The organism is Acinetobacter sp. ANC 4178, assembly GCF_004331175.1.
Lineage (GTDB): Bacteria > Pseudomonadota > Gammaproteobacteria > Pseudomonadales > Moraxellaceae > Acinetobacter.
Genome location: NZ_SJOD01000004.1, coordinates 288,357 through 345,643, shown reverse-complemented (window position 1 = coordinate 345,643; position 57,287 = coordinate 288,357). Strand labels below are relative to the sequence as shown.

The window sequence follows — 57,287 nt, the reverse complement described above, 5'->3', positions numbered from 1 at the left end:
GGCGTGTAAAAAATTCAGTGCACGTTGGGTGGCATTACCTGTTTCACCTTCGGCGGAACAATTTTCTCGTATTTTCTTCTTTTTAGCGCAACAGATTTTGGCATCAACCGAAACACAAAATGGTGAAGGTGATGTAGAAGTCTATTCTGTCATTGTGCATGAAACTGATACAGGATATGCGCAAAGCTTTTTAGAAGATATTGATAATAAACAGATGGGAATATTGTCCTTGGATGAAATAGTGTTTTCTGAGCAAGTGCAATCAGAATGGACTGACCCATTCATGTATGAAAAGCTGAAACAAGGCTTTAAATTCCAAAATCCGAGCGTGGATTTACAAGTAAAAATTTAATTTACAAATTAAGAAAGAATTCAAAGGGATTAGGAAATAAGCATGTCTTATACCGATCAACAACTACACAAGTTGGATAAAGTTCAGCTTGAGACCAGTTGGAAATATGGACTCAGTGATTTCTTACTCAGCCCACAAATGGATGAGTTAAGAGATTTTTTGGTGTCAGAAAAGCAAGCGCAGAAAGAAATCTATCCACCGAGCAGTTTGATTTTTAATGCGTTTAATACGACACCTTTAGCGCAAGTTAAGGTGGTGATTTTAGGGCAAGATCCCTATCATGGACCAAATCAGGCACATGGCTTAAGTTTTTCTGTGCAAAGAGGTGTTGCATTACCTCCATCCTTACGTAATATTTTTCATGAGTTACATGCGGATGTAGGTGTGGAAATTCCTCGTCATGGTGATTTAACCCATTGGGCGGAACAAGGCGTGCTTTTGCTGAACAGTGTGCTTACAGTTGAGGCGGGTCAACCGACTTCACATCAAAAGCGTGGTTGGGAAAATTTTACTGATCATGTGATAGATGTGTTAAATGAACAACGTGAACACATCGTATTTATTCTGTGGGGCGCTTATGCTCAACGGAAAGGACAAAGAATTGATCCTAATAAGCACCTTATTTTAAAGGCGGCGCATCCATCTCCGTTGGCTGCAAATCGTGGTGGTTTTTTTGGATGTAAAGTTTTTTCAAAAACAAATAATTATCTCAAACATAATGGCATTGAGCCTATAAATTGGCAGCTGGACGCATGACACATTCTCCCATATTAAAAAATTATCATCCTGATATTCTTGTACAAGAAGCAGTTAATGGATGGCGTATTGTACGTTTAAATCGTCCAAAGTCTTTACATGCACTAGATGAGTCTATTGTCTCGGCGTTGTTGGAAGTATTTCAAGACTTCCATCATGATGATCGAGTCAAGGCAATTTGGCTGGATTCAACCACACCAAAAGCTTTTTGTGCGGGTGGTGATGTGCGTAAATTACGTCAACTGGTCATCAATTCAGAAGTTGATACTGCAAACAAATTCTTTGAACAAGAATATGCACTTGATCTCCTTTTGCATAACTATGCAAAGCCAGTATTGGTGTGGGGTGAGGGCTATGTCATGGGTGGTGGTTTAGGTCTATTTATGGCGGCACCTTTCCGTATGGTGACACCATATTCACGTTTAGCGATGCCTGAAATTAATATTGGTTTATATCCTGATGTGGGTGCAACACGTTTCTTGGCAGATCGTGGCGCGATTGGGTTGTTTACTGGTTTGACTGGTTCTATTATGACGGCCGCAGGTGCTTATAGTATTGGTTGGGCGACGCATATTTGTGATGCACACCGTGATAAAGTGCTAGATAAGCTTATCAATATTGATTGGGGGCACTACCCAGCGGGAGACTTCCGCGCAATTGATGATACTTTAAATAGTTTACATCGACCTGTAGGGCCGGGTCCGTTACAAAACTCTTTGGATGTGATTCAAAGTGTTTGTCGCGGTGTGAATTTTGAACATGATTATGAATCAATCATTGGTTTACGTGATGCACGTAGTGATTGGTTGCGTCAAGCCAGTGAAAATTTACAAAAAGGTTCGCCTGCAACTGCTGCACTCACTTGGTTGTTATGGCAATGGGGTAAGCAGATTCACTCTTGGAATGAAGTATTTGAATTGGAAACACAAATTTCTGATTGGAAAATTCGTCATGCTGACTTTGTGGAAGGTGTTCGCGCACGCTTAGTGGACAAGGATTTGGCACCAGAATGGACTAAAGGAACAGATTTGTCTCTAAAGGGTATCTTATCTGCAAATCCACCTGTTACTTCCATTGAAAGCTGGAATCAATTGCTGAAACAATATGGTGTGATTGCCTAATTGAATGACTGAGTTCGAACTTTATTCCGATGAATATTGGATGCAGCTTGCTTACGAGCAGGCTGCTATAGCTGCATCACAACAAGAAATTCCTGTGGGTGCTGTTTTGGTGAGTCAGAATCAAATTCTTGGAGTGGGTCATAATGCGCCTATTTCTCAGATCGACCCAACAGCACATGCAGAAGTTCAGGCCATCCGACAAGCCTGCCTTAATCTGCAAAATTATCGTTTGCCTTCAGATGCAGTTTTATATGTGACTTTAGAGCCTTGTACGATGTGCGTTGGGGCTTTAATTCATTCACGCATTGCTAAAGTCGTGTTTGCTGCAACTGAACCTAAAGCTGGTTCTCTAGTAAGTGCACGTAAGCTATTGGAAACAGGCTATTATAATCACCAGTTTGAAGTGGTTTCTGGATGTTTGCAGGAACAATGTTCTCAACAGTTAAGTGATTTCTTTAAAATGCGTCGTCAGCAGAAGAGAGAGCAAAAAAGACAAGAAAAACTTCAGGGTTCAGATTTAATTGATTAAATTCATGTAGAATTTAATGACAATAAAAATTGTCAAAATGGATATATGTATGAATTCAATTCAAGTAAAGAAGAAATTTGAAGCACCAATTGAACAAGTTTTTGATTTATTAGCAAAACATGCAACGTATAATGTCGCTTTTGCACCGATTCAAGTCGAGCGAATAATCGATTCAAATGATCCACAAAGACCTGATGGTTTAGGTTCAGTGCGTCGAATGGGAATTGGTCCTGTAAAGCCTTTGCGCGAAAAAATCACTTTAATGCAAGAAAATCAGCGTATTGAATATAAAATTATTCAGAATCCACTCATTAAACACCATCTCGGCATTATTGAATTTGAAGCCTTAACGCCAGATTCAACATTGGTAACGTATACGATTGAATTACAAGCACGCGTTCCCTTTGTCAGTAAATTAATCCTTGCACAGCTTAATTCTGCGATTAAACTAGGTTTTTCAAAACTCGCGAAATCTGTGTAAGGCATAACGGAAAAGCAATGACAGTTAAAATTATTACGATTGATGGACCTAGCGGTTCGGGTAAAGGTACTCTTGCTGCTAAATTAGCTGCACATTATCAATTTCATTTATTGGATTCTGGCGCTTTATATCGGCTGCTCGGACTGTCATTACATAAGCAGAACCTATTGGAAGAAATTGATTCTCAAATTGACCGTTGTGCTGAAATTGCAACAAATTTAGACATACAATTTGTAACAACCCCAAATGAAACACAGATATTGCTAGATGGCGAAGATGTTACTCAAACCATTCGTACTGAACGTGTAGGTGAGTTTGCCTCAAAAGTCGCGACAATTCCTGCGCTTAGAACAGCATTATTTGAGCGTCAGCGTGCCTTCGCACAAGCGCCAGGCTTGGTTGCAGATGGTCGTGATATGGCAACTTCAATTTTTCCAGAAGCGCTAGCGAAGATTTATTTGACCGCTTCAGCACAATCCAGAGCCGAGCGTCGGGTAAAACAGTTGCAGGGCATGGGGCTGGATGTTAAAATAAACGATATTTTAGCTAATATTGAAGCTCGCGACAAACGAGATATGGAGCGCGAAGTCGCTCCACTCCGACCCGCAGTAGATGCTTTGATTATTGATAGTTCTGAGTTAAACATTAATGAAGTGTTTAACCTGATGACTCAATATATCGACAAGCAGTTAGCCAAGTAAAGAAATTTTTAGCGAAAGCATAGCTTGATCAGTTTATAACGGACTATGTAGACGCATAACTAAAACGGCCTTGTCTGATCCAAGACCGCATACTTTATCGGGTATATCATGACCGAATCTTTTGCAGCCCTCTTTGAAGAAAGCGAATTAAACCTCAACGTTGAAAAGGGTGCTGTCATCCAAGGCGTTGTAGTAAGCATCGACTCTGACTGGGTAACAGTTGACACTGGCCTTAAATCTGAAGGCGTAGTTGACCGTGCTGAATTCTTAAACGAACAACGTGAACTTGAAGTTCAAGTTGGCGATACAGTTGATGTTGTTGTTGAAGCTCTTGACAACGGTATGGGCCAAACTGTTTTATCACGTGAAAAAGCGAAACGTGCTGAAACTTGGACTAAACTTGAAAAAATCTTTGAAGATGGCGAAATCGTTACTGGTGTTATCTCTGGTAAAGTTAAAGGCGGTTTCACTGTTGACATCGGTCCAGTTCGTGCATTCTTACCAGGTTCTTTGGTAGATACTCGTCCTATCCGTGACACGACTCACCTTGAAGGTAAAGAGTTAGAATTCAAAGTAATCAAACTTGATGCGAAACGTAACAACGTTGTTGTATCTCGTCGTGCTGTTATGGAAGCTGAATCTTCAGCTGACCGTGAAGCTCTTCTTGCTCAGCTTGAAGAAGGTCAAACAGTTACAGGTACTATTAAGAACCTTACTGATTACGGCGCGTTCGTTGACCTTGGCGGTATCGATGGTCTTCTTCACATCACTGACATGGCTTGGAAACGTATCAAGCACCCATCAGAAGTTGTTGAAGTTGGTCAAGAAGTTACTGTTAAAGTACTTAAATTTGACAAAGAGCGTAACCGCGTATCTTTAGGCCTTAAGCAATTAGGCGAAGATCCATGGTTAGCGATCATGAGCCGTTACCCTAAAGGTTCAATCGTTAAAGCTCGCGTAACTAACTTAACTGATTACGGTTGCTTTGCAGAAATCGCTGAAGGCGTTGAAGGCTTAGTACACGTTTCAGAAATGGACCACACAAACAAAAACATCCACCCATCTAAAGTTGTTCAGATTGGTGACGAAGTTGATGTTATGGTTCTTGAAGTTGATGAAGAGCGTCGTCGTATTTCTCTTGGTATCAAACAAACTCGTGCTAATCCATGGGAAGAGTTTGCTAAGAACCATGACAAAGGCGAAAAAGTTTCTGGTACGATCAAATCTATCACTGACTTTGGTATCTTCATTGGTTTACCAGGTGGTATCGACGGTCTAGTTCACTTGTCTGATATTTCTTGGAACGAACAAGGTGAAGAAGCGATTCGTCGTTACAAGAAAGGTGACACTGTTGAAGCGGTTATCTTGTCTGTAGACGCTGAAGGCAACCGTATCAGCCTTGGCATCAAGCAAATGAACAGCGATCCATTTAATGATTTCTTAGCTGCTAACGAACGCGGTGCTTTGGTTAAAGGTACTGTAACTGCAGTTGACGCTAAAGGCGCTACTGTTAAGTTAGCTGACGAAGTAGAAGCTCAATTAAAAGCTTCTGAAATCAACCGTGATCGCGTTGAAGATGCAACTAAATTCTTGGAAGTTGGTCAAGAAGTAGAAGCGAAAATCATCAACGTTGATCGTAAATCTCGCTCTATCAACTTGTCTATCAAAGCGAAAGACGAAGCTGAAGAGAAAGAAGCGGTTGCTAACTTGAAGACTGCATCTGCATCTCAAGAAAATGGTCCTAAGACTATTGGTGACTTGATCAAAGCTCAAATGAACCACTAAGTAGGTCGTATAAATTGTATTGTTAATGTAATTTAACTAATACTTTTTACACAAATACTGTAAACGGTAGCGTAGTATTTAATTATTGCGCTACCGTTTTGTATTTAAACAGGTTATTATCAGTTTAGGTACAAAGTAGCTTGATAATTAAAGAGGTCGCCGATGACTACTGAAGCACTTAATAAGTCTGACTTAATTGAGCGTATTTCTCTAAAAAACCCGCACTTAGCGGAGCCTTTAGTGGAAGAGGCTGTTAAGATCATGATTGATCAAATGATTGCATCACTTTCGTCTGATAGTCGTATTGAAATTCGCGGGTTTGGTAGCTTTGCCTTACATCATCGTGAACCACGCATTGGTCGCAATCCGAAGACAGGAAGATCTGTTGAAGTGGCAGCCAAAGCAGTTCCACATTTCAAACCTGGTAAAGCATTACGTGACGCGGTGAATGAAGCTATAGATTAATAATAAGTGGGGTGTATATGCGTTATGTATTGGTCGCCATCTTAATCATTTTATTTGGTTATTCATTGGCTTTGGTTTTACAAAATGGTACTGAAGTCACTGTCGATTTGTTATTTACACAAGTCCCAGCTATGCGCTTAGGTCTGGTTTTATTACTGACTTTAGCCTTGGGTGTGGTGGTCGGATTATTACTTGGTGTGCAAGTATTCCGTGTGTTCCAGACAAGTTGGGAGATTAAGCGATTACGTAAAGATATTGATCACCTTCGAAAAGAACAAATTCAAGCTGCGCAATTAGCAGCTGCTGAGGCGGCTGCAAACACAAGGCATGAAAAAACTGTATTTGATGTAACAAACGATAATAAAAGCCCATTATAATGGGCTTTCTTTTTGTCTAATCAAAGGTAAATTCTCTTGAGTATCATTGTTGCACTAGATGCTAAAAGCCAAATTGATGCATTGCACATTGCAGAGCAGTTAGATCCTGCATTATGCCGAGTAAAAGTTGGTAAAGAGTTATTTACTCATGAAGGTCCATCGGTGGTTAAAGCCTTACACACAGAAGGTTTTGAAGTTTTCTTGGATTTGAAGTTTCATGATATCCCTAATACCACAGCACAAGCTGTATGTGCAGCAGCAGATTTGGGTGTGTGGATGGTGAATGTACATGCATCAGGTGGTCGTAAGATGATGGAAACCTGTGTAGAGCGTTTAAAAGCTGGAAATTATGAAACTCAGTTAATTGCTGTGACGGTTCTAACTTCTATGGGTCGTGAAGACTTGCGTGATATCGGTTTGGATATTGAGCCATTTGAACAAGTTAAGCGTTTGGCGCACTTAACCCAAGAATCAGGTTTGGATGGTGTGGTGTGTTCAGCGCAAGAGGCGAAAATGTTGCGTGAGTTGTTGGGTCAAGATTTTGCTTTGGTAACGCCGGGTATTCGTCCTGAAGGTGCTAATGCGGATGACCAAAAGCGAATTGTGACGCCAAAACAAGCGATGCTAGATGGTTCTACGCATTTGGTGATTGGTCGTCCAATTACGAAATCTGAGAATCCACGTCAAACGTTAAAAGATATTTTGGCAACACTTTAATCTTGCGAATAATCGATAAAAGCCTTTCGAAAGAAAGGCTTTTTTGTATGAATACACCATTAAAAAGGTGAATAGATGGTAAATAAAAAAATGTTAGAGTTTGATGAGATTGGTGAAGCGGAGAATGTTGCCACGTTACAGAACACGTTAGAAGAAGCGAAGTTGCTTGAAGAAAAGAAAGAAGACTCTTCTACTGATTGGTCATCTGGAATTGATTTGGTAGATATCGGATCTGCCATTATTGAAGCTGTGGGTGATATTATTGGTAATATTGATATAGATCTGTAGGGTATCTGGTTCGATTTTATTAACTCCCTTGGTGTTAACTCTTAAATTAATACCAAGGGATGTCTTATTGTTAAAGTGCTGCGAGTAAGCTAACAGCAATAGGGGCAAGTATAGAGAGAATAAAACCACTGACCATAGCGTGAGGAATAAAGTCATTGCCACAAGCTTGTTTGACCATTGGAAGGGAGACATCCATTGCAGTAGCTGCTGCCGAAGCAATCGCTGAGCGTGGATAACGCCAACCAATACAATACATCAGAATGATTGCAAAGATCTCACGAAATAAATCATTAATCAGCGCGATACTGCCTAGGGCTGGATTTTTAAGTTCGGTGACGACAATTCCGCTCATAGAGTAGAAACCATAACCTTGAGACAGCATAATCAGGTCTTTCAATTGAAGTTGATCTAGGAAAGTACTACACAGCAAAGCCCCAATAATTGAACCAATAATACAGCCTATAGGCACTAAAAGAATTTTAAAATTTAACCAAGAGCGATCTAAAGGGCTGAATGCGAGATCGAGTCCAATCAAGAACATGAAAACCAATAATAGATACCATGTGTTGACTTGTATTGAAATTCCCACATTTTCCAGTAATTTTGCTAATAGAAATCCTGTGGCTAAAGCTAAACAGGCATAGGAAATACTGATGAAAGATTTGAACAGTAGGGCAAGTGAAATTTTGCCTGAAACGGGTTGTATGCCAATAACTTTATAGAGTGCAAAGCAGCATAAAAATGACCCCATCGTTGTAAAAAAAGCCAATGCGGTTGCACTGGTTAAGATTTGAGAAGAGCCATGAATATTTTCAAGGGCATGGGTAAATTCCATGCTAATCCCGATTAAGAGCAAATAAGAAAAATACGGTAAAACCTTAAAACAAAGTTGAATGAAACTGCTTGGAATTTTTTTTGCAAAGAAATATCCAGCGGCTAAACAGACAAGAAGCTGAGATATGAGTATAAAGGCTTGCATAGGTAAAGTAATAATTTGGTGTTGTGCCATCATAGCCTAAGTATGCAAATGTTGCAGTGACTCATACGAAGCTTAATCACGTTTTTTAAGGTTTGATATGGATGTCATAAAGTGGTGCATCTTGATATACGATTGTAGTTTGATAGATTCGGCAATTTTCAAATACAATGAATTGAGTTAAAAAAGGGTTCTTATCTTTATTGACACAAATATGAAAAGATCGATTCTCAGTCTCATGTATTTAATACAAGCGATGCGTAAAGCTGGGATTGATATTGATCAGCAATTAAAAAGTATTGGTTTAAGTGCGGATGCATTGGACCCAACTGCCATTATTCAACCGAGTTTGGAACGAGATGTTTTAATGGTCTTGGGGGAGCATATTTCTTCTGAGCAGGGTTTAAATATTGGGCAGCATTATGCATTGGCTGGATATGGTCCTTTATTAATGTTATTGGTGACCAGTGATAATATTAGAGTCGCACTTGAAAAGGTCATTGCATATCAGCCTTTAACGCATCTTACAGCTAAACTAAGTTTAAAATTCCAAAATCATCAGGTGGCCTTGTGTTATGAAGCCAATGATTTAACAGATGAATTAAATATGTTGCGTGCACAATCTGAGTTGGCAGGTACATACAAATTTATTCAAGAGTTGTATAAGAAGATGGGGTTAAGTGTGCCTCAGCTTAAAGTGGAGCTACCCTTTGATTTGCCTGAAAATGCCGACATTTTGGCAATGTATCAGGCTTATTATGGATTGGACATTACATTTTCAAAGCCTTATGCCGCTTTTTGGTTTGATGAAGCCGTCTTAGATATTAAGATTCCTTCAGCGGATCAAATGACTTTCCGTATTTATGATTATAAATGTCAGGCTGAAATGAAACGTTTGTCTCAGCAATCGGAAGTTCCAGCCTTGGTAGAGCGTGTACAGGATTATTTGGATTTACAGCAAGGTGTGATTCCGACTATGGCGAAAACAGCACAAGCATTACACATTCCTGAGCGTACTTTAAGACACCAATTGCAGCAGTTAAATAGCAGTTATAAACAAATTAGAGAGCAATTAATTAAGGAAAAAGCCCTACGATTAATTGAATATCAGGAGTACACCATTGAAATGATTGCTGAATTATTGGGTTATTCTGAGCCTGCTGCTTTTAACCATGCATTTAAACGATGGTTTGGACGTAGCCCAAGGCAATATTCCAAGTAGTGTTTGTACTCATGCCAAAGTTTTATTTATTGTTCTCTAATTTTCGTTATACTTTCGTCAGACCAAAATAGTAATCAAGATATGTCGGATTTAAATCTTCACAGTACCGCCTTTGCTCCCTTATCACCAGCTGAACGTTATGCACAAGCCTTGGCTTCGGGGCAATTTATGCCTGATGAAGCTCAAGCACAAGCTGTGCACGAGTTAGATCGTGTCTGGCAAGAGCTGATTCAGCGCTATAAGGCATCAAAGAAGGCATTTCGTCGCTTCCGTCGCCAGACTTCTCCGCAAGGTGTTTATATGTGGGGTGGAGTCGGTCGTGGTAAAACATGGTTGATGGATCAGTTTTATGAGTCGATTCCATTTCGTCGTAAAACACGTATGCATTTTCACCATTTTATGCAACACGTGCATCGTGAGCTGAATAAATTGTCTGGTCAGCGTAATCCTTTAGATGCAGTTGCAGATCAAATTTATAAAGATGCAGTGATTATCTGTTTTGATGAATTCTTCGTGACCAATGTCACGGATGCAATGATTCTGAGTGAGTTATTCCAGAAATTATTCAACCGCGGGATTACTCTGATCGCAACATCAAATATTGCGCCAGACGGTCTTTATAAAAATGGTATTCATCGTGACCGCTTTATTCCAACCATTGAAATGGTGAAGAAAAATTGTGTCATCTTAAATGTAGATGCAGGTGTGGACTATCGTTTGCGCGTATTAAAACAAGCGCAATTGTTTAAACACCCATTAACGCATGATCATAAAGTATGGATTGCTCAGCGCTTTACGGCCTTGACCCAAACTCAGCATCAGTCGCAAGAACCGATTGTGATTAATAATCGTCTGGTAGAAACTATTGGACATACCGAAGATGTATTGTGGTGTGAGTTTTCTGAACTGTGCCTAAAACCACGTAGTCCAGCCGATTTTATTGAAATAGCGAATATATATAACACTGTACTGGTGAGTAATGTTCCGCATTTAACCGATTACTTGTCGGAAGGGACGCGCCGATTCATTTATTTGGTTGATGAGTTTTATGACCGCGGAGTCAAATTATTGCTGACCTCGGAAGATACGATCATTGATATTTATCAAGGTGACAAATTAGCTTTTGAAATTGAACGGACAAGGTCCCGCTTGCTGGAGATGCAATCGGATGATTATTTGCACTCAGAACACCGTTTAATCGAGAAATCTGACCAAGATTTTAACGAATAAACAAAAAAACGCCATGAATTGGCGTTTTTTTATGGGCAAAAGTATTGTATGTTGAATCGACATTTTTTCTTGTATAGGGAAATGTGAATACCTAAAAACAAGTAAAAATTCAAGAAATGGGGCAGGTTTAAAGTAACGCTGAACTTAAGTCTAATTTCGACATTTCAAAAACTTAATACACTGTAAAAAGAGTATTCATGAACGTGATAATACAAACTAAATAGAATTTTATTTGACAATGTCAAGAATTATTGCAAAGAAAATGCTTACTATTTAGGAATGTGATATTCGTATTCAGAAAAGTATAAATAGGTATACTGGAATCTCTTGTTATAAAAAGTAGCAATATCAGGAAAGACAATGACTGTACGTATTCAAAAGGGTAAGTTAGCGATTGCTAAAGAACTTTACGATTTCATCGAGAATGAAGCTTTACCAGGTTCTGGTTTGGACAGTGAAACATACTGGAAAAACTTTGAGCAAGTCGTTGTCGATCTTAGCCCAAAAAATAAAGCGCTTTTAGCAAAGCGTGAAGATCTTCAGGCTAAAATTGATGAATGGCACCGCAACAACACATTTGAATTAGAAGCTTACAAAGCTTTCCTTAAAGAAATTGGCTACTTGGTACCCGAAGTAGAAGATTTCCAGATCAGCACAGAAAATGTTGATGAAGAAATTGCATTATTGGCAGGTCCACAATTGGTTGTGCCAGTACGTAATGCACGTTATTGCTTAAATGCGGCAAACGCTCGTTGGGGTTCTTTATACGATGCACTTTATGGCTTCGATGTAATCTCTGAAGAAGGTGGTGCAGAAAAAGGTAAAGGCTATAACCCTGTACGTGGTGACAAAGTTATTGCATTTGCTAAAAATTTCTTAAATGAAACTTTCCCATTAGCGCAAGGTTCACATGCAGACGCTACACGTTATGCAGTGGAAAATAATAAACTTGTTGTGACTTTAAAAGATGGCTCTACAACTGGTTTAGCACATGAAGCACAATTTGTTGGCTTCAATGGTGAAGAAGCGAACCCTTCAGAGGTTGTTCTACTCAATAATGGTTTACATGTCATTATTGAAGTTGATGCAACAAGCCCAGTAGGTAAAACAGATGCAGCTGGCGTAAAAGATTTAGTTCTTGAAGCAGCAATTACAACGATTCAGGATTTAGAGGATTCTGTTGCAGCTGTTGATGCTGAAGAAAAAGTAGAAGGCTACCGTAACTGGTTGGGCCTCATGAAAGGTGATTTGCAAGAATCGATTGAGAAAAATGGCAAGACGGTTACTCGTACATTAAATAAAGACCGCACCATTAAAAACTTGATTGGCGGTACGACAACTTTGCATGGCCGTTCGTTAATGCTTCTTCGTAACGTGGGTCATTTAATGACGAACCCTGCCATTTTAGTGGAAGGCGAAGAAATTTTTGAAGGCATTATGGATGCCTTAGTAACACCATTACTTAGTGTTGCTGATATTCGTGGTCAAAATGAGAACAAAAACTCTCGTAAAGGCTCAATGTATATCGTTAAGCCAAAAATGCATGGTCCAGAAGAAGTTGCATTTGCAGTTGAATTGTTTGAACGTGCGGAACAAGCGCTTGGTCTACCTGCGAAGTCTGTAAAAATTGGTATTATGGATGAAGAGCGTCGCACATCTGTTAACTTGAAAAACTGTATTGAGGCTGCTAAAGATCGTACGATCTTTATTAACACTGGTTTTATGGATCGTACAGGTGATGAAATCCATACTTCTATGGAAGCAGCACCAGTTGTTCGTAAAGAAGCAGTTAAAACACAAAAATGGATTGCAGCTTACGAAAATCGTAACGTGGCAATTGGTTTAGAGTGTGGCTTACAAGGTAAAGCGCAAATTGGTAAAGGTATGTGGCCTAAACCAGACAGCATGAAAGATATGTTGGCAACTAAAGCTGCTCATCCAAATGCAGGTGCATCATGTGCTTGGGTACCATCTCCAACAGGTGCGGCACTCCATGCAATGCATTACCATCAAGTGAATGTAAAATCACGTCAAGATCAATTGAAAGCAGAACAAATGCTTTCTCTAGATGACTTGTTAACGCCTCCGTTTGCTCCAGAGACTAACTGGTCGGCAGAGGAAATTAACAATGAACTTGAAAATAACTGTCAAGGTATCTTGGGTTATGTAGTGCGTTGGGTCGACTTGGGTGTAGGTTGCTCTAAAGTTCCAGATATCAACAACGTTGGTTTGATGGAAGACCGTGCAACATTGCGTATTTCTTCACAACACGTTGCAAACTGGTTACGTCACGGTATCGTTACACGTGAGCAAGTTGAAGAAGTGTTGAAGCGCATGGCTAAAATTGTAGACGGTCAAAATGCTGAAGATCCATTGTATACACCAATGGCTACTGATTTTGATAACAATATTGCTTTCCAAGCCGCATCTGATTTGATCTTTAAAGGTGGTGTTCAGCCTTCAGGTTACACTGAGCCATTGTTACATGCTGCACGTTTGAAACTTAAAGGTTATACAGGTGACTAATTTCGATTAGTTGTGTGAATTTGACAAAGACCTTTCAATTTTGAAAGGTCTTTGTTTTTAGGAATCTATAAAATGCAAAAACAAAAAGAATATGGTTTGGTCACAGGGACATTGATACATATAGATCAAGATTGAGTACCGATTGAACAGCCTGAAATGAACGATTTGATATATTTGACATTGATGTACTTATAAATTGGTTGATTTAGTCTAGGTCATGAGAGCGATCTTAATATATCAAGATGATGAGAATTATTTAGCAAGGGTAATTGGGCATTGGTGTATTGGCAGAAAAGCTAATGAAATGGCATGAAAGCGTACAGTGAGATGATGGGAAGCTTCACCCCTTAGGGTAATGAAGCTTATTGTGATTATGTTTATAATATTGAAGTTGCAGATTCCAATACTTATTTTGTGGTTGAAATGAGAGTTCTGCTTCATTGCTACATGAAAGACAACATCTATCGGATTCAATAAATGTGTGCCAATTTTAAACCTCTAACCTTGTCGCAATTACAGCAATTAGGTTTGCCACAAATTCCATTTGAGTATCTGGAAGAGGTTTACCCTAGTTATAAAACGCCGTTATTGTTTAAATCTGAATATGGGTTGGAATGGCGAGAAGTATTATTTGGTTTAGTGCCGAAATGGGCTGAGGATGTCAGTGCCTCTAAACGGGCTTATAATGCTAGGCATGAAACAATTTTTGAAAAGCCAAGCTTTCAAGATGCGGCTTATAAATGTAAGTTTGGTGTAATTCCAGTCACTGAGTTTTATGAAAGTAAATATATTGAAAATAAACCACAAAGATGGGGTGTGAGGCGTAAAGATGGCAAAGCCTTTTTTATTGCTGCAATTTATGAAATTTGCAAAATTAATAATGAAATTACTCGTTCCGCAGCAATGCTGACGATGGACGCAATAGACCATCCGATGATGAAAGAGTTTCATGAACCTGGTGATGTAAAACGATCAGTTGTCATTATTCCGCATGAGCATCTTGATCATTGGCTAAGCATAAAACAGCCACATCAAATGACTCAATTTATGCAGGGATTTCCAGTCGAAGAGTTTGAGTGTTCACATGTGCCTAAAGCAAAAATAGATAAGCCAACACCTCAGCTGAATATGTTTGATCTTTTCTAAATAAAAAAGGGTTTCTATTTAGAAACCCTTTTTTATATTTTATAAAATTAACGATTAAGATTGTTAAAAATATGCTTCAGGCTATCCATCATTTTATCAATCTGTAAAGGGGTTAAGCCTTCAAAGGATTGTTCAAGTACAGCGCTGGTCAAATCATTGATTTTATGTGTCATTTCATTGCCTTTTTCAGTGAGAATGACGCGTGTTATACGTGCATCATCTTCACATGAATAGGTGTTAACCAAGCCTTCATCCTTTAGGCGATAGACAATCTTTGTTGTTGTAGACATTTTGGAGACGACCATATCGGAAAGATCGGATACGCTAGCATTTGGCTTAGATTTTAAAGCCAATAAAATACGACGACGAGAATTATCTAAGCCATACTTTTTTAAGACTTGATCGACTTTTTGGACATGTTGTGAATAAACCTGAGTGATCCAAAAAAAAGGGAAGTTCTCTAGGCTGAAGTCATCTGTGGTAGGTAAAAACTTCGCATACTTTTTAGTCATATGTGATTCCAGATATTTATTTTTATATTGCTTAATTTTATGTGAAATATGACACATTAGGCAATATAATTGTGAGTAAATTTTCAAAATACAGTTGTGTATCTGAAGTGACTTGATGGCGAGTTTATACCCGAGGGAGTTTAAAAGATTGCTCTAGATCTTCATGAGCATGGTTCTGATGCAAATTAGGGATGCACAATAAGGGTAGATAAAAGGTCAATCCTGTTCCTTCTGTCATAGCAACCAATCCTATAAATAAATCTGGTTTGGATAAGCAATTCATTTACCGTACATATTGAGTAATAAATAAACTGATATTCCATATAAGTTTTTCATTCTAGTATAAAAAAAAATTTTGAAAACTGGCTTTGTTTACAAAACATTTCTGTCATTTAAAACATTAATCTAAAAAAAAGATATATTTAAATGATAAATAATCAGTTAAAACAATAATTTAATCAAACATCAACCCTTGAAAAGTTGTGTTAAATTATTCGTGACTATTCAGTTTTCTTTTTTTGTTACAATCAATTCGGTCAATGTATTTGAATTGTATCTATCGATATTATTTTAATCTTTCTTGAAAATCAAATCTAATAAGTTGATTTTGTAAAAAAATTAAAAAAAGTAATTACAATGCAAAAAGAGTGTGCATAATAAAACCATCTATTGTTGAAAAGAGGTTTTACATGGATCCGTCGCCGTGCAGGTCTAACTTATTTAAATTTTGCCTTGAGTTAATCGAGGTGCACCAATAATGGAATTCTTATTAGATCCTGGAATTTGGGTTGGCTTACTTACCCTAATTGTCTTAGAAATTGTTTTAGGTATTGATAACCTCGTCTTTATTGCCATTTTGGCAGATAAACTTCCACCAGAGCAGCGTGATAAAGCGCGTGTTATTGGTCTTTCTCTCGCATTGATTATGCGTTTGGGGTTGTTATCCGTTATCTCTTGGTTGGTTACTTTAACCAAACCACTCATTCAAATTGCTGATTTATCTTTCTCAGGGCGTGATTTAATCTTGCTCTTTGGTGGTCTATTCTTGGTCTATAAAGCGGTGACCGAGTTACACGAAAAAATGGAAGGTAAACCTGAAATTCGATCAACATCGTCAGTTGTATATGCAGGTTTCTGGGCAGTTGTTGCTCAAATTATTGTACTTGATGCGGTCTTTTCTTTAGATTCCGTCATTACTGCCATTGGTATGGTAGATAATATTTACGTGATGATGGCAGCGGTAACTATTGCAGTGATTGTGATGTTATTTGCATCTAAGCCACTCACTAACTTTGTAAATCGTCATCCTACAGTTGTTATTCTGTGTTTAAGTTTCCTACTGTTAATTGGTATTAGCTTAATTGCAGAAGGTTTCGGTTTCCATATTCCAAAAGGTTATATTTATTCTGGTATTGGCGTGGCAATCTTGATTGAAGCCTTTAATCAATATTCCAAGCGAAATGTGGCGAAACATGAATCTAAGATTCCATTACGTCATCGTACCGCAGATTCCATCTTAAAGTTAATGGGTGGAAAAGTTGAACCCTCTCATATGGATGCCGAGCAAATTGAAGCTCAGGAAGCCTTTGCTGCTGAAGAGCGCTATATGATTGGTGGAGTATTAACTCTGGCAGAACGTTCAGTTGCTTCAATTATGACACCTCGTAATCAGATTTCATGGATTGATTTAAATGATACTCCTGAAAAAATTCGAGAGCAGGTGCTAGCAGTACCGCATAGTTTATTCCCAGTCTGCCGCGGCAGTTTGGATAAAGTTATTAGTGTGGTGCGTGCGAAAGAATTGCTAGATGTATTGGATGATGGTGAAGACGCATTAAAGTCACTCATTAAACGCCAACGTCCAATTTTTATCTTTGAGAAGATGAAAGTCATTGATGCCATTAATACTTTAAGAACTTCAAAAGGCTCCTTGGTTTTGGTCACGGATGAGTTTGCTAATGTAAAAGGCTTAATTTCTCCGCTAGATGTTTTTGAGGCTATTGCGGGTGAATTCCCAGATGCTGATGAGCAATTAGATTTGGTCAAAATTAATGATGAAACATGGAAGGCTTCTGGCATGCTGGATTTGTACCAGCTTGAGCTTGAACTCGGTGTTTTTGATTTGGTGGAAGATGATGCGGGTTACATGAGTGTGGCTGGCTTGATTCTGGATAAGACGCAAGGTGAAGTTCAAGTTGGCACGCAGCTCGATTATCAGGGTGTGCATTTTGAAGTTACAGAATTAGATGAGAATCGAATAAAATTTGTCACGATCATGTATCGTCACTAATTCATGTAATGCTGAAAATGCCCGAATAATCGGGCATTTTTTATGGAATAAAAAGCCATCAAGCAGGATTGGAGATAAAAGCAGCTTGATGGGAAAAACTAAATATAAAGTTGTTGTTCAATTAAATCCCAAATATTACGATGTGATTTACGGAACATTTGCATATGACCAATGCTTTTGTGTTGAAACTGTTTTGGCTTAAGTTTAATCATATTTGTTTCAGCATTCGGATAAAGATTGAGAAGGGCTTGAACATTCGCCTGAGTTGCAATTTCATCGTCTGATGCCCAAATTGCCGTAATTGGGCAGGTAATTTTGCTGTGATAATCAGCGAGCTGTTGTTTCTTGACAGCATGCATCACATAGCCTTGTGTCCCACAAAATTCAGCCCATTGTTTTGCAACATTTTTGGGTAGGTTTTCACCCATTCCAATCATTTTGGTGGCGCCAAAGCCTTTGAGTTTGCTCGAAATTGGGAAAACTACATGAAACATAATTGGGGCAAGGAATTTGGTTTTACCTTTTAAGCCGCGAACATGGCCTGTTGATCCAGCAACAGCAATGATTTTGGCAACTTTGTCATAATTAGGTGAAATTCCAAGCAGTTGCCCACCTGCGCTATGACCAAGGAGAATAATTTTTTCGGCTTGCGTTTGTTCTAACAGACAATCAATTGCGGCTGTAATATCTAATTGTCCCCAATCGACAATATCTGCTTCAGATTGGTGCAATGGGCCATGTAGTGAAGCGCCAATTCCTCTAAAGTCAAAACACATGACCGTATGTCCGAGACTGTTGAGCCATTCTGCATAGGAATGATAAAACTCTTTTACAATTCCAGTTGCAGGGCAAATCAAAATAGGGAGGGGTTTGTCGGAATTTATTTGATTTTGATAGAGTTTGGCACTTAATTTATAGCCATCAGCACATTGTATCTGGAGGGATTGAGGTTGAGTGTTCATAAGCGTTATGTATTTGCTGTTTTAGATTACTTTACCTAAGTTCTAAAAAGAAACTTATTAAAAGTATGACTTAGAAGTCAGAAATCTCATATTTAAGAAGTATAAGGGGTGGTAGTGTTCGATCATTTTTCAATTGCAATGAAATTGGCAATTCTTTTTAGTGGTGTGTATTTATGGTTGGGTATGTTAACTGGGGTTTGGAAATACTGGCAGATTAGACATTCGACTCAAGCAAGAGCACATTATTATGTGGATATCGCGCATAGAAGTAGTTTGTTATATGCATCTGCAACTTTGATTTTGGCTGTGCTTGCTGAATTTTCAATTTGGTCTGAAACGTGGAATCTGATTTTTGTAATGATCAATTTGGTTTTCTTTAGTGCATCAATATTGAGTTATGCGTTGCATGGTTATTTAAAAGACACAACCAATCAATTTCGAGTCCCTCATCAATTGGGTAATAAGGTTCTACCGCGGGCGATGATGACGATAGCGATGGTTTTACTCGTGGTGGGGGAGCTGTTTGCGACGGGAATGTTGGTGCTAGGAGCTGGGCTTAATTTATTTTAATTATTTACATATTTTTTTAAAGATGGATGAATAATCATCCATCTGTTCAATCGAAATTCTTAGATTTTTTCTGGGCACGGACTTTTTGATCAATTACTGCCCAACTGTAAAAGGCGGCAGAAACAAAAAGAGCGTAAGCAAAATATTCAGCCTTCAGGTGCCCTTGTATGAGTCCGTGAAAAAGCAAAGTCAGCATAAGTGCCACAGTTGTACTTAAGTACGTGACCATATTCTTGTTTGCTTTTAGAGCGTTAATGAAGACTTGCTTGTTGAAATGTAATGATAACATCTCCATCCCTCCTATGAATTTGACCTAAACCTAAGTGTTTTGGTCGGATTGGTTACTAATGTTGTACTGCGAATTAATCGGTATTTCAATAGCTAATACCGTTATTTTTTCATTAAATTTTACTAACATTGGAATTTGTATGGTGGATTGTTTACTTTATGAATAGTTCATATTTTATTAGGTAATAATTTTATGTACATATTGTTTTAATCAAATATGTCATCAATATGATATTCATAACCCTAACACTTAGCCTATTTCTATATTTGAAAAAGCTTAATAGTGCTTAAGTCGTATAAAGCAAAAATTAGACCAAAAAAGTTGAATTTGGCAAAAGAGATTAACTCGAAGGGATATTTAGACATGCAGGGCATGGTATTGCATGACTGCGAAAAGTAAACAATAAAAGTTGATTTGGGTAAAACCGACATTTATTGGTCACATCTAAAATCGAATTTGGGTAAAATTGGATTTTAATTACAAATTGAAAGCTTATTTTCTAAATTTGTCGCAGATGAGTGCAATAACCAGAACCAGCAAAGATGGGATTAACCATGCAAGATTTTGTTCATTCAATGGTAGATGTTGAACAAATTCTGGTAAAAAAGAATTGAGTTCTGCTGCTTTTAAACCTTCTAAAATTCCAAAGATAAAAGCAACTGCTGTCACTGGTGCAATCACTGCAGGAGGATTTTTGCAGAATTTCGCGAAGAAACTGAGCATGATCACTACAATTGCAGGCGGATAAATCGCACATAGCACAGGGACGGATACCGCAATGAGTTTGGTTAAACCTAAGTTAGAGATCAGTAGTGAAAAACCCACTAAAACAAATACAAAAATCTTATAAGGAATTTGAGTCAGTTCTGAGAAGTATTCAGCACATGCACAGGTCAGGCCAATTGCAGTAACCATACATGCAAGGAAAATCATGCCCGTAAGGAAGATCGAGCCTAAATCACCAAAAGCATGTTGTACATAAGCATGCAAAATAACAGCACCATTTGCTGCATTTGGTGCAACTTCATGACTTCCAAGTCCGAGTTTAAACAAACTGAGATAAACCAGCGTTAAACCAACACCTGAAATAAGACCAGCAATCACTGCGTATTTTGTAACTAACTTTTTGTCAGTCACACCGCGTGAGTGAATGGCATGAATAATCACGATACCAAATACCAGAGCGCCAAGCGTATCCATGGTGAGATAGCCATTGACAAAACCTTCAGACACAGGGCTGCTTGCATAATTATTAATTGCAGGAGGGATGTAACCCGCAGGGATTAAGAATGCTGCAATACCGAGTACGGCTAAAGAAACAATTTTGATTGGTGCTAGGAAGTGTCCAACAGTATCCAATAACTTGTTTGGATAAAGTGAAACTAGGGTTACTATTGCAAAATAGATAATGCTGTAAATCAGCAAGCTATTTGGCGAAGTACCAAAATATGAAGAAAATCCAATTTCATAAGAAACAGTTGCTGTACGTGGTGTAGCGAAGAGTGGACCTACAGCCAAATAACAGACAATTGTTAAGATTAAACTGGCAACTTTACCCAGTGGAGAGCTGAGTAGTTGAATTGAACCTTCTACGCGTGAAAGTGCAATGATGGTAATTACAGGTAAACCCACTGCGGTGACCAGAAAGCCAGCAGCAGCTAGCCAAACATGTTCACCCGCTTGTTGGGCAACAATAGGAGGAAAGATAATATTGCCTGCCCCAATGAACAGAGCAAAGGTCATAAAACCCAAGGCAATAATATCTCTAGTACGAAGATTCGTCATTTCAAGAGATGCATTGACTAAAAACAGGCGATTCTAGTAGAAAAATAAGGACTTGGGAAAATTTTTTATATGTAATATGAATTTTTTTTATACAATTTTTCATTTAATTTAGCAAATGGTTGAATTATATGGCTGAAAATTGATAAAAAATTACTAAAGAGTATGTTTAGAAATTTATAAAAATAAATTGGGCAGATGAATTGGTTCGCGCAATTTATTGCACTCAGTTTAGGGTGTTTGCATACATCATGCTTACGAAGTCATCCCAGACAACATTTTCAAATGAAAAGGATTATAATGCCTGCATTATTTAAGAGGGTGAGAATATGCTGGCTTCTTCAGTCGTGATTAAAACTGAGCAAGATATTGAAAATCTGCGTGTGTCAGGGCGATTGGCTGCACAGGTTTTGGCAATGATTGGCGAGCATGTTCAGCCTGGAGTCAGTACTGAATATCTGGATGATATTTGTCATGATTATATTGTAAATACCTTAAATGTAATTCCTGCAAATATTGGTTATTACGGTTATACAAAAACTACATGTATTTCCCCCAATGAGGTTGTTTGTCATGGTATTCCTTCGGCTACCCGTATTTTACAAGATGGGGATATTATCAACATCGACGTTGCAATTATTAAAGATGGTTACTTTGGTGACACCAGTCGTATGTATTATGTGGGTAGTATTAAGCCTGAAGCGAAGAAACTGGTCGATACCACTTATGAGGCGATGCTAGCGGGGATTCAAGCGGTTAAACCTGATGCAACATTAGGGGATATTGGTTTTGCAATTCAGACGGTTGCGCAGCGTGAAGGGTTTAGTATTGTTAAAGAGTATTGTGGTCATGGTATAGGGAAGGTCTATCATGAGCAGCCTAGCGTTCTGCATTATGGTAAACCTGGTTTGGGTTTAAAGTTGAAAAAAGGGATGGTGTTTACCATTGAGCCAATGGTGAATATGGGGCGCAGCAGTGTAAAAGAGCTTGAAGATGGTTGGACGGTAGTGACCACGGACAAGTCGTTGTCTGCCCAATGGGAGCATATGGTTGCAGTCACAGAGACTGGATTTGAGTTATTGACGCCTTGGCCAGAAGGGACGGGCGATTATCCAGAAATTAAGTGACAACTAAATTAAGGTGAGTTTAGACTTAAGTCTAAATTTTTTATTTATTCATCGATATTAATAGTTAATTTCGATTTTTATTCTGGCTGAACTAAAGTTTTTCTTGATTGTGTGATTTTTAAGTGCTCAAATTAATCGTTTTTTTATATTTGATTGAATTGTGATCGGTATATAAAATGCACTCCAAGATTCTCGCTGTAGTTTCTTATTTTCAAGCTTATCCTTCGCGGATAAGCTTTTTTTTGCCTTTACTTATGCTTTTGCGTTAAATGTTCAACTAAGTAATCAATAAAAACGCGTACAGCTGGAAGTTGTCCTCTGCGAGATGGATAGACTGCATGAAATATACCATGAGGTGCTTTCCATTCAGGTAAAACACGGACAAGCTCTCCAGTTTTAATGAAATCGAGAGCAATCGAATCTGGTAGTAAGGCGATGCCGCAGTTTTGTCGGGCCAGTTGTGCCAACATCATTAAGTCTGAACCCATAACAATGGGATTCACCTTGATTTTCTTTTGATGGTTCTGGCTATCATGTACAATAATTTGCTGATCAAGATGCTCATCGACCATACTCAGTATATGGTGATGTGCTAAATCTTCAGGTTGTTTAAGTTCACCAAATTCATTTAGATAAGCTTGACTGGCAAACAGATGCTGTTCAATTAATTCAAATTTTCTCAAGATAAGGCTAGGATCATCGTCAAGATTTGATCGTACGCGAAGCGCTATATCTATACCTTCATTAATGACATCCACCCGACGATTACTCACCAGAAGTTGTACTTTAATTTCTGGGTATTTTTTCAGAAAGTTAGGCAGAATTTTGGTCATTTCATTTTGAGCAATCGAGACAGGAAGACTGACTTTAATCACACCGCGTGGTTCTACGCTTAAATGATCGACTAAATCGTGAGCTGCTTGTGCGGCGTTCATCATGACTTGAGCATGTCGATAGACATTCATGCCAATTTCCGTCACAGCAAAATGACGTGAGCTGCGCTGAATAAGACGTACGCCAAGACGTTCTTCTAAATTATAAACGCGACGACTGAGTTTTGATTTTGGAATGTCTGTAGCGCGTTCTGCTGCACTAAAGCCGCCATGTTCAACCACCAATGCAAAGCAATAAAAATCGTCGAGGTCGGATAACATTTATAATTCCATTTATGCAACAATTTATAAAATTTAGAGTTAATGTTGCATATTGTCAATTTTAAATCATATGTCTTTCATGTAATTTTGCTGTTGAATCTATTAGACTGCAATGAAGTGATTGCAGTTGAAAAAAGATGTACCAACAAATTATTGAAATAGATGCAGCAGAAAGTAATATCTGTTGTCCAATTTGCCAGCAGGCTGTTGTAGATTGGGCGCAAGAGCAATATATCCAACCATGCGAACATACTCTATTTATTGCAATGGATTTGGGCTTTGAGTTTGTCTCAGATCGTTTTGAGGAAAAAATGCCTCGTTCGGTGGATGAAATTCATGATGATGAAGCTGCGAATGTATATGAAGAAATCCAGAAAGTTGATTTTGAGCAGACCATTTTGGTGCGTTCAAAATTGGGTGTAGAAAATATGTATCGTTATACTGGCTTTGCAGCGTAGTGATACAATAAAAACAGCTCCATTAAGGAGCTGTTTTTTTAGGCATTAACCTTCAATTTCTTCTTCAATATCATCATCTGCTGTATCCATGCCAAGCTCTTTTAGTTTGCGTGTCAGCGTATTTCGCCCCCAACCTAAAAGTTCAGCAGCATGGCGTTTGCGACCACGTGTCTGTTGTAGTGCAGCATTAATGAGTGTGCGTTCAAACATCGGCGTCGCAATATCCAGAATCTTCATTTCACCATTTTTAAGCTTTTGAATCGCCCATTGACCCAGTAACTCATCCCAATGATGTAGTGAAATACGATCAAAATGAGAGGTCGTAGACTGTTCTGATGCTTTCTCAATTGGAATTTGCTTAAGTTCAGATGGGAGATCTTCTGGATAAACTTCACGGCCAGTAATCATGACAGTGAGCCAGCGGCAAGTATTTTCTAATTGACGCACATTCCCTGGCCAAGGAAGTTGCTGCATATATTCTTGCGTTTCAATGCGTAGAATTTTTGGACTGACCCCAAGTTCCTTGCCTGCGCGTGCAAGGAAGTGCTGCGCCAGCATTGGAATATCTTCACTACGATGTGCAAGTTTTGGAATATGAATGCGGATCACGTTAAGACGGTGATATAAGTCTTCACGGAAACGTCCTTCATTGACTAATTTTTCGAGGTCTTGGTGTGTTGCTGCCACAATACGGACATCGACTTTAACCGGAATGTGACCACCGACGCGATAGAACTCGCCATCTGCCAAAACGCGTAATAGACGAGTTTGGGTTTCGAAAGGCATGTCACCAATTTCATCGAGGAATAACGTGCCGCCATTGGCTTGTTCAAAACGACCTTGACGTTGCGTGTTGGCGCCAGTAAATGCACCTTTCTCATGACCGAATAGTTCAGTTTCGATTAAGTCTTTTGGAATTGCTGCCATATTTAAAGCAATAAATGGCTTGCTACTACGAGGTGAGTGACGATGTAGTGCATGGGCAACTAATTCTTTACCTGTACCAGACTCACCATTAATTAACACGGTAATGTGGGATTGTGATAAACGACCAATGGCACGGAAGACTTCCTGCATGGCAGGAGATTCGCCAATAATTTCTGTAGATTGAATGGGTAAAGCTGTTTTTGCAGATTCTTGTTGTTGTAGTTTGGTGATGTGCAAGATTGCACGATTGACTAATGCTAATGCTTCATCAATATCAAATGGTTTGGGTAAATATTCAAAAGCACCCGTTTGATAACTAGACACGGCTGATTCAAGATCAGAGTGCGCTGTCATAATGATGACAGGGAGGTCAGGGTAATTGCTTTTAACCTTGGCTAAAAAGGTCAGACCATCAATTCCGGGCATGCGAATGTCTGTAAGAATGACATCAGGCGCATCCGTTGCCAGTTGGTCTAAAGCAGATTGTGCTTCTTCAAAGCTAGTAACATCAAAACCTTCTTCTTTGAATGTTTTTTCTAGCACCCATCGCATGGCGCGATCATCATCAATTACCCATATTTTATTTCGCGACATGGTTAGACTCCCAAGGTAAATATAAGCTAAATACTGTTTTTCCGGGAACAGATTGGCATTCAATCATTCCGTTGTGTTGGTGCATTATGTTTTGTGCAATACTCAGACCGAGCCCAGTGCCTTTAGCACGGCCAGTCACAAGTGGGTAGAACACGGATTCCAGAATTTCTTCTGGAACACCCGGCCCGTTATCTTCAATATCAACACGAACCGCAGAGCGATTCAGTACACCATTAATGGTGACAAGACGTTGAATTCGAGTTCTTAAAACCAGTTCTGGTTGATGTTCGGTAAAGAAATCCTTGTTTTCCATCATGGCTTGCACTGCATTAACACTGATGTTGAGCATGACTTGAATCAGTTGATCACGATCTGCTTTAACTTCAGGTAAAGATAAGTCGTAATCGCGTGTGATTTTGATTTTCTTTTTAGTCTGGTTAGCGATGAGTGATCGAACACGTTCTAAAGGTTCATGAACGTTGACTGGCTCATAACTTGGTAACTGACGAGAACCCAGCATGGTATCGGCAAGATTGCGCAACCGATCCACTTCGCTGATGATAATGTCAGTGAATTCTGAATATTCTGGATTATTTAAACTGCGGGCTAAAAGCTGTGTCGCACCGCGGATACCACCTAAGGGGTTTTTAATTTCATGGGCTACCCCACGAATGAGTTGGCGTGCGACTTGATGTTGTTGAATGAGGTTTTCTTCTTTAGAAATTTTCAACATCCGATCAATTGGATTAAGCTCAATTAAAAGTAAGGGGTGGTAAGGTTTACCTGCATTGAGTTGTGAAACCGTGTAATCCACATGAATGTCTTTAAAGTTAACGTTAATTGTGGCTTCACGACGAGTATAAGGCTGACCAGTGGCTAAAGTGTTAAATAATGCTTCTTCTGTATTAAATTCATCGTTTGGCATATGCAGCAAATTTAAGACGGGTTGTCCATTTGCTCGTAATAAACTCATATCAAACAAAGATTCACATGATGAGTTTAAGTAAAAAATATTCAGTTTACTGTCGACAAGCAAAATCGCGGTGGTCAAATTGTCCACCAATACGCGGTAGTCGATAGTATGTGGCTGATCCATTAGCGAGGGTATCCTGTGTTAAAATGGCGCAATGGCATCTTCAAAAAGCAATTAATAGTCCAATATTGGAACGCAATTGATGCAGATTAAGCAAAATGCACGCCAACTTTAAATCAAGGGCGTCAAAGTTGAACCTTTATTAAAAAAATGCGCTGAAATTGGACTTTATTAAAATTGTAAGCCGAAGATATTAAGTAATTAACTTTTAAAATGTATCAAAATGGTGCAAATGTAAATATATAAGGCAAACAGTGGATTAATTTTGGTGCATTACATAAAGAGTCTGCTTCCCACCTATTTTTATCAATCGAAAAGTCTTACAATACGCGCATTCTAGTGGAGCGCAGATTCATGAAGTCCCCCAAAGTCGGTTTTGTTTCTTTAGGTTGTCCTAAGGCATTGGTAGATTCTGAACGAATTTTAACTCAGTTAAAGACTGAAGGTTATGATGTGGCATCAGATTATGATGGTGCTGATTTGGTTGTTGTTAATACCTGTGGTTTTATTGAATCTGCAGTACAAGAATCATTGGATGCTATTGGCGAAGCAATGAGTGCCAATGGTAAAGTTATTGTGACAGGTTGTTTGGGTAAAGACGAAGATAAAATTCGTGAAATGCACCCAAATGTCCTAAAAGTCACAGGTGCGGCAGCTTATCAGGATGTTATGGAAGCGGTACATGAATATGTTCCCGCACCGCCAAAGCACAATCCTTTTATTGATTTAGTGCCAGAGCAAGGCATCCGTTTAACCCCTAAACATTATGCGTATTTAAAAATATCGGAAGGATGTAACCATCGTTGTACCTTCTGCATTATTCCAAGTATGCGTGGTGATTTGGTTTCACGTCCAGTCGGTTCTGTTTTAGACGAAGCGGCTGCGCTTAAACGCGCAGGCGTAAAAGAAGTACTTGTTATCTCTCAAGATACTTCCGCTTATGGTGTGGACACTAAATATAAACTGGATTTCTGGAACGGTCAGCCAGTTAAGACTAAATTCTATGACATGTGTGAAGCCTTAGGTCAATTAGGAATCTGGGTTCGTTTGCACTATGTTTATCCATATCCGCACGTAGATGCTGTTATTGACTTAATGGCTCAGGGTAAAATCCTACCGTACTTAGATATTCCTTTTCAGCATGCCAGTCCGCGCATCTTAAAATTGATGAAGCGACCAGCCCATAGTGAAAACACATTAGAGCGCCTGAAATTATGGCGTGAAAAATGTCCTGAATTGGTGATTCGTTCAACATTTGTGGTCGGTTTCCCGGGCGAAACTGAAGAAGATTTCCAAATGTTGTTAGATTGGTTGAAAGAAGCGAAGTTAGACCGTGTGGGTTGCTTTACTTATTCGCCCGTTGAAGGGGCTACGGCTAACGATTTACCAGATCACGTACCTGAAGAAGTTAAACAAGAACGTTATGAACGTTTTATGGAAGTTCAGCAGGAAATTTCAGCGGCTAAGCTAAAAAAACGTATTGGTCAGGTCATGACGGTATTGGTTGATGATCTTGAAGACGAGTTTCCTGTTGCAGTTGCACGCTCATATGCGGATGCACCTGAAATTGATGGGAACGTCTTTGTAGAAGACATTGATAAAAATCTGATTAAACCCGGTGCTCTGCTTGAAGTTGAAATTACGGATGCAGACGAATACGACTTGTATGCCAAGTTGATTCAAGTGAAATCAGCTTAAGCAAATCCATATATAGAAAAATACAGATTAAGTAAATTTGGAGTTTGGAATGTCAGATTCAAAGAATCCACGCTATTCACGCATTTTGTTAAAGCTTTCAGGTGAAGCACTTGCGGGCAACAAAGACATGGGTATTGATGCGCAAGTGCTCGATCAAATGTCTTTATCTATTGCACACTTGGTTGGACTCGGTGTGCAGGTGGGTATTGTTGTTGGTGGTGGTAACTTATACCGCGGTAGCCAGCTACAGAAAGATGGCTTGGTTGGTCGTGTAACAGGTGACCAAATGGGTATGTTGGCAACTGTAATGAATGGTTTGGCAATGCGTGATGCATTGGTGCGCCGTAACATTAAAACGCGCTTAATGTCGGCATTGCCAATTGGTACTGTGGTGGAATCTTATTCTAGCCGTGATGCCATTCGTCACCTGACTCAAGGTGAGGTATGCGTATTTGTTGCAGGTACAGGTAACCCATTCTTCACGACAGATACTGCGGCTTGTTTACGTGGTATTGAAATTGAAGCCAGCCTCATCTTGAAAGCCACTAAAGTTGATGGTGTTTATAATAAAGATCCAAGCAAATTTGATGATGCAGTGAAATATGACAACTTAACCTTTGACAAGGTGTTGGATGAAAAGTTGGGTGTCATGGATTTAACAGCAATTTGTTTGTGTCGTGATCATAATGTACCGCTTCAAGTGTTCGATATGAACAAGTCTGGCGCGTTACTTTCAGTGGTTATGGGTGAAAAAGAAGGGACTCACGTTACGAACTAATGTACGTGAGCCTGAAAGCTCTTTATACTACACGCTATTTTAGTAATGACATCTTTTAGAATTAAGTAAGGAAGATCATATGATTAACGATCTTAAGAAAGACGCAGAAGACCGTATGAACAAGTCACTTGACTCGTTGGAACATGGTTTTGCAAAGGTTCGTACTGGGCGAGCGCATCCATCCATTCTGAACGGTGTAATGGTTCCTTACTATGGCTCTGATGTGCCTTTAAATCAGGTGGCCAATGTTGGTGTTGAAGATTCTCGTACACTTTTAGTTCAGCCCTTTGAGCGTTCAATGGTTGCTGCAATTGATAAAGCGATTCGTGAATCAGATTTAGGTTTGAACCCAATCACAGCAGATGCGATTCGTGTGCCAATGGCAGCATTGACTGAAGAAACACGTCGTGACATGCAGAAAGTTGCTCGTACCGAAGCTGAAAATGCAAAAGTAGCAATTCGTAACATTCGTCGTGATGTTTTAGGCGATATCAAAGCATTGTTGAAAGAAAAAGAAATTTCTGAAGATGATGAGCGCCGTGCAGGTGAAGATATCCAAAAAATCACTGATAAATTCGTGACTGAAGTTGAAAAACGTCTAGCTGCAAAAGAAGCTGAATTGATGAAGGTCTAAAATTAATGACCACATCTGAAGACGCTACACATCTTCCAAAACATGTTGCCATCATTATGGATGGCAACAATCGTTTTGCCAAAAAAATGCAAATGCAAAAGGGTGCGGGACACCGTGAAGGTAAAAATGTCCTAGACCCAATTGTTGAGCATTGTCGAAAAAGAAAGATTCAAGCTTTAACCGTTTTTGCATTTTCAAGCGAAAATTGGAACAGACCTCAATATGAGGTGGATTTGCTGATGAATTTGTTGGAAGAGACAATTCATGAGCAAATCCCGCGTATGGAAAAATTTGAAATCGCTTTACGATTTATTGGTGATCGTTCTCGCTTGTCGCCGCATTTACGTGAGTTAATGTTGCATGCCGAGCAAAGGACTGCTAAGTTCACTCAAATGACTTTAACCATAGCAGTTAGTTATGGTGGTATGTGGGATATGGCGCAAGCTGCACAGCACATCGCTCAGGAAGTCAAAGCTGGTAAGCTGGAAGTGAATCAAATTAATGCTGAGCTTATGGGTCAGCATATTAGTTTGTCGGATTTACCTGCGGTTGATTTACTGATTCGTACAGGTGGGGACTATCGACTGTCGAATTTCTTGCTTTGGCAAGCCGCGTATGCAGAATTGTATTTTACTGAAACTTTGTGGCCAGAATTTGGTGTGCAAGAGTTTGATCATGCACTTGAGGTTTTTGCAGGGCGTGAGCGTCGTTTTGGTAAAACATCTGAGCAAATTCAACAAGATAAATTTGAGAATTAATAAATGTTAGAGCGGATTATTACCGCATTGGTATTGGTGGCAGTTGTACTTAGTTGTATGTTTGCTACTCAATCTCAGTATCCAATGTTGGTGCTGATGATTGTTGCCGCTGGGGTTGCAGGTTATGAGTGGTTTAAGCTCATGCCAAGAAAAACAAATCATATTATTAAGCCTTTTGCATGGTGCTACGGAATTGTTACTGCAGCATTAGCAACTTTAGCTTTGTATTTTAAAGATATTGCACTTTTACTGTGGTGTGCATCAATTTTGTCTTGGTTGGTGAGTGTTTATTGGGTAAAAAATTATCCAGAATACGATGGCTGGTACAATAATAGTCTGTATTTCTCAGGATTTATTCTTGTTGCGGCTGCTGTAACTGCAATTTTTGCGCTATGGGTGAGTTCACCATGGTGGTTGATGTATCTGTTCTTGTTGGTTTGGGGAGCGGATAGTGGTGCATACTTCGTTGGGCGTAAATTTGGTAAGAAAAAACTTGCACCAGATGTGAGTCCAAATAAATCTGTAGAAGGTTTATACGGTGGTATCTTAACGTCAATGCTTATTGTGGTTGTTGTTGAGGTTTTATATCTAGACTTAACGTTAGCACAACATATTTTATTTTTGATTCTCTCTATAGTCACTGTGTTTAGTTCGGTGTTAGGTGATTTGTTTGAGTCAATGATTAAGCGCCGTGCTGGTATTAAAGATTCAGGTCGCATTTTACCCGGACATGGTGGTGTGTTGGACCGTATTGATTCATTGCTTTCTGCGGCACCTATATTTGCTGCGGGTATGTATGTGTTAAAACTAATTGGCGTAGATTTGTAAATGTCACAAGCTGTTTGTATCTTAGGTGTAACGGGTTCTATTGGTCAAAGTACCTTAAAAATACTGCAACAGCATCCTGAAGAGTATTCTGTTTTTGCAATAACGGCATACAGTCGAATTCAGGAATTGGTGCAAATTTGCAAACAGTTTCGTCCTAAAGTTGTGGTGATACCGTCTGCTAAAGAGCCAGAGTTACTACAACTTTTTTCACAAGAAAATATTAACAACATCGAAATTTTATTTGACGAAGCAGGCTTAGAAGCAGTTGCACGTCATCCAGATGTCGATGTCGTTATGGCTGCAATTGTTGGGGCAGCAGGTTTGTTACCAACCTTGGCGGCTGTCAAAGCAGGTAAGCGCGTATTACTTGCCAATAAAGAAGCTTTAGTCATGTCTGGTGACTTGATGATGCAGGCTGCACGTCAGCATCAAGCTTTATTATTGCCTGTGGACTCGGAACACAATGCAATTTTTCAATGTTTGCCTGAACAATATTTGAATGTCGAGCGTAATGGTCAGCCTAAACTCGGCGTGTCGCGTATTCTATTAACGGCATCGGGCGGTCCGTTTTTACATCATTCTCTAGATGAATTGCGAAGTGTTACACCTGAGCAAGCCTGTAAGCATCCAAACTGGTCAATGGGACAGAAAATTTCTGTAGATTCTGCAACTTTGATGAATAAAGGGCTTGAGCTGATTGAGGCATGCCATCTTTTTGCAATTTCAGAACATTTTGTAACAATTGTTGTTCATCCACAGAGTATTATTCATTCCATGGTGCAATATGTTGATGGTTCAACATTGGCGCAAATGGGGAATCCAGATATGTGTACCCCAATTGCACATGCTTTAGCTTGGCCTAAACGTATTAATACTCATGTTCCTGCTTTGGATTTATTTGTAAATCATCAACTTGATTTTCAAGAACCAGATGCAACGCGTTTTCCTGCTTTAACTTTGGCTCGTCAAGCCATTCAAGCTGGAGGCTTAGTTCCTGCAATTTTAAATGCGGCGAATGAGATTGCGGTGGCATCTTTCTTGCAAAAACAGATTGGTTTTACCGATATTCCTGTGGTAGTTGAACATACGTTGAATCGGGTTGAAAATGGTTCTGCGGATTCAATAGATTTAATCTTAGAAGCGGACTCAACTGCTAGATCTATTGCCCAGCAGTTTGTAAGCAGTAAAGGAAGCTAACATGAATGCCTTGTTTATTATTGTTGCAGCAATTTTATTGCTCGGGCCTCTCATTGCGATTCATGAGTTCGGACATTATTTTGTAGCACGTAAACTAGGCGTCAAAGTTTTAGTTTATTCCATTGGCTTTGGTCCAACTGTGTTGAAATGGACATCAAAAAAGTCAGGTATTCAATATCAATTGTCTGCTTTGCCTTTAGGTGGCTATGTCAAAATGTTGGATGAGCGTGAAGGAAATGTTGCTGAAGCGGATTTACCTTATGCGTTTAATCGCCAACACCCATGGAAGCGTATTGCGATTGTGGCCGCTGGGCCGCTAATTAATCTTATATTTGCAGTTTTATTGTTCTGGGTGTTGTTTTTACCAGCTCAAGAACAGTTGAATACTCGTGTTGGTAAAGTCTTGGTAAATTCGCCTGCTGCAACGGCACAAATGCAAGTTGGTGATAAGATTACAGCTGTTGATGGTGCTAAAACCACAACTTGGGAGCAGTTAAACTTTGCTTTGGTTGATCGCGCAGGTGAAACGGGTGTCGTTCACATTGATGCAGATCGAAATGGTCAAGCAAAGTCTTTTACGCTTCCGATTCAGAATTTCTTAAAAGATCAGAATCAATCGCCATTAGATAGCTTGGGTTTTATTCCTTATCGTCCACACATTCCTGCTACTGTCATGAAATTAAGTGAAGATGGTGCAGCGATTCGTCAAGGAATGAAAGAGGGAGATCGCATTGTTGCAATTGATGGCGTGAAAATGAAAGATTGGTTTGATGTCGTTGAGGTAGTGCAGGCCTCACCTGAAAAGCTACTCAAAATTGATGTATTGAGACAAAATCAGTTGGTGCATTTGGAGGTCATGCCGCAAGGTAAGCGAGACAACATGGGTAATGTGTCTGGTGTGCTTGGCGTGCAAAACAATCCGGGGCAAGTGGTGATTCCGGCGGAATATAAGCAAACTATTCAGTATGGTCCCGTAGAAGCATTCGGTAAGGCGCTTGATAAGACGGGTCAAATTAGTACCATGATTCTGAATTCTATCGTTAAGATGGTTCGTGGTTTAATTGGTGTGGAAAACTTATCAGGGCCAATTACGATTGCGAAAGTTGCTGGACAAAGTGCTGAAATGGGATGGCAAACCTTCATTTCCTTTATGGCGCTGATGAGCGTGAGTTTGGGAATATTAAACTTATTGCCTATTCCTATGTTGGATGGTGGGCATTTAGTGTACTACTTTGTAGAATTGATTCGTGGTAAACCTGTTTCTGAACAAATACAATTGGTTGGTTTGAAAATTGGTATGGTACTGCTGGGTAGCATGATGCTCCTTGCATTATTTAATGACTTTATGCGTTTATAACAACGTTGCTTTGAAATTAACATCGGAAAAGACTGGCATGCAGCACACACATTTATTTATGCCTTTGGCGCTGGTTAGTGCTATGGCAGCAGTACAACAAGTATATGCAGCGGATGAATTTATTGTTCGTGATATAAAAATTGATGGACTCGTTCGTTTAACTCCTGCCAATGTGTACACCATGTTGCCAATTGGGAGTGGTGATCGTGTTGATGATCAGGCTATTTCGAATTCAATTCGTGCACTATATGCCTCAGGCATGTTTGATGACATTAAGGCATCAAAAGAAGGTGATACGCTTGTATTCAAAGTAATTGAGCGTCCTCTTATTTCTAAAATTGAACTAAAAGGTAATAAGCTTATTCCTAAGGAAGCTTTGGAAGAAGGCTTAAAGAAAATGGGCTTAGCTGAAGGCGAGGTGTTAAAAAAATCGACACTTCAAACAGTTGAGTCTGAATTAGAGCAGCAATATGTTCAGCAAGGTCGTTATGATGCTGATGTAAAAGTAACAACGACTGCGAGACCCAATAACCGTGTAGATTTATTACTCGAGTTTAATGAGGGTAAGGCTGCTAAAGTTGTAGATATTAATGTCATTGGCAACACTGTTTTCAGTGACAGTGATATTCAACAAGCTTTTGCTGTAAAAGAAAGCAGCTGGAGTTCAATTGTTTCACGTAATGATCGTTATGCACGTGAAAAGATGGCTGCAAGCTTAGAAGCACTGCGTGCTTTATATTTAAACGCGGGCTATATCAACTTCGATATTACCAACTCAAGCTTGAACTTGAGTGAAGATAAAAAGCGAATTTTTATTGAAGTTTCGGTAAATGAAGGTCAACAATTTAAGTTTGGTGAATCTAAATTCTTGGGTGATGCATTGTATAAGCCTGAAGATTTAAAGGCGATGCAGATTTATAAGGATGGTTCGACCTATTCGCAAGAAAAAGTAAATGCTGTTAAGCAATTGCTATTACGCAAATATGGTAATGCTGGTTATTACTATGCAGAAGTCAATGTAGTTCCGCAAATTAATAATGAAACGCGCCAAGTTGATCTGAATTATTATATTAATCCCGGTCAGCAAGTGACTGTACGTCGTATTAATTTCACAGGGAATACCAAAACTTCTGATGAGGTATTGCGTCGTGAAATGCGTCAAATGGAAGGTGCTTTAGCAAGTAATGAAAAAATTGACTTGTCTAAAGTGCGTTTAGAGCGTACAGGCTATTTCAAAACGGTTGATGTTAAGCCAGCACGTATCCCTGGTATGCCTGATCAAGTTGACTTGAATGTGAATGTTGAAGAACAACATTCTGGTACAAGTACCTTGGCAGTCGGTTATTCGCAAAGTGGCGGTGTTACATTCCAAGCGGGATTGAGCCAAACCAACTTTATGGGTACTGGTAATAGCGTCGCAATCGATCTTTCGCGCTCAGAGACTCAAGATTACTATAACCTGAGTGTAACTGACCCGTATTTCACCATTGATGGTGTGCGTCGTGGTTACAACATGTACTACCGTAAAACCAAATTAAATAGCGACTATAACGTTAACAACTATGTAACGGATAGTTTTGGTGGTGGTATTAACTTTGGTTACCCTATTGATGAAAATCAAAGTATTAGTGCGGGTTTAAATATTGACCAAACTGATGTAACTACCGGTCCTTATGTATCTACCTATGTGCGTGACTATTTAAAAGCACATGGTGGGAAAGTTAAAAATACTGCAACATATTGTTTGGTGGATTTAACAGAAGCGAATAATTATACTTGTCCAGAAGGAAGTGTATCTAAGCCTTATGAGTCTGAATTTACTGGTGATTTCCTTACATACAACCTAACTTTGGGTTGGTCGTATAACACGCTGAACCGTCCAGTATTCCCTACAACGGGTCAGTCTCATCGTGTTAATGCTGAAGTTGCGTTACCGGGTAGTGATGTTGAATACCAAAAAATTACCTATGATGCACAGGCATTTTTACCTCTTGGTAAGGACTTTGTTCTACGTGGTTATGGTAAGTTGGGCTACGGTAATGACTTACCTTTCTATAAAAACTTCTATGCAGGTGGCTATGGATCGGTACGTGGTTATGACAACAGTACGTTAGGTCCAAAATACGATGGTGTTTACTATAGTGAAACGGGGAAAACAGACCCATCACCAGAAGAAGTGGGTGGTAATGCGCTAGTACAATTTGGTACTGAGTTGGCATTGCCTTTACCGTTTAAAGGTGATTGGACACGACAAGTTCGTCCAGTATTGTTTGCTGAAGGCGCACAAGTATTTGATACTCAATGCGATGTCTTTAGTACAGAAGCTGCAAAAACAGCGTGTAAAGATGAATACGGTTTTGATTTAGGCAATATGCGTTATAGCGTGGGTGTAGGCTTTACTTGGATTACCATGATTGGGCCATTGTCGCTAAGTTATGCTTTCCCGCTAAATGACAAACAAGGCGATCAAACTAAAGAGCTTCAATTTGAAATTGGTCGTACTTTCTAAGTACGATCTTTTTTAAAGCAAGGACAATACACAATAAGGTTTAATTCATGCGTAATATAATCAAAGCTTTAGCTGTTTCCAGTATTTTACTAAGTTCTGCTGTACATGCCGCTGGTTATGGTGTGGTTGATTTAGAGCAAGTGGTAGAAAATAGTACATATTTAAAAGCGCAAAATGCAAGTTTGCAACAATCTATCAAGCCACAAACAACCCGATTAGAACAATTGGGTAAAGAGCTAGATGCAATGAAGCAGAAAGCTCAAGGTACTAAACTCTCAGAAGCTGAAATGCAGAAAATGAGTGCGGAATACCAAACTAAGCTAAATGAATTAAATGGCATTCAGCAGGGTTTGCAGGGTAAAGTTCAGGCATCTTTGCAAGTGATGAACAAGACATTGGATTCTCGTATTAAGCAAGTTGCTGAGCTATTGCGTAAAGAGGGTAATTTAGATGTAGTGTTGAACAAAAACTCTGCACTTGCCTATGACGCTAAGTATGATTTAACTGATAAAATGATTCAAAAGGTTAATGCAATTAAGTAATCAATGAATCTTAACAAAAAAAGTTTAGAAGACCTAGCTCGCCTTGTGCAAGGCGAGTGTATAGGTCACTCCAGCCTTGTTATTCAAGGTCTGGCGAGCCTAGATGCAGCATCTGTGCATAATATTTCCTTTGTGACGGATGAAAAGTATTTGGATAAGGCGCTTGCCTCAAAAGCAGGTGCTCTTATTGTTACTCAGGCTTTACAAGAAAAATTGCACAGCCATCAAAATTTTATCCTCGTTCAAAATCCATATCTTGCTTTTGCAATTCTGACGCATGTGTTTGAGAAAAAGCACACTGAAGTTGGTATTGAAAGTACTGCTCAGATTCATCCTTCAGCGATTGTTTCAGATTCGGCTTATATTGGTCATTATGTTGTGATTGGTGAGAATTGTGTGGTTGGAGATAACACGATTATTCAACCACATGTGCGTATTGATGATGATGTTGAAATTGGTAAAGATGGATTTATTGATTCGCATGTGACGTTAACGGGTGCATGTAAAATTGGTGATCGCGTGCGTATCCATGCCAATACAGTGATAGGTGGAGAGGGTTTTGGTTTTGCACCTTATCAAGGTAAATGGCATCGTATTGCTCAATTAGGTTCCGTTCAAATTGGAAATGATGTTCGAATTGGTTCAAATTGTAGTGTTGACCGTGGTGCTTTGGATGATACCATTTTGGAACATGGTGTTAAGATTGATAACCTTGTGCAAATCGCGCATAACGTTAAAATTGGTGAGAACACCGCGATTGCTGCAAAGAGTGGAATTGCTGGTAGTACAACAATTGGCAAAAACTGTATCCTCGCAGGTGGCTGTGGTGTAGTGGGACACATTTCAATTGCGGATAATGTGACAATTACTGGAATGTCAATGGTCACAAATAATATTTACGAAGCGGGAAGTTATTCTGGTGGTACGGGATTATTTGAAACGCCGCAATGGAAGCGTACAGTTGTAAGGCTTCGACAATTAGCAGATGTGCCATTGACCCAATTAGTCAAACGACTTGATCATATGCAGACTCAAATTGAGTCCCTTGAATCAACTTTTAAATTGCGTAAATAGAAATATGATGACTGAGTCGACTTTACTATCATTTACGAAACCAGAATTGCCAATGCATATTCAGCAAATTCGTGAATATTTACCACATCGTTATCCATTCTTATTGGTTGATCGCATTGTTGATGTAACTGATAATGGGATTGTGGGTTATAAAAACGTTTCAATTAATGAAGAGTTCTTGCAAGGACATTTCCCGAATTACCCAATTATGCCTGGTGTATTAATTGTTGAAGCCTTGGCTCAAGTTTCGGGTATTCTGGGCTTTATTATGAACAATGAGAAACCAAGTGAAGGTTCTTTGTTCCTTTTTGCGGGCGCAGAGAAGGTAAGATTTAAAAAACAAGTGGTTGCAGGTGACCAACTTGTATTAAAATCTGAGTTGATTATGCAAAAACGTGGTATTTACAAATATAATTGTATTGCCACTGTTGATGGCGTAGTTGCAACAACCGCGGAAATTATGGTTTATCATCAGAAAGTATAGAGCAGGCATGAGCAATAACGAATTCATTCACCCAACCGCTATTATTGACTCATCAGCAGTAATTGCTCCAGATGTACAAATTGGACCGTATTGTATTATTGGTCCACAGGTCACAATTGGAGCTGGAACAAAACTTCATTCACATGTTGTGGTTGGAGGCTACACGCGTATTGGTAAAAATAATGAAATTTTCCAGTTCGCGAGTATTGGCGAAGTTTGCCAAGATCTTAAATACCAAGGTGAAGAAACTTGGTTGGAAATTGGTGATCATAACTCGATTCGTGAACATTGCAGTTTGCATCGCGGTACTGTGCAAGACCAGAGCTTAACAAAAATTGGTAGTCATAATCTGTTGATGGTGAATACCCATATTGCGCATGATTGTATGGTAGGTGATCACAATATTTTCGCTAATAATGTAGGCGTGGCGGGTCACGTTCACATTGGTGATTACGTTATTGTGGGTGGGAACTCAGGTATCCATCAATTCTGTAAACTTGCTTCATTTAGCATGATTGGTGGTGCATCTTTAATTTTGAAAGATGTCCCAGCTTATGTCATGGCTTCTGGCAATCCAGCACATGCTTTTGCAATGAATGTTGAAGGTATGCGTCGTAAGGGTTGGTCTAAAGAGGTAATTCAAGGTTTACGTACAGCGTTTAAACTTATTTATAAAGAAGGTTTAACGACTGTTGAGGCCATTGAGCGTATTCGTCAGGAAATTTTACCTACAGTAGCAGAAGCCCAGTTGTTGCTTGACTCTCTGGAACAGTCTGAGCGCGGTATTGTGCGTTAATTTGCTGTAAAAAAAAAGACACCTTAAGGTGTCTTTTTTTATTTCTTAAAATAGCCAGCTTCTTCGCTTTTTGGATATTGTTTTAAAAGTCTGGTTTTATATTGGTTTGCTAATGCTGTATTACGATCTACATCTTTGGCGATGCTATAGAGTTGATAGAGCGCTCGAGCGGCTTTAGAAGATTGTGGGTATTGGTTGACTACAATATTATAATTTCGCTTGGCTTCGGTGTAGTTGGTCGGCTCTATGGCGAGATTGAATTCGGCTAACCAAAAATATGCATTGCTAATATAAATACTATTGGGATGGTTTTTAATAAAGTTTTGCATTGGAGCAATCGCTTTTTTCGCACCACCTTGTTTATATGCATCTAATGCGACTGTATAGGCCGCTTTCTCTAAATCGGTCGTTTGTTGTTGATTGCTTGTGGTAAGTGTTGCATCCGTGTTGATGGCTTTGGTTGGAGCTGTAGCCACTGGCGTAGGATTACTTGCATTATTTACTACTGCTGGAGCGGTGGTTGAGGTGGTGGCGTTGGAGCTGGGAGACGTATCCTGTTGATTATCCTCCGTTGGGGCAGAGCTGTCTGGATCAATTTTTTGTTGTAATAACTCTAAGCGTTGATCTAAGTCGGTATAGCGGTTGTTGAGGTCATTTTTGAGTTGCTCAATGGTGTTTTCTTGTTCTTCAATACGGCCACGCAGGCTTCGAATATCATTTTCAAGCTGTTGATTCTTTTGCATGAGTTGCCAATTTAGATTGGTTGGCGCCGCTGCTTCTGGTGTTGATGAGTTAGCATTGGAGGGGGTGTAGCTTGAACCTGAATCACTCTGACTTAAGCCACGTGTTTCGATTGGAACGTTTGCATATAAAGTGCTGCTACTGAGTAAGGTGAGTGCATAAATTGCATGCTTATATTGCATCATAAAACATATCCATTTTGTATTACTTGCTTAAAGCCTTGAGTTTGTATGGCTTTATTCATTTCATCTTGAACACATTTAAAATGTTCGGGTAGGGAAAAGCAATAAGTGTTTGCAATCTTGTCGTATGTTTAAAGTAAACTCATCCTGCATGTAGAGCAAAAAATGCGATAAATCGGTATTTTTGTATTTTAAATAATCAAATGAATGGCTTAGCTATATAAATGCAGATTAAAGGCTTGCAACTTGAGTAAAAATCTCTATACTCTGTTCTTGCAATGGTAGCCCTGCCGGTTACTTCGCAATTGCACTCTGCAAACCCCGCCAGGACCGGAAGGTAGCAACGGTAGTAGAATTGTGATGTGCCGAAGCTTTGCTGGTAGGGTTGCCACCATTTATTTTTATAACAATTTATTATAATTAATCTTCAAACTCCTTTTTGTTAATTGCTTTCATAATTGCATCCATATCAAATCCTCTGTATTGTAGAAAACGGATTTGTTTTGCTTTCAGTTTTGCATCTTTCTCAACAGCATGACCAAATTTCTTGATTTTCAGTTGATAGGCTTGTTCAGCCCAATCGATTTCTTTTAATTCGTCTTGAATCAGTTCACTGTTAATTTGCTTGTTTTTTAATGCCAATTTGATGCGTTGTGGTCCTTTCCCTTTTCTTTTTTGGCTTGATAGCACAATTTCGGCTACACGCTGATCACTTTGATAGTTCTGCTCGGATAGTTCATTTACAAGGTTAATGACTTCCTCGCGATTCGCTGCGTAGGTTGCGAGCTTTTCGATTAGTTCAGCTTTAGAGAATTCTTTACGGGTGAGTACAGCAAAGGCATAAGAACGTAAGCGTGAGCCTGTTAGCCCCGTATTTTGAGCAGATTCCACCTCTATCACCGCATTATGGTGATCAGTTGCATCTGGTGATGGTGCATGCTCAATATGAGAAGTTCCAAACTCTTGTTTTAAGCTGTTGTAGTCAAGCAATTTAGGGAATTTTGATTGGCTCATAATATATCTAATCTTGATTGAAAAACGCCCCGAAGGGCGTTTGAGTGTAACAGGTATATTTTATAGATAAGCAGATGGTTTAAGCATCGAGCAAGAGGTCAGATTCATCTTCTTCTTTCTCTTCTACAACACCGCCCGTTGTTAATAACTGGTCACGGATAATGCGTTCCACTTCTTGTGCCAATTGTGGGTTTTCTTCAAGGTGGCGAATGACATTGTTTTTACCTTGACCAATTTTGTTACCTTGATATGAATACCAAGCACCCGCTTTTTGGATGATGTCTTGCTGAACAGCAAGATCGACCAATTCGCCTAACTGGTTAACCCCTTTACCATAAAGAATCTGGAAAAGTGCTTCTTTAAATGGAGGTGCCATTTTGTTTTTAACCACTTTAACTTTGGTTTCTGAACCCACAATTTCGTCGCCTTCTTTCACTTGACCAACACGACGAATATCAAGGCGAACAGAGGCATAGAATTTTAATGCGTTACCACCTGTTGTAGTCTCAGGGCTGCCGAACATCACACCAATCTTCATACGAATTTGGTTAATGAAGATCACCATACAGTTCGAACGCTTGGCATTACCTGTAATTTTACGTAAGGCTTGGCTCATTAGGCGTGCTTGCAAGCCCATATGGGAGTCACCCATTTCACCTTCAATTTCAGCACGTGGCGTTAATGCGGCAACAGAGTCGACTACGATTAAGTCAATTGCGCCAGAGCGCACCAACATGTCGGCAATTTCAAGTGCTTGTTCACCATGGTCTGGTTGAGAAACCAAGAGGTTGTCAATATCAACACCAAGCTTACGCGCATATTGTGGGTCAAGTGCATGCTCAGCATCGATAAAGGCACACGTACCACCTGCTTTTTGACATTGTGCAATGGCTTGTAATGTCATGGTGGTTTTACCTGAAGATTCTGGACCGTAAATTTCAACAATACGACCCTTTGGTAAGCCACCAATACCCAGCGCGATATCGAGTGTCAATGAACCTGTTGAAACGGCTTCAACAGCTTGCACTGTATTGTCGCCAAGGCGCATAACTGTATTCTTACCAAACTGTTTTTCAATTTGGCTTAGGGCAGCATTGAGCGCCTTACTTTTATTCTCATCCATCTTACAACCTCAAAACTTTGTCACTTTACTTTTAACGAAGTGGATGTCTTACATTACAAACGTTTTCCACTTCAGTATAGTGACAGAATTATTTCTGTTATTCTATGCCTGTTGTATCTTGTGCGACACAACATGACGCGACTAATTTAATCATCATTATATGACCATTGGTGGTCAAATTGTTGATCATTTTCTTGTTTAAATTTACTGATTTGTCGACGATCTTTTTTCGAAGGTCGATGATCAGGTCGAGCAAGATTATGCAATTTTCTTTGTGATGCAAGCAATTCCCTTTTTGCTAAACTGACTTCAGTTTCTTCATATAATTGCTGAGCAATCGGGGCGGGACCCCGCACATTGGAAATGGCTTTAATTACGACAGTTTTTTTTTCGAAACCTTGTTGGATGGTAAGTTCCATCCCTACACGAACTTCTTTAGAAACTTTGACACGCTCTCCATCGAAATGGACTTTACCGCCTTCAATTGCAGATTTGGCAATGCTTCGAGTTTTAAAAAAACGTGCAGCCCACAGCCATTTATCGATACGTACAGTTTCAGCAGGAAGATTTTGCTCTGCTTTAGGCATATTGCTTTTGTTCCTCGGCATGTTCAAGTAAGGGAATTAGGTCGGTGAGTACATCAATCATTGGGAAATTGGATTTCTCACGCACTAACCCTGTAGATGAGGGCTGTTGGATCGTAATCAAATGCTGTAGTCCAAATTTTTGTGCACCCAATAAAACTTTTTCAGTGTCATCGATAAAGTAAGACTGCTGCACATCAAAAGGATGTAGCTGATGTAACTTCTCCCAAAATGCAGTAAATTCTTTGGCGTGCCCTAGTGTTTCACTGCTCACAATCACATCGAAATAGTGCCCAATACCTGTTTGCTTAAGTTTAAATTCTAGACTAGCACAGTCTGCATTGGTGGCTAACCAACACGGATAATGATTGGCTTTCAGATATTCTAATAATTCAATGCAACCTTCACGACGGCTCACTTTATGTTGCTGCTTTTTTTGTAATGCAAGCACATCAAAGCCGACTTTAGTCGACCAAAAATGTGAAGAATACCAGTTTAAAGTGTGGCTATGTTCTTGATAGAATTGGAATAGGACTTCTTTACTTTGTTCGATTGAACATTGATGTACTTCAGCATACTGAATGGGCACAAGCTGATTCCAAATCAGGTCATCATAAGCAAGATCGAGTAAGGTTCCATCCATGTCAAAAATGACTGGAGGTTTTTGAGAAAAGTTCGACATATATAAGGTGATCTATGTTTAAAACAACAACAGCACCGCAAGATGCAATGATCTTGCAGCTTGTGCCCATTGTGACACAAGCGTGCGAAATTTTGCGAGAAGAATATCAACGATATTGTGCTGGTGAACAGTTTGATATCACACAGAAACACGATGATTCACCTGTCACGCAGGCAGACTTTAGAGTGAATCAATATATTACAGAAGCCTTGGCACAGCAATATTCAGATATGCCTTTGCTGTCCGAAGAAGGTGAATATGATCAACGCCAGCAATGGCATCAGTTTTGGTTACTCGATCCCTTGGATGGTACCAAAGAGTTTTTGCATAAACGTCCTGAGTTTACGATCAATTTAAGTCTGGTTGAGGGTGTGCATACGGTTTTTGCAGTGTTGGCAATTCCAGCTGAACAGGTGGTGTACTTTTGTCCTCGGCAAGGTATGCCATTAAAGTTAAATTTAAGTACGCAGCAGTGGTTTGTGTATGAATTGAAACACTCAGTGGCTACCCCAGTGCATATAGGGCTAAGTCAAAGTGCACAGCATAAGTCTGAATACACAGCGTATTTAGATGTGCTGAAAGATATGTCTGCTTATGATGTATTTAAAGCGGGGAGTGCTTATAAGTTTTGTATGATCTTGGAACATAAGGTGGATATTTACCCGCGTTTTCACCCAACCAGTGAGTGGGATACCAGTGCGGGACAATGTTTAATTGAGCGAATTGGTGGTGGATTGGTCGATTTTAAAGGGCGACCATTTGTCTATAATCAACGAGAGACTCTATTGAATGGTGGTTTTATTGCTTATCGGAATGCCGAGATGAAAGAACTCGCATTACAAGCACTTGCAGCAATGCAGAGTAAGCATTGAGCAAAAAAATTAAACTGTTATAGTGTAAGCTCGACGGAAGAATGATGGTCTTATGGCATTAGAACGACTCCCACATAGTATGCTAAAAGCAATCGATTTATTGCCAGATACACATACTCCAGTCACATTATTTACACGGCATTCCATTCGTGAAATGGTGAGTGGGCAAGGCTTGGCTGGTTATGATTTACAGCTAACACCACAAGGGCGTGATTTGGCGCAAGCATGGGGCGGTCACTTAATTGCTCAAACAGGTCGAACGATTCAGCATTGTATCTCTAGCCCGATTCAACGTTGTGTAGATACTGCTGCTTTAATGATTCAAGGGGCGGATTCAAGTAGCCTGCAAAGTAATACGCATCATATTGAAATTGTGCAGCAAGGGCTTTTGGTTGAGCCGGGCAGTTTTGTGCTGGATATTAAACAGGCAGGTCCCTATTTTCGTGAACAGGGAGCTTTGGGCTTTATCAATAGCTTTGTAAATAATGCTTTACCAGGCATGAAACATCCCATACGGGGTGTAGTGGATGTGCTTGAATTAATTTATAACACGCATCCACAGCAGCATAATGGGCTTAGTCTGGCAGTGAGCCACGATACCATTATTTCCGCAATTATTGCTGTAATTTCAGGTCGAAATGTAATTACTCAAGAAGACTGGCCACAAATGATGGAGGGCTTATTTGTCTGGTTTGAGGGCGATGAGTTTTTAGATTCAAAATTAAAATGGATTTGGCGAGGCGAATTGCATGAGTTAAATATTCGCCAGTTTAAACAACATCATTAGAATCAGAAACTTCAATACATTCTGTTTATCTGGCTGAATATATTCTTTATATGTGTGGATTCCTGCATAGGATGGCTTAGATTCGTCGTAAGCATAGCAAAAACATAATACAATATTATATAATAATTCATAAGTTCATGTTTTTAATGACTTATTTCACATATAAAAACTTTATTTAAAAACACTTGGGGATTTTTTTGAAAACTGTGATGAATTACCCTTTACATATTTTAAGTCTGTGTATTGCATCTATTTTATTATCAGCATGTGGTGGGGGTGGCGGTTCTGGTGAGGGGTCGAATAATTCGGGATCTTCAGCAGATACGACACCCAGTCAACCTCAATATCCAGAACCAACCAAAGATGTCGTGGATGATAATGCTTTGGGCTTCTATGATTATGATGCAACGTCTTCAACTCGTGCGATTCGTTCCGATTTAACGGGTTCATTTCAAGGCATGGTTCAATTTGCACAAGCGCATGTGGTTGATCCAAGTGGTAATGAGGCCAAAAAAATGCCGAGACTCACGTCTGAGCGTGAGGCATTGTTATTGGTCACACCTACTAGCGCAATGGGTGATATACAAGGCTTGGAGCTTGAAATATATCAAGATGGTTTATTTGTACGGAAAGTTAAGCTTGATGACCCATCGCAAATTCCACGCTCTGATCAGAGTAATCAAGATCAACGACCGCAAGTACTTTACAGTAAGCGAGCTTGGTCAACTAAGTTGAATTGGAATGAAGTAAAACCTGGGTTGAAACTGAAATTGGTGGATACCACTGGTCGCGTAGGTGAACTATTTGAAACCCAAATTGATTTTGCTGCACCTGGTGTATTGGTATTAAACAATATACGACTCGGATTACTGACGGATCCACCTGTATCTACAGGACACTATATGTTGCTAGAGCCTGAAAAGGCAGGTACGGATTATTTCCAAACCATTCCTGCATCAGAAATGATTGTTGCAAAATATGATGACATGAAACTGAATCGAGTCATGGTGGCCAATGGAACCATTTATGACACCAATAGTACTGTAGAGGGTGGAGTCTATTCTGGGGATATGCGTGAAAATGTTGCGAAATCCACCTTTAGCGTTGGCATTAATTTGGCGAACTGGGGGGTGACAAGTGCTTCTATGGCAAGTCAGGAGCAGCCTCAACTCACTGAAAGTGTGATTGTGCACCATGCTCGCGGAAAATATAGCAATGGCGATCAAACCCATGGCTTGAGTGGTGGCAATGGTATGTTGACGCTGATTGACTCAATTGGTAATGAGTTTAGCCATGAAATTGGACATCACTATGGTTTAGGGCATTACCCCGGCTCTGTTGAAACAAAAGATCAGCCAACCAATTATTTTTGGTCTGCACATCATGCAGACAGTGGATGGGGGTATATTTCGTTCCGTAATAAAATGCGTGGCAATCTCAATTGGCAATCGACCAATTTAGGCGATGGCAGCAATGGTGTTCCTAACTTCTTAAAACTTTATCCATATAGTTGGGATGCGATGGCAGGTGGGTATACTGCAAGTTCAATTTCGCAGTTTACGCATTATACGGGTTATAGTACTTCGTTAAAGATTCAGCCACATTTTAATCGAGAGATGTGGGATGCAAGCTCACCAACTGGTTATACAAAATGGAATGCGACAACCCGTAAAATGGAAGTTGTGCAACCTCGTGTCCCGAGCTCTTCCAAAGTTTGGTATAACCGGGTCGATGGGAACTATTTGAAACCTCGGTTATTTGGTGTTCCTGTATATACAATTTTAGGTGGATATGACCCTGAAAATCAGGTGGGTTTATTGTATCCTGCGGCAAGAAGCAACTGGGGAAATGTCTTTAACTTACCTGAAACCAATGCGACAGCAGCTCAAGCAGCGTGTTGGCTAAATATTCGCTCGGTAAGTGGTAGTAAAACTATTGCATTAGCACCGAACCGTATGGATGCTGCTGATAGTCTTGCAAATAAATTGCATATTAATCTTGCCATTGCTGATCAGCCACAGCATGTTGACTTGTATTGTAAAAAAGCCAATCAGGCTGAAAAACTACTCTCTAGTATTGATATTCCGAGCTATGCCGAAGCGATGAAATCTGCGGTGAAAATTGGTCGTGAAAATGGCTATGAAGCTTTGCGTAAAATTGAGTTACCAAGTTTTGAGCAAGAATTACTCGCCCAAAATGGCAAACCAATCGTGGCTTTATCTGCCAATACCGCATTGATGTATGATTCTTACCGAACCAATCCACAGGGCTTATCTGCCACTGCTCAGCAAGTACTTGCACAATATTCTGACCAACAGCAAAAAATCTATCGTTTAAACCGTTGGATGAATGTGTATGCACAGGATTTAGCTACCAATAATGTAGCAGCTAAATCTGCTTTGGCGGCATTTATTCAGGGATTGGGTTTGGAAACGACAACGCTCATGAATCAACAGAGTACTTTACTGAATAGAACCAATTGCCTCAAAGTGGAGAAAACCGCTTCAGGTCAATATAACCCTTATATTAGTGGTTCAACGGGTTGTGTGACGGATGATTCGGAAAAATGGGTTTTCGATGCCTTGGGTCGTATACACAGTAAGTTGGCAGTTGATCAATGTTTAACGAGTAATGGTGGTGGAAATAAAATTACTTTGACAACTTGTTCAACACAATTAAGTAATCAGATCTGGACGATGGCGGCAGATACGCAATCTATTCGTCAAGGAAATCAGTGTTTTGATTTGAATAAAGGCTATTTGGTTGATAATCGCGCTGATTTAATTCGTTATTCTTGTACCAATGGTGCGAATCAGAAATGGAGCATGTTGACTCCGAATACCAATCTAATTTTATCTTATTTGACGCCTAAAAATTTAGCTGTACTTGTAAATTAAAGTTTTCGCTCCTTCACTGATGTGGGGGAGTGTATCTGATGTCTTTTATTTTTAATTAAAACCATGTAATTAAAAATTCAAAAAGCACAGACGTAAAAAAAGCCCAGATGGGCTTTTTTTAATACAACAAATTAGTTAGCTAACGCTTTAACTTGTGTATTTAAACGGCTCTTATGACGAGCAGCTTTGTTTTTATGGATGATGCCTTTATCAGCCATACGGTCGATTACAGGAACAGCTTTTTTGTAAGCTTCTGTAGCAACAGCATAGTCACCAGCAGCGATAGCAGCTACTGTGCGTTTGATGTAGGTACGAACCATAGAACGCAAGCTTGCGTTGTGTTTACGTGCTTTAACGTTTTGACGAGCACGTTTTTTTGCTTGAGCAGAGTTTGCCACTCGTGCACTCCTTGAATTAGATTGGTCTGGGCGGGCTGAAATTCATACTGAAAACCAACATCAGTAGAACTATCACCAGCCCGTAAACAAGTGGCATATTTTGATTAAACACGGCTACGAAGTCAAGTCTTGACATGCTTTGACAACATTTTAGATGCAGAAAAATGTTAAAGAAAACGTTAGATTAGTCATAAACCACGGAGAACGGTCAAAAAATGATAAATTCGATTCAAAATGCAATTGTGATTGGTGCAACAGGTCTCGTCGGCAGAGCCTTAATAAAACAATTAAATGAATTAAGTAGTTGTGAGCAAATTACAGCAGTTGTTCGACACTATGATGTCGAGTTAAGTCAGTTAGAAAAAGTCCATCAATTTGTACTTGAAGATTTTTTGTTACTAAATGATGAAGATGTGCACGGTCATAGCCATGCATTTAGTTGTTTAGGGTCAACTTTAAAAAAAGCAGGCTCAAAAGCACAGTTTTATAATATTGATTATGAGATAAATGCACATTTTGCGGACTTATTTGAAGGATTGGAAACGCATTATTTGTTGGTCAGCGCACTAGGCGCCAATCCGAAGTCACCGATTTTTTATAATCGCGTTAAAGGTGAGTTAGAACAGCATATTCGTGAATTGGCTTTGGCGAAGACTTCAATACTACAACCTTCTTTATTGCTAGGGGAGCGGTCAGAACAACGGTTGCTAGAAGGTGCTACTCAGCGTTTATATCAAAAGATGTCGCATTTGGTCCCAGATTCTTTTAAATATAAGCCAGTGACTGCGGAACAAGTGGCTCATACTATGGTCGTGGCAGCTCAATATCAGACTGAAAAGTTTGAGATTTATGATAATTTACGCATACAAAAAGCCAAATAAATGGAGAATGACGTGGCAACTGTTCCTTTTGTAACTTGTGATTTATTAGATGACAATCCTGAAAAAGAGCTTCAGGTGGTTACACCATCGATGGATGGTAAATTCTTTAAAAGTTATGGTGCTCGTAAAACCTTTGGCGGTCAGGTGGTGACTGTAAAATGTTTTGAAGATAACTCTCGTGTTAAAGAACTACTCGCGACTGACGGTCAGGGTAAAGTTCTTGTGGTCGATGGTGGTGCTTCAATGCGCTGTGCCCTCATGGGAGATCTGATCGCTGAGTCAGCAGTCAAGCACCAGTGGAATGGTGTGATTATTTACGGTTGTGTCCGTGATGTGGATGCAATTGCAGAATTGGATTTGGGTGTACACGCATTGGCCGCAATTCCACAAAAAAGTAATCGTAAAGGCATAGGCGAAACAGATATTCCACTCTATTTTGGTGGGGTAAGTATTCAATCTGGCGATTATATTTATGCCGATAATAATGGCATTGTGGTGGCTAAAGAACCATTGGTCGAATTATAAGACCATTAAAAATAAGGACAATCTATGGTGAATCATCAAATTAAAGTTATTCAAGCCTTGGCTTCATCATTGGCTGAAGGTGGTCGAGGAGTCTCTGGTACAGCTTTTCCAAAGCAACCAGAGAAATCATTAAAACTCTATGAATTTGAAGGTTCTCCATTTTGTCGCCGTGTGCGTGAAGTTTTGACGTTATTAAATTTGGACTATGAAGTTTATCCATGTCCAAAAGGTGGCACAAAATATCGTCAAATCGTAAAGCAATTAGGTGGGAAAAAACAATTTCCTTTTTTCATTGATGAGAATACTTCAACACAGATGTATGAGTCGCAAGACATTATTCACCATCTGTTTGAACATTATGGGCGAACAGGTAAAACACCGAAAAAATTTGCACATTACCCCAAAATTCCTGTCGTGGCGCTTGCCGGAACCATTATTAATGGTGCGCGTGGTGTTTGGGTGAATCAGCGAATTATTCACCGTGAAGCGCCGCAACAGTTACTTGAATTATGGGGATTTGAAGCGAGTCCATTTACTCGCGTGGTTCGCAGTGTACTGACCGAATTAGAACTACCATTTGTATTTCATAATGTGGCAAAAGAGCGCTGGCAAGATATGGGACCTGCGGTATTGCGTTTAAAGCCTGGGAAATATATTCCGATAAAAGAAGGTAAGCGTGAAAAGGTGGTCGCTCTGATGGGGCGTGATATTCAAGTGCCGTATCTGGTTGATCCGAATACTCAGGTCAAGATGTTTGAATCGGCAAAAATCGTGAAGTATCTCAAAAAGCAATATGGTGCTTAGAATCCTACGTATAAAAACTTGAACTCGGATTAGATAATGGATTAACCCGAGTGTCTGGTTTAAGAGGTCAATAGATTGAATAATTGTTGCATGCCTTCGGTTGCAGTTTGAGCAATGAGTTGATACTGCGTGGGCATGCTTTGTTGATGTGCTTTGGGATCAATATAATACGCTTTACAGTGTGGTGGAATTTCATGGATTAATCCTGCAACAGGATACACCTCTAAACTTGAACCGATCACAATAAAAATATCTGCATGTTGTACAATTTTTTGTGCCTCGTCATAAGCAGGTACAGCCTCACCAAACCAGACCACATGCGGTCGTAGTGGGTAGCCTAAAGGGCAACGATCTGTTTCTAAATTCAGTTCCCAGCCTTCTATAGGGTAAAACTCAGTTGCATATTCGGCATGAGGGCCTGAACTCTTGGCTAGGCGGATATTGCCATGTAAATGCAATACATTGTCATTACCTGCACGTTCATGCAGATCGTCAATATTTTGTGTAATGACATTGAGATGATAGTACTGCTGTAATTGAGCAATCAGTTGATGAGCACGATTCGGCTGAGCGTGTAAAATATGTTTACGTCGCTGGTTATAAAAATCTTGAACCAATTGTGGATTTCTGGCCCATGCTTCGGGTGTTGCGACATCTTCAATGTTGTAATTTTCCCAGAGTCCATCGTGATCACGAAAGGTTTGAATACCACTCTCGGCACTCATGCCTGCACCTGAAAATATCACTAAGTTTTGCATGATTTCCCTATTATTTTGGTTGTGCATTAACAGCAGTTAAATCTGAGATTGACTGGACTTCATGCTGTATCCAATCGACAAATTTGCTCAAAATAGGTGATGGTTCCTGATCTGAATGCACCAGATAATATGCACGATTACTGGGTAATGGGCTATTGCTAGCAATCACCAAGGTTTGATTTTTTAGCTCTTGTTCAATCAGCATTTGCGGAATGAGTGCAACACCCATGGCATGGGATGCCGCTACAGCAAGCATGGAAAACAGCTCATGCCGTTGTCCTTCATCAGCTTTGGGGTGGTCAATGTCATGAGCTTGAAACCATTCCTGCCAAATAGTGGGTCGTGTGGTTTGCTGTAATAAAGGCAGTTGGGCAATTTGCTCTGGATTCAAATGATAACTGTATGAGTTGAGTTTTTCTGCATTTGGAAAATGTTGCAAAATAAGCGTAGGTGAACAAACTGCGATAACATCTTCAAGCATTAAAAAGTGGGCACTGGTTCCTGGCCAATGCTCAATTTGTTGTTGTGTGCCTGCATAAATGGCAGCATCAAACATTTGCTCATGAAAAAGAAAGGGCTTGGTGCTGGTTTCTAAATGAATGGTAATTTCTGGATAGCGCGTATTAAACTCATGTAATTTAGGTAATAACCAACGCGTTGCAAATGTTGGAACAACGCCTAATTTCAGCGTACCCCCTAAACCTTTATGTGACATGACTTCTTGCGTGGATTTTTCTAGACCGAGTAAATAGGGTTTTATTGCGGCATAGTATTGTGTGCCTGCAATGGTCAGTTCCATACCGTGTCGGGTACGGGTAAATAATTGAATATCTAAAAATTCTTCCAATTGCTGAATTTGACGTGATACCGCACTTTGGGTCATGGACAGTTCTTGAGAGGCATGCGTGTAACTGGCATGTTTCGCTGCTGATTCGAAGCAAATCAGGCCTTGTATAGAGGGAATTTTTCTTCTCATTTGGGTCGTCACGAAGCCATTAGGATATTTCAAATGTGCATAAATCATGCAGTATGAATAATAAGAAAATACTGTAGAAATAGCATTTTTACCATCTTATTGTTTTTTTGATGTGGAAAAATTAAATAAGATATGCGTTTTAGGCATATCTGCATGCAAATTAATCGTTTGAATTATTTGTCTTTCGGACTTAGCATCAATACAGATAACAAGACCTAGCAGAGGACGCAATGAACCAAATGGTGAATACAAAAGCAACACGTGTAAAATTTGATTGGACAGATCCATTCTTAATTGAACAGCAACTCACTGAAGAAGAACGCATGATTCGTGATGCAGCGAATGCGTACTGTCAGGAACAATTGATGCCACGTGTATTGGAGCAGTTCCGTCATGAGCGAACTGATGCTGGTATTTTCCGTGAAATGGGTGAGCTTGGCTTATTAGGTCCAACGATTCCAGAACAATATGGCGGTGCAGGTTTAAATTATGTGAGCTACGGCTTAATTGCACGTGAAATTGAACGTGTGGATTCAGGCTACCGCTCTATGGCAAGTGTACAGAGTTCGTTGGTGATGGTGCCTATTAATGAATTTGGTACAGAACAGCAAAAACAGCAATATTTACCTAAACTTGCATCAGGCGAATACATTGGTTGCTTCGGTTTAACTGAGCCAGATCACGGTTCTGACCCAGGAAGTATGATCACACGTGCTAAAAAAGTAGCAGGGGGGTATCGCTTATCGGGTGCCAAAATGTGGATTACTAATAGCCCAATTGCCGACGTATTTGTAGTGTGGGCAAAAGAAGTGTCTGAAGAAGGCAATGTTGGTGACATTCGTGGCTTTATCTTAGAGAAAGGCTGGGAAGGTCTTTCAGCGCCAGCGATTCATGGCAAAGTTGGTCTACGTGCATCAATCACAGGTGAAATTGTGATGGATAACGTCTTTGTTCCAGAAGAAAATGCGTTTCCTGAAATTCGTGGTTTGAAAGGTCCATTTACCTGTTTGAATAGCGCACGCTATGGTATCGCTTGGGGCGCGATGGGTGCAGCAGAGTTTTGTTGGCATACTGCACGTCAATATACAATGGACCGTAAGCAATTTGGTCGTCCTTTAGCCGCAACTCAGCTTATTCAGAAAAAACTGGCCGACATGCAAACTGAAATTGCTTTAGGTTTACAAGTTGCATTACGTTTTGGACGTATGAAAGATGAGGGGATTGCTTCGGTTGAAGGAACTTCTCTGATCAAGCGTAATAACTGCGGTAAAGCTCTAGATATCGCACGTTTAGCCCGTGACATGATGGGTGGTAATGGGATTAGTGATGAGTTTGGTGTTGCACGTCATTTGGTCAATTTAGAAGTCGTGAATACCTATGAAGGCACCCATGATGTGCATGCATTGATTCTCGGTCGTGCGCAAACAGGGATTGCAGCATTCTAATTTAATCATTTTATTTTGGTCAAAAAAAGGATGCTCGAAAGGGCATCTTGAGATTAAGTTTGTCTAAAAAAAATTAAAAGTAAAATGAAGATGCAGAATTGAGGAGCAAATAATGGGTGCGTTAAAGGGAATTCGGGTTTTAGATCTTAGCCGAGTATTGGCGGGCCCATGGTGTGGGCAAATTTTGGCAGATTTGGGTGCGGAAGTCATTAAAATTGAGCGTCCACAATGTGGTGATGATACTCGCATGTGGGGACCGCCGTGGATGCGTGATGCCCAAGGTGAGCCTACCCGTGAGTCAGGTTATTACCAGTCAGCCAATAGAAATAAATATTCGGTTGCGATTGATATCACACGCTCAGAAGGGCAAGCAATTCTGCATGAAATGGTCAAAACCGCAGATGTCGTGATCGAAAACTATAAAGCGGGTTCATTACATAAATATGGTTTGGATTATGAGACTTTAAGTGACATTAATCCGAATTTGGTCTATTGCTCGATTACAGGTTTTGGGCAGACAGGGCCACGTGCGGCTGAGCCGGGTTATGACTTTATCATTCAGGGCATGTCTGGATTGATGAGTATTACCGGTGAAGAGGAAAGCTTGGGGCACGGTGCGCAAAAAGTGGGGGTCGCTGTGGTCGATATTCAAACTGGTTTATATGCCACCATTGCTATTCAGGCTGCGCTATTGGCTCGTCATCAAATTGGACGAGGACAACACATTGATTTGTCTTTGCTGGATGTTCAGGTGGCAGGTTTGGCTAATCAAGGCATGAATTATCTCACTACAGGTGTATCACCTAAACGTATGGGAAATACTCATCCGAATATTGTGCCTTATCAAACTTTTAGTGCAAAAGATAAAGAGTTCATTGTCGCGTGTGGTAACGATAAACAGTTTAAAGATTTCTGTATTGCGATTGGTTATACCTCGTTGTTGGAAGATGGGCGTTTTAATCGAAATCAGGATCGAGTACGTCACCGTGAAGTGCTCATTGAATTATTATCTGTTCATTTCGTACAGCAAAATGCAGAGTCATGGGTGAGTGCGATTCATGCATTTAAAGTGCCTGTAGGGCTTATTAATTCTGTTGCCGAAGCTCTGCAAGAACCCCAAATTCAACATCGGGAAATGGTGGTGAATATACAACACCCACTTAATCCTGAGTTTCAGATGATTGGTTCGCCCATTAAATTGTCAGAAACGCCAGTTGAATACCATCATGCACCGCCACAATTAGGAGAACATACCATGTCTGTGTTGTCTCAATTTAAAGCAGAACATGAATTACAATTGTTAAAAGGTATGGGTGTGATTGATGGTAAAATAGCCTAAGCAGATTGGGTGTTAAAAAGATTACCTAGAAGGGCATTTAATTCTGTTTTGGATCAAAAAAATTTAACCAAGGTTTTCTTTGATTTGAATCGATGAGTTTGATGCTCTTTATAAAATAAAGCTCATCCTCATCATCAGGACCGACAATGCGTCCAGCATTAATTTCATAAGACAGATCGACCACAGCTTGGCGACCTTTGAGTTGGTTTTTGAGTTTCTCACCCAGTGAGTCTTGATCAAACTCAAACCAATCACCACATTGCTGGCTACAATAGGCGTGATATTCTTTTCCTTGCGGATCTTTTAAACCAAGTCCGAGATCATCTACGCCACCCCCATAAATGATGGTGTAGGTTTCGAATTGTGAATTTGCAAAAGCGGACATGCTCGAAAGTATAAGAATACAGTTGAGAAAGTATTTTTTCATTTTTATAAATTCTAATGTGTTATGAAGTAAGCGGGCGCTATTTAAACAAAAATTTTAGACAAAGAAAAGCCTCAGCAATGTGAGGCCTTTGAGGATGGTATTCTTATACAAGAAATTGCTTTAAAGCCTGATTAAACGCAATTGGCCGTTCCACATTAGAAATATGCGATGCATCAATTTCTACCAACTGACTGTTCGGAATCTGACTCTGCATAAACTCAGCATCCGCCACTGTCGTCACAGGATCTTGCCGTCCTGCAATAATCAATACAGGCACCGTAATTGTCTTTAACTGCTCCCGAACATCCGCTTTAGCCAAAGCCTCACAACAACTCGCATAACCTTCTGGGCTGCCAGCACCTAAGTCGTTTGAAAGCGTTGCAACTGTTGCTGCGTTGCTTTGGATAAAGGGAACTGTAAACCATCGCGAAGCTGCGCTGTCCGCAATGGATTGTAAACCTTGAGATCTGACCAAAGCAGCCCGATCTAGCCAAGCCTGCTCCTGACCAATTTTGGCCGCCGTATTACACACCACCACATGGCTAAACCGCTCAGGATAATGAATAGCCAACCATTGACCAGTTAAGCCCCCCATCGAAATCCCACAAAATGCAGCGTGTTGAATCTTTAAATGATCCAGCAAATGAATCACATCCTCACCCAATTGTTGCAGGCGATAAGGACCTTGTGGGGTAGACGAAGCACCATGACCACGCGTGTCATAACACACCACAAAAAACTGCTCTTTTAAAGCATTAAACTGCTGTTGCCACATACCATAATTAGTACCGAGCGAATTGGAAAATACCAAAGCAGGATTGGCGGCATCCCCAAAAGTTGCGTAATTAATGGTTACATCATTTGAAATAAATGTTGGCATAAAATCCCTCCCGACCTCCCTTTAAAAAAGGGAGGGGAAATACCTTAAATAGTTATGATTTGTTAAACGCGCTGAATAATCATTGCAATACCTTGACCGACCCCAATACACATCGAACACAAGGCATAGGTTCCACCCGTTTGTTCCAATTGGTTTAAAGCCGTGGTGACTAAACGTGCACCCGATGCACCCAGTGGATGACCAATCGCAATCGCCCCACCATTTGGATTCACTTGTGTCGTGTCATCTGCCAGACCGAGGTCACGGGTCACTGCAAGTGCCTGTGCCGCAAAGGCTTCATTCAGCTCAATCACATCCATCTGTTCAATACTGAGATTGGCTTGTTTCAGTAATTTCTTAATCGCAGGCGCTGGAGCAAAGCCCATGATGCGCGGCTCAACTCCGACAGCCGTAGATGCAATAATCTTGGCACGGGGTTTAAGTTGGTATTGCTGAATCGCTGCTTCTGAAGCAATCAGTACAGCAGCCGCACCGTCATTGATGCCTGACGCGTTTCCCGCTGTGACGGTGCCTTCTGCTGTGACGACTGGCTTCAGTTTCGCCAAACCTGCTAATGTGGTCGATGCACGAGGATGTTCATCGGTATCGACTACAATTGGATCACCCTTACGCTGAGGAATACTTACCGGGATGATCTCATGTTTAAAAAAGCCTTGAGCTTGCGCGGTTGCTGTGCGCTGTTGACTCGTCAAGGCAAACTGGTCTTGATCTGCACGATCAATATGAAACTGTTGTGCCACATTCTCTGCAGTTTGTGGCATGGTCTCTACACCATACATGGCTTTCAGCTTGGGATTGATAAAACGCCATCCCATGGTGGTGTCTTCAATTTTCTGGCTACGCCCATACGCGCTTTCCGACTTGCC

At 39.9% G+C, this 57,287-nt stretch carries 58 protein-coding genes and 1 other RNA gene (2 of these 59 cut by a window edge); 40 read left to right on the top strand and 19 right to left on the bottom strand.

Annotated elements, in window-relative coordinates; all coding sequences use genetic code 11:
• The 11 genes from E0H87_RS10935 to E0H87_RS10885 form a co-directional block, all read left to right on the top strand.
• Positions 1-352, top strand: the 3' portion of a protein-coding gene (locus E0H87_RS10935) for a 6-pyruvoyl trahydropterin synthase family protein (protein ID WP_131323628.1). Its footprint begins 245 nt before the window's first position; only the last 352 of its 597 coding nucleotides appear in the window; its start codon lies beyond the left edge, outside the window; it ends in the stop codon at positions 350-352.
• A gap of 42 nt (positions 353-394) precedes the next feature.
• The gene (gene ung / locus E0H87_RS10930; RefSeq protein ID WP_131323627.1) at positions 395-1,108 is read left to right on the top strand and encodes a uracil-DNA glycosylase; all 714 of its coding nucleotides are present in this window, start codon (positions 395-397) and stop codon (positions 1,106-1,108) included.
• A complete protein-coding gene (locus E0H87_RS10925) occupies positions 1,105-2,229 on the top strand; it encodes an enoyl-CoA hydratase/isomerase family protein (protein ID WP_131323626.1) in 1,125 nt (374 codons plus the stop codon). Before ung ends, E0H87_RS10925 begins: the two co-directional genes overlap by 4 nt.
• Positions 2,230-2,233: 4 nt before the next feature.
• A complete protein-coding gene (gene tadA, locus E0H87_RS10920; RefSeq protein ID WP_131323625.1) occupies positions 2,234-2,758 on the top strand; it encodes a tRNA adenosine(34) deaminase TadA in 525 nt (174 codons plus the stop codon).
• A 49-nt stretch (positions 2,759-2,807) separates the two neighbouring features.
• Complete coding sequence (locus tag E0H87_RS10915) at positions 2,808-3,239, top strand: SRPBCC family protein (protein ID WP_131323624.1); 432 nt, start codon at positions 2,808-2,810, stop codon at positions 3,237-3,239.
• A gap of 17 nt (positions 3,240-3,256) precedes the next feature.
• On the top strand, positions 3,257-3,940 hold the full coding sequence (gene cmk / locus E0H87_RS10910; protein WP_131323623.1) for a (d)CMP kinase: 684 nt from the start codon (positions 3,257-3,259) through the stop codon (positions 3,938-3,940).
• 108 nt (positions 3,941-4,048) lie between these two features.
• Entirely contained in the window at positions 4,049-5,725 is a 1,677-nt protein-coding gene (rpsA, locus tag E0H87_RS10905) for a 30S ribosomal protein S1 (protein ID WP_131323622.1), read from the top strand.
• 162 nt (positions 5,726-5,887) lie between these two features.
• Positions 5,888-6,190 carry an integration host factor subunit beta gene (locus E0H87_RS10900; RefSeq protein ID WP_116758970.1) on the top strand — a complete coding sequence of 101 codons (303 nt, stop codon included), beginning with the start codon at positions 5,888-5,890 and terminating at the stop codon, positions 6,188-6,190.
• A 17-nt stretch (positions 6,191-6,207) separates the two neighbouring features.
• Positions 6,208-6,567 carry a lipopolysaccharide assembly protein LapA domain-containing protein gene (locus E0H87_RS10895; RefSeq protein WP_131323621.1) on the top strand — a complete coding sequence of 120 codons (360 nt, stop codon included), beginning with the start codon at positions 6,208-6,210 and terminating at the stop codon, positions 6,565-6,567.
• Between the two features lie 36 nt (positions 6,568-6,603).
• A complete protein-coding gene (pyrF, locus tag E0H87_RS10890) occupies positions 6,604-7,284 on the top strand; it encodes an orotidine-5'-phosphate decarboxylase (protein WP_131323620.1) in 681 nt (226 codons plus the stop codon).
• Positions 7,285-7,359: 75 nt separating this feature from the next.
• Positions 7,360-7,572, top strand: a complete 213-nt coding sequence (locus tag E0H87_RS10885; RefSeq protein ID WP_131323619.1) for a hypothetical protein — start codon at positions 7,360-7,362, stop codon at positions 7,570-7,572.
• Positions 7,573-7,642: 70 nt separating this feature from the next.
• Here E0H87_RS10885 and E0H87_RS10880 read toward each other — a convergent pair whose 3' ends face one another.
• Complete coding sequence (locus tag E0H87_RS10880; RefSeq protein WP_131323657.1) at positions 7,643-8,551, bottom strand: lysine exporter LysO family protein; 909 nt, start codon at positions 8,549-8,551, stop codon at positions 7,643-7,645.
• A gap of 211 nt (positions 8,552-8,762) precedes the next feature.
• Here E0H87_RS10880 and E0H87_RS10875 point away from each other — a divergent pair, with 211 nt between their 5' ends.
• From E0H87_RS10875 to E0H87_RS10855, 4 genes are all read left to right on the top strand, one after another.
• Complete coding sequence (locus E0H87_RS10875; protein ID WP_131323618.1) at positions 8,763-9,770, top strand: AraC family transcriptional regulator; 1,008 nt, start codon at positions 8,763-8,765, stop codon at positions 9,768-9,770.
• Positions 9,771-9,851: 81 nt separating this feature from the next.
• Entirely contained in the window at positions 9,852-11,000 is a 1,149-nt protein-coding gene (zapE, locus tag E0H87_RS10870) for a cell division protein ZapE (protein ID WP_131323617.1), read from the top strand.
• 360 nt (positions 11,001-11,360) lie between these two features.
• Positions 11,361-13,526, top strand: coding sequence for a malate synthase G (locus E0H87_RS10865; RefSeq protein ID WP_131323616.1), 2,166 nt, complete (start codon positions 11,361-11,363; stop codon positions 13,524-13,526).
• 477 nt (positions 13,527-14,003) lie between these two features.
• Positions 14,004-14,672 carry an SOS response-associated peptidase family protein gene (locus tag E0H87_RS10855; protein ID WP_131323615.1) on the top strand — a complete coding sequence of 223 codons (669 nt, stop codon included), beginning with the start codon at positions 14,004-14,006 and terminating at the stop codon, positions 14,670-14,672.
• 47 nt (positions 14,673-14,719) lie between these two features.
• On the opposite strand, the gene E0H87_RS10850 is transcribed toward E0H87_RS10855, so the two are convergent.
• Positions 14,720-15,184 carry a MarR family winged helix-turn-helix transcriptional regulator gene (locus E0H87_RS10850; RefSeq protein ID WP_131323614.1) on the bottom strand — a complete coding sequence of 155 codons (465 nt, stop codon included), beginning with the start codon at positions 15,182-15,184 and terminating at the stop codon, positions 14,720-14,722.
• 757 nt (positions 15,185-15,941) lie between these two features.
• On the opposite strand from E0H87_RS10850, the gene E0H87_RS10845 reads away from it, so the two are divergent.
• Positions 15,942-17,474 carry a TerC family protein gene (locus E0H87_RS10845; RefSeq protein ID WP_131323613.1) on the top strand — a complete coding sequence of 511 codons (1,533 nt, stop codon included), beginning with the start codon at positions 15,942-15,944 and terminating at the stop codon, positions 17,472-17,474.
• Between the two features lie 98 nt (positions 17,475-17,572).
• On the opposite strand, the gene E0H87_RS10840 is transcribed toward E0H87_RS10845, so the two are convergent.
• Positions 17,573-18,436 (bottom strand): alpha/beta fold hydrolase, encoded by an 864-nt coding sequence (locus E0H87_RS10840; protein ID WP_131323612.1) that lies wholly within the window; start codon positions 18,434-18,436, stop codon positions 17,573-17,575.
• A gap of 138 nt (positions 18,437-18,574) precedes the next feature.
• Between E0H87_RS10840 and E0H87_RS10835 the strand changes: the two genes are divergently transcribed.
• Entirely contained in the window at positions 18,575-19,006 is a 432-nt protein-coding gene (locus E0H87_RS10835) for a hypothetical protein (protein ID WP_131323655.1), read from the top strand.
• A 46-nt stretch (positions 19,007-19,052) separates the two neighbouring features.
• On the opposite strand, the gene E0H87_RS10830 is transcribed toward E0H87_RS10835, so the two are convergent.
• A complete protein-coding gene (locus E0H87_RS10830) occupies positions 19,053-19,295 on the bottom strand; it encodes a hypothetical protein (protein ID WP_016167708.1) in 243 nt (80 codons plus the stop codon).
• 492 nt (positions 19,296-19,787) lie between these two features.
• Positions 19,788-21,080 carry a branched-chain amino acid transport system II carrier protein gene (gene brnQ / locus E0H87_RS10825; protein ID WP_131323611.1) on the bottom strand — a complete coding sequence of 431 codons (1,293 nt, stop codon included), beginning with the start codon at positions 21,078-21,080 and terminating at the stop codon, positions 19,788-19,790.
• A gap of 326 nt (positions 21,081-21,406) precedes the next feature.
• Here brnQ and map point away from each other — a divergent pair, with 326 nt between their 5' ends.
• Positions 21,407-22,204, top strand: a complete 798-nt coding sequence (gene map / locus E0H87_RS10820) for a type I methionyl aminopeptidase (protein ID WP_131323610.1) — start codon at positions 21,407-21,409, stop codon at positions 22,202-22,204.
• A 248-nt stretch (positions 22,205-22,452) separates the two neighbouring features.
• Here map and E0H87_RS10815 read toward each other — a convergent pair whose 3' ends face one another.
• Complete coding sequence (locus tag E0H87_RS10815; RefSeq protein ID WP_131323609.1) at positions 22,453-23,358, bottom strand: LysR family transcriptional regulator; 906 nt, start codon at positions 23,356-23,358, stop codon at positions 22,453-22,455.
• Between the two features lie 137 nt (positions 23,359-23,495).
• Between E0H87_RS10815 and E0H87_RS10810 the strand changes: the two genes are divergently transcribed.
• On the top strand, positions 23,496-23,816 hold the full coding sequence (locus E0H87_RS10810; RefSeq protein ID WP_131323608.1) for a hypothetical protein: 321 nt from the start codon (positions 23,496-23,498) through the stop codon (positions 23,814-23,816).
• A gap of 45 nt (positions 23,817-23,861) precedes the next feature.
• Here the strand turns inward: E0H87_RS10810 and glnG are convergent, their stop codons facing one another.
• Positions 23,862-25,337: a nitrogen regulation protein NR(I) gene (gene glnG / locus E0H87_RS10805; RefSeq protein ID WP_131323607.1), complete on the bottom strand. Its 1,476-nt coding sequence runs from the start codon at positions 25,335-25,337 to the stop codon at positions 23,862-23,864.
• Positions 25,324-26,433: a nitrogen regulation protein NR(II) gene (gene glnL, locus E0H87_RS10800; protein WP_131265417.1), complete on the bottom strand. Its 1,110-nt coding sequence runs from the start codon at positions 26,431-26,433 to the stop codon at positions 25,324-25,326. The genes glnG and glnL overlap by 14 nt, the downstream gene beginning before the upstream one ends.
• Before the next feature lie 351 nt (positions 26,434-26,784).
• On the opposite strand from glnL, the gene rimO reads away from it, so the two are divergent.
• From rimO to lpxA, 12 genes are all read left to right on the top strand, one after another.
• Positions 26,785-28,128 carry a 30S ribosomal protein S12 methylthiotransferase RimO gene (gene rimO / locus E0H87_RS10795; RefSeq protein ID WP_131323606.1) on the top strand — a complete coding sequence of 448 codons (1,344 nt, stop codon included), beginning with the start codon at positions 26,785-26,787 and terminating at the stop codon, positions 28,126-28,128.
• Between the two features lie 49 nt (positions 28,129-28,177).
• Positions 28,178-28,906, top strand: a complete 729-nt coding sequence (gene pyrH, locus E0H87_RS10790; protein ID WP_131323605.1) for a UMP kinase — start codon at positions 28,178-28,180, stop codon at positions 28,904-28,906.
• 79 nt (positions 28,907-28,985) lie between these two features.
• A complete protein-coding gene (frr, locus tag E0H87_RS10785) occupies positions 28,986-29,540 on the top strand; it encodes a ribosome recycling factor (RefSeq protein WP_131323604.1) in 555 nt (184 codons plus the stop codon).
• A gap of 5 nt (positions 29,541-29,545) precedes the next feature.
• On the top strand, positions 29,546-30,298 hold the full coding sequence (gene uppS / locus E0H87_RS10780; protein WP_131323603.1) for a polyprenyl diphosphate synthase: 753 nt from the start codon (positions 29,546-29,548) through the stop codon (positions 30,296-30,298).
• 3 nt (positions 30,299-30,301) lie between these two features.
• Entirely contained in the window at positions 30,302-31,126 is an 825-nt protein-coding gene (locus E0H87_RS10775; protein WP_131323602.1) for a phosphatidate cytidylyltransferase, read from the top strand.
• Positions 31,127-32,323: a 1-deoxy-D-xylulose-5-phosphate reductoisomerase gene (gene ispC, locus E0H87_RS10770; protein WP_131323601.1), complete on the top strand. Its 1,197-nt coding sequence runs from the start codon at positions 31,127-31,129 to the stop codon at positions 32,321-32,323. It abuts the gene before it with no gap.
• 1 nt (position 32,324) lies between these two features.
• A complete protein-coding gene (gene rseP / locus E0H87_RS10765) occupies positions 32,325-33,680 on the top strand; it encodes an RIP metalloprotease RseP (RefSeq protein WP_131323600.1) in 1,356 nt (451 codons plus the stop codon).
• A gap of 37 nt (positions 33,681-33,717) precedes the next feature.
• Positions 33,718-36,189, top strand: a complete 2,472-nt coding sequence (gene bamA, locus E0H87_RS10760; protein WP_131323599.1) for an outer membrane protein assembly factor BamA — start codon at positions 33,718-33,720, stop codon at positions 36,187-36,189.
• 47 nt (positions 36,190-36,236) lie between these two features.
• Positions 36,237-36,731 carry an OmpH family outer membrane protein gene (locus tag E0H87_RS10755; RefSeq protein ID WP_131323598.1) on the top strand — a complete coding sequence of 165 codons (495 nt, stop codon included), beginning with the start codon at positions 36,237-36,239 and terminating at the stop codon, positions 36,729-36,731.
• Positions 36,732-36,734: 3 nt separating this feature from the next.
• Positions 36,735-37,805: a UDP-3-O-(3-hydroxymyristoyl)glucosamine N-acyltransferase gene (gene lpxD / locus E0H87_RS10750; protein WP_131323597.1), complete on the top strand. Its 1,071-nt coding sequence runs from the start codon at positions 36,735-36,737 to the stop codon at positions 37,803-37,805.
• A gap of 7 nt (positions 37,806-37,812) precedes the next feature.
• Positions 37,813-38,289, top strand: a complete 477-nt coding sequence (gene fabZ, locus E0H87_RS10745) for a 3-hydroxyacyl-ACP dehydratase FabZ (RefSeq protein ID WP_104442206.1) — start codon at positions 37,813-37,815, stop codon at positions 38,287-38,289.
• A gap of 7 nt (positions 38,290-38,296) precedes the next feature.
• Positions 38,297-39,085: an acyl-ACP--UDP-N-acetylglucosamine O-acyltransferase gene (gene lpxA, locus E0H87_RS10740; protein WP_131323596.1), complete on the top strand. Its 789-nt coding sequence runs from the start codon at positions 38,297-38,299 to the stop codon at positions 39,083-39,085.
• Between the two features lie 38 nt (positions 39,086-39,123).
• Here lpxA and E0H87_RS10735 read toward each other — a convergent pair whose 3' ends face one another.
• Complete coding sequence (locus E0H87_RS10735) at positions 39,124-40,011, bottom strand: YbgF trimerization domain-containing protein (protein WP_131323595.1); 888 nt, start codon at positions 40,009-40,011, stop codon at positions 39,124-39,126.
• Positions 40,012-40,296: 285 nt separating this feature from the next.
• Between E0H87_RS10735 and ffs the strand changes: the two genes are divergently transcribed.
• An RNA gene (gene ffs, locus E0H87_RS10730) (signal recognition particle sRNA small type) lies at positions 40,297-40,393 on the top strand.
• A 35-nt stretch (positions 40,394-40,428) separates the two neighbouring features.
• Here ffs and E0H87_RS10725 read toward each other — a convergent pair.
• The 4 genes from E0H87_RS10725 to E0H87_RS10710 all read right to left on the bottom strand — a co-directional run bounded on the left by E0H87_RS10725 (position 40,429) and on the right by E0H87_RS10710 (position 43,411).
• Positions 40,429-41,022, bottom strand: coding sequence for a regulatory protein RecX (locus tag E0H87_RS10725; RefSeq protein ID WP_131323594.1), 594 nt, complete (start codon positions 41,020-41,022; stop codon positions 40,429-40,431).
• A 79-nt stretch (positions 41,023-41,101) separates the two neighbouring features.
• The gene (gene recA / locus E0H87_RS10720; protein WP_131323593.1) at positions 41,102-42,145 is read right to left on the bottom strand and encodes a recombinase RecA; all 1,044 of its coding nucleotides are present in this window, start codon (positions 42,143-42,145) and stop codon (positions 41,102-41,104) included.
• A 146-nt stretch (positions 42,146-42,291) separates the two neighbouring features.
• Complete coding sequence (locus tag E0H87_RS10715) at positions 42,292-42,732, bottom strand: RNA-binding S4 domain-containing protein (RefSeq protein WP_131323592.1); 441 nt, start codon at positions 42,730-42,732, stop codon at positions 42,292-42,294.
• Entirely contained in the window at positions 42,725-43,411 is a 687-nt protein-coding gene (locus E0H87_RS10710; RefSeq protein ID WP_131323591.1) for an HAD-IA family hydrolase, read from the bottom strand. Before E0H87_RS10710 ends, E0H87_RS10715 begins: the two co-directional genes overlap by 8 nt.
• Before the next feature lie 14 nt (positions 43,412-43,425).
• Between E0H87_RS10710 and E0H87_RS10705 the strand changes: the two genes are divergently transcribed.
• The 3 genes from E0H87_RS10705 to E0H87_RS10695 all read left to right on the top strand — a co-directional run bounded on the left by E0H87_RS10705 (position 43,426) and on the right by E0H87_RS10695 (position 47,967).
• Positions 43,426-44,283, top strand: coding sequence for a 3'(2'),5'-bisphosphate nucleotidase CysQ (locus E0H87_RS10705; RefSeq protein WP_131323590.1), 858 nt, complete (start codon positions 43,426-43,428; stop codon positions 44,281-44,283).
• 52 nt (positions 44,284-44,335) lie between these two features.
• Positions 44,336-45,070, top strand: coding sequence for a phosphoglycerate mutase family protein (locus E0H87_RS10700; RefSeq protein ID WP_131323589.1), 735 nt, complete (start codon positions 44,336-44,338; stop codon positions 45,068-45,070).
• Positions 45,071-45,279: 209 nt separating this feature from the next.
• Positions 45,280-47,967: a M66 family metalloprotease gene (locus E0H87_RS10695; protein WP_171458370.1), complete on the top strand. Its 2,688-nt coding sequence runs from the start codon at positions 45,280-45,282 to the stop codon at positions 47,965-47,967.
• Between the two features lie 131 nt (positions 47,968-48,098).
• Here E0H87_RS10695 and rpsT read toward each other — a convergent pair whose 3' ends face one another.
• Positions 48,099-48,365 carry a 30S ribosomal protein S20 gene (rpsT, locus tag E0H87_RS10690; RefSeq protein WP_131323587.1) on the bottom strand — a complete coding sequence of 89 codons (267 nt, stop codon included), beginning with the start codon at positions 48,363-48,365 and terminating at the stop codon, positions 48,099-48,101.
• 215 nt (positions 48,366-48,580) lie between these two features.
• On the opposite strand from rpsT, the gene E0H87_RS10685 reads away from it, so the two are divergent.
• Genes E0H87_RS10685 through E0H87_RS10675 form a run of 3 tightly spaced genes read left to right on the top strand, consistent with a single transcriptional unit; the run spans position 48,581 to position 50,575 of the window.
• Positions 48,581-49,246, top strand: a complete 666-nt coding sequence (locus tag E0H87_RS10685; RefSeq protein WP_131323586.1) for a nucleoside-diphosphate sugar epimerase — start codon at positions 48,581-48,583, stop codon at positions 49,244-49,246.
• A 12-nt stretch (positions 49,247-49,258) separates the two neighbouring features.
• Positions 49,259-49,771, top strand: coding sequence for a ribonuclease E activity regulator RraA (rraA, locus tag E0H87_RS10680; RefSeq protein WP_131323585.1), 513 nt, complete (start codon positions 49,259-49,261; stop codon positions 49,769-49,771).
• 24 nt (positions 49,772-49,795) lie between these two features.
• Complete coding sequence (locus E0H87_RS10675; protein ID WP_131323584.1) at positions 49,796-50,575, top strand: glutathione S-transferase N-terminal domain-containing protein; 780 nt, start codon at positions 49,796-49,798, stop codon at positions 50,573-50,575.
• 59 nt (positions 50,576-50,634) lie between these two features.
• On the opposite strand, the gene E0H87_RS10670 is transcribed toward E0H87_RS10675, so the two are convergent.
• Positions 50,635-51,333, bottom strand: coding sequence for an SIR2 family NAD-dependent protein deacylase (locus tag E0H87_RS10670; RefSeq protein WP_131323583.1), 699 nt, complete (start codon positions 51,331-51,333; stop codon positions 50,635-50,637).
• A 10-nt stretch (positions 51,334-51,343) separates the two neighbouring features.
• The gene (locus E0H87_RS10665) at positions 51,344-52,309 is read right to left on the bottom strand and encodes a LysR family transcriptional regulator (protein WP_131323582.1); all 966 of its coding nucleotides are present in this window, start codon (positions 52,307-52,309) and stop codon (positions 51,344-51,346) included.
• Between the two features lie 230 nt (positions 52,310-52,539).
• Here E0H87_RS10665 and E0H87_RS10660 point away from each other — a divergent pair, with 230 nt between their 5' ends.
• Entirely contained in the window at positions 52,540-53,754 is a 1,215-nt protein-coding gene (locus E0H87_RS10660; protein WP_131323581.1) for an acyl-CoA dehydrogenase, read from the top strand.
• 112 nt (positions 53,755-53,866) lie between these two features.
• A complete protein-coding gene (locus E0H87_RS10655; RefSeq protein WP_131323580.1) occupies positions 53,867-55,093 on the top strand; it encodes a CaiB/BaiF CoA transferase family protein in 1,227 nt (408 codons plus the stop codon).
• Between the two features lie 37 nt (positions 55,094-55,130).
• On the opposite strand, the gene E0H87_RS10650 is transcribed toward E0H87_RS10655, so the two are convergent.
• The 3 genes from E0H87_RS10650 to pcaF form a co-directional block, all read right to left on the bottom strand.
• On the bottom strand, positions 55,131-55,520 hold the full coding sequence (locus E0H87_RS10650) for a hypothetical protein (protein WP_131323579.1): 390 nt from the start codon (positions 55,518-55,520) through the stop codon (positions 55,131-55,133).
• A gap of 103 nt (positions 55,521-55,623) precedes the next feature.
• Complete coding sequence (pcaD, locus tag E0H87_RS10645; RefSeq protein ID WP_131323578.1) at positions 55,624-56,400, bottom strand: 3-oxoadipate enol-lactonase; 777 nt, start codon at positions 56,398-56,400, stop codon at positions 55,624-55,626.
• A 62-nt stretch (positions 56,401-56,462) separates the two neighbouring features.
• Positions 56,463-57,287 carry the 3' portion of a 3-oxoadipyl-CoA thiolase gene (gene pcaF, locus E0H87_RS10640; RefSeq protein ID WP_131323577.1) on the bottom strand. It continues 381 nt past the right edge of the window, so the window shows 825 of its 1,206 coding nt (coding positions 382-1,206); its start codon lies beyond the right edge, outside the window — the gene reads right to left on this strand; it ends in the stop codon at positions 56,463-56,465.

Excerpts from the sequence above, each read along its gene's own strand:
- E0H87_RS10650 (WP_131323579.1), bottom strand. The coding sequence starts at position 55,520 with ATGAAAAAATACTTTCTCAACTGTATTCTTATACTTTCGAGCATGTCC.
- E0H87_RS10850 (WP_131323614.1), bottom strand. The coding sequence starts at position 15,184 with ATGACTAAAAAGTATGCGAAGTTTTTACCTACCACAGATGACTTCAGC.
- map (WP_131323610.1), top strand. The coding sequence starts at position 21,407 with ATGCTGGCTTCTTCAGTCGTGATTAAAACTGAGCAAGATATTGAAAAT.
- E0H87_RS10835 (WP_131323655.1), top strand. The coding sequence starts at position 18,575 with ATGAAATTGGCAATTCTTTTTAGTGGTGTGTATTTATGGTTGGGTATG.
- E0H87_RS10855 (WP_131323615.1), top strand. The coding sequence starts at position 14,004 with ATGTGTGCCAATTTTAAACCTCTAACCTTGTCGCAATTACAGCAATTA.
- E0H87_RS10700 (WP_131323589.1), top strand. The coding sequence starts at position 44,336 with ATGGCATTAGAACGACTCCCACATAGTATGCTAAAAGCAATCGATTTA.
- uppS (WP_131323603.1), top strand. The coding sequence starts at position 29,546 with ATGACCACATCTGAAGACGCTACACATCTTCCAAAACATGTTGCCATC.
- E0H87_RS10675 (WP_131323584.1), top strand. The coding sequence starts at position 49,796 with ATGGTGAATCATCAAATTAAAGTTATTCAAGCCTTGGCTTCATCATTG.
- E0H87_RS10755 (WP_131323598.1), top strand. The coding sequence starts at position 36,237 with ATGCGTAATATAATCAAAGCTTTAGCTGTTTCCAGTATTTTACTAAGT.
- E0H87_RS10665 (WP_131323582.1), bottom strand. The coding sequence starts at position 52,309 with ATGAGAAGAAAAATTCCCTCTATACAAGGCCTGATTTGCTTCGAATCA.
- brnQ (WP_131323611.1), bottom strand. The coding sequence starts at position 21,080 with ATGACGAATCTTCGTACTAGAGATATTATTGCCTTGGGTTTTATGACC.
- E0H87_RS10880 (WP_131323657.1), bottom strand. The coding sequence starts at position 8,551 with ATGCAAGCCTTTATACTCATATCTCAGCTTCTTGTCTGTTTAGCCGCT.
- E0H87_RS10925 (WP_131323626.1), top strand. The coding sequence starts at position 1,105 with ATGACACATTCTCCCATATTAAAAAATTATCATCCTGATATTCTTGTA.
- pcaD (WP_131323578.1), bottom strand. The coding sequence starts at position 56,400 with ATGCCAACATTTATTTCAAATGATGTAACCATTAATTACGCAACTTTT.
- cmk (WP_131323623.1), top strand. The coding sequence starts at position 3,257 with ATGACAGTTAAAATTATTACGATTGATGGACCTAGCGGTTCGGGTAAA.
- pyrH (WP_131323605.1), top strand. The coding sequence starts at position 28,178 with ATGTCAGATTCAAAGAATCCACGCTATTCACGCATTTTGTTAAAGCTT.
- E0H87_RS10895 (WP_131323621.1), top strand. The coding sequence starts at position 6,208 with ATGCGTTATGTATTGGTCGCCATCTTAATCATTTTATTTGGTTATTCA.
- E0H87_RS10830 (WP_016167708.1), bottom strand. The coding sequence starts at position 19,295 with ATGTTATCATTACATTTCAACAAGCAAGTCTTCATTAACGCTCTAAAA.
- E0H87_RS10865 (WP_131323616.1), top strand. The coding sequence starts at position 11,361 with ATGACTGTACGTATTCAAAAGGGTAAGTTAGCGATTGCTAAAGAACTT.
- bamA (WP_131323599.1), top strand. The coding sequence starts at position 33,718 with ATGCAGCACACACATTTATTTATGCCTTTGGCGCTGGTTAGTGCTATG.
- E0H87_RS10915 (WP_131323624.1), top strand. The coding sequence starts at position 2,808 with ATGAATTCAATTCAAGTAAAGAAGAAATTTGAAGCACCAATTGAACAA.
- fabZ (WP_104442206.1), top strand. The coding sequence starts at position 37,813 with ATGACTGAGTCGACTTTACTATCATTTACGAAACCAGAATTGCCAATG.
- recA (WP_131323593.1), bottom strand. The coding sequence starts at position 42,145 with ATGGATGAGAATAAAAGTAAGGCGCTCAATGCTGCCCTAAGCCAAATT.
- E0H87_RS10845 (WP_131323613.1), top strand. The coding sequence starts at position 15,942 with ATGGAATTCTTATTAGATCCTGGAATTTGGGTTGGCTTACTTACCCTA.
- E0H87_RS10735 (WP_131323595.1), bottom strand. The coding sequence starts at position 40,011 with ATGATGCAATATAAGCATGCAATTTATGCACTCACCTTACTCAGTAGC.
- E0H87_RS10710 (WP_131323591.1), bottom strand. The coding sequence starts at position 43,411 with ATGTCGAACTTTTCTCAAAAACCTCCAGTCATTTTTGACATGGATGGA.
- zapE (WP_131323617.1), top strand. The coding sequence starts at position 9,852 with ATGTCGGATTTAAATCTTCACAGTACCGCCTTTGCTCCCTTATCACCA.
- glnG (WP_131323607.1), bottom strand. The coding sequence starts at position 25,337 with ATGTCGCGAAATAAAATATGGGTAATTGATGATGATCGCGCCATGCGA.
- E0H87_RS10725 (WP_131323594.1), bottom strand. The coding sequence starts at position 41,022 with ATGAGCCAATCAAAATTCCCTAAATTGCTTGACTACAACAGCTTAAAA.
- rimO (WP_131323606.1), top strand. The coding sequence starts at position 26,785 with ATGAAGTCCCCCAAAGTCGGTTTTGTTTCTTTAGGTTGTCCTAAGGCA.
- E0H87_RS10875 (WP_131323618.1), top strand. The coding sequence starts at position 8,763 with ATGAAAAGATCGATTCTCAGTCTCATGTATTTAATACAAGCGATGCGT.
- E0H87_RS10695 (WP_171458370.1), top strand. The coding sequence starts at position 45,280 with ATGAATTACCCTTTACATATTTTAAGTCTGTGTATTGCATCTATTTTA.
- tadA (WP_131323625.1), top strand. The coding sequence starts at position 2,234 with ATGACTGAGTTCGAACTTTATTCCGATGAATATTGGATGCAGCTTGCT.
- E0H87_RS10715 (WP_131323592.1), bottom strand. The coding sequence starts at position 42,732 with ATGCCTAAAGCAGAGCAAAATCTTCCTGCTGAAACTGTACGTATCGAT.
- ung (WP_131323627.1), top strand. The coding sequence starts at position 395 with ATGTCTTATACCGATCAACAACTACACAAGTTGGATAAAGTTCAGCTT.
- ispC (WP_131323601.1), top strand. The coding sequence starts at position 31,127 with ATGTCACAAGCTGTTTGTATCTTAGGTGTAACGGGTTCTATTGGTCAA.
- E0H87_RS10900 (WP_116758970.1), top strand. The coding sequence starts at position 5,888 with ATGACTACTGAAGCACTTAATAAGTCTGACTTAATTGAGCGTATTTCT.
- E0H87_RS10885 (WP_131323619.1), top strand. The coding sequence starts at position 7,360 with ATGGTAAATAAAAAAATGTTAGAGTTTGATGAGATTGGTGAAGCGGAG.
- E0H87_RS10705 (WP_131323590.1), top strand. The coding sequence starts at position 43,426 with ATGTTTAAAACAACAACAGCACCGCAAGATGCAATGATCTTGCAGCTT.
- E0H87_RS10660 (WP_131323581.1), top strand. The coding sequence starts at position 52,540 with ATGAACCAAATGGTGAATACAAAAGCAACACGTGTAAAATTTGATTGG.
- E0H87_RS10815 (WP_131323609.1), bottom strand. The coding sequence starts at position 23,358 with ATGTTATCCGACCTCGACGATTTTTATTGCTTTGCATTGGTGGTTGAA.
- E0H87_RS10655 (WP_131323580.1), top strand. The coding sequence starts at position 53,867 with ATGGGTGCGTTAAAGGGAATTCGGGTTTTAGATCTTAGCCGAGTATTG.
- lpxA (WP_131323596.1), top strand. The coding sequence starts at position 38,297 with ATGAGCAATAACGAATTCATTCACCCAACCGCTATTATTGACTCATCA.
- glnL (WP_131265417.1), bottom strand. The coding sequence starts at position 26,433 with ATGGATCAGCCACATACTATCGACTACCGCGTATTGGTGGACAATTTG.
- E0H87_RS10840 (WP_131323612.1), bottom strand. The coding sequence starts at position 18,436 with ATGAACACTCAACCTCAATCCCTCCAGATACAATGTGCTGATGGCTAT.
- lpxD (WP_131323597.1), top strand. The coding sequence starts at position 36,735 with ATGAATCTTAACAAAAAAAGTTTAGAAGACCTAGCTCGCCTTGTGCAA.
- E0H87_RS10670 (WP_131323583.1), bottom strand. The coding sequence starts at position 51,333 with ATGCAAAACTTAGTGATATTTTCAGGTGCAGGCATGAGTGCCGAGAGT.
- E0H87_RS10775 (WP_131323602.1), top strand. The coding sequence starts at position 30,302 with ATGTTAGAGCGGATTATTACCGCATTGGTATTGGTGGCAGTTGTACTT.
- rseP (WP_131323600.1), top strand. The coding sequence starts at position 32,325 with ATGAATGCCTTGTTTATTATTGTTGCAGCAATTTTATTGCTCGGGCCT.
- E0H87_RS10685 (WP_131323586.1), top strand. The coding sequence starts at position 48,581 with ATGATAAATTCGATTCAAAATGCAATTGTGATTGGTGCAACAGGTCTC.
- E0H87_RS10810 (WP_131323608.1), top strand. The coding sequence starts at position 23,496 with ATGTACCAACAAATTATTGAAATAGATGCAGCAGAAAGTAATATCTGT.
- frr (WP_131323604.1), top strand. The coding sequence starts at position 28,986 with ATGATTAACGATCTTAAGAAAGACGCAGAAGACCGTATGAACAAGTCA.
- rpsA (WP_131323622.1), top strand. The coding sequence starts at position 4,049 with ATGACCGAATCTTTTGCAGCCCTCTTTGAAGAAAGCGAATTAAACCTC.